We start from the raw sequence: 57,671 nt of genomic DNA, 5'->3' as shown, positions 1-57,671 counted from the left end.
ATGTTAGGATCATCGCTGCAACCAATCGCAATCTTATCGAGGATGTCGCAGCGGGGAGATTCAGGGATGACCTGTTTCATCGTATAGCCGTTGGTATGTTGAACCTGCCATCGCTCAGAGACCGTCACGGAGATATTAACCCGGTGATCGATCATATCCTTGACAGCATAAATAAGAAGTTCGAGGACGTATCCGGTTGGAAGCATAAGAAACTTTCTGCCGGCGCAAGAAATCTTATGCACCAGCACCCTTGGCCTGGTAATGTTCGGGAGCTCTACAATACGCTTTCGCGGGCTGCTATCCTGATCGCGGATGAGACGATAGAAATTGGCGATATTAGGGAGGCGTTGTTCCCCGTGAGCACTTCCCAGAAAGACCAAGAGAAGACCCTCAATCGCAGTATGGGCAATGGTTTCAGCTTGCCTGACGTGCTTTCAGATGTGGCGCGTCATTATCTGAAAAGAGCGGTTACTGAGAGCAAGGGGAACAAGACAAAGATCGCCAAATTGGTAGGGTTATCAAACTACCAGACTGTTAGCAACTGGATGAAAAAATATGGTATCGAGAAATGATGGCATAATGTTTGCGAATTATCTTTTCCATGGAAGCGATAAATATGGAATCCACTAATTTTGAGATCCTCCGAAAAAACTCCCCAGAGCTGGCAGACCTCGCGGGCTTTGCTGAACAGTACGTCTATCATGACCCGTCGAGTTGTCTGGTCAAGCTTCGTTCGTTTATCGAAAGGATGGTCACGCGTATCTATGCAAAATTAGGCCTGCCAAGGCCCTATCAGCCAAATCTTCTGGACCTCTTGAATAATGACGCCTTCCGTTCAACTGTACCGTTTGTTGTCCTCGACAAATTCCATAGTATCCGTATCCATGGCAACAAGGCAGCCCATGGTGATCCCCAGACAAAAGAAAAGTCCCTTTGGCTTCTAAAGGAAGCCTTTGATCTTGCTTGCTGGTTTTATATAGTTGTTGAAAATGGGAGCAAAAATGAGTGCCCTTCATATCAGGAAGTCCCTCGTCCTGTTACTGAAGAAGTGACAGAAAAAGCAGCAGCTGTACCGCACAAGGCTCTCTTTGAAAAGCTGGCTGCTCAGGAAGCCAGGCTGCAAGAACTTCTACAGCAACTGGAAACCAAACAGGCGGCAATTCAGCTTGTAGCACAGAAGACTGAATACTTGCAGGCTCTTACTAATGCCGGCAAACAGGCTGTTGATGTCCTGGGCTTTAATGAGGAAGCTACGAGGAAGCGACTTATCGACAGTATGCTCACGGAGGTTGGCTGGGATTTCAAGGCTGAATGGGATGGCATGATGGTCAAGGAAGAGACTGTTCCCTATCAGCCTACTCAAACAGGAATCGGCTATGCCGACTACGAATTAAAGGATGATGACGGCAAACCTCTGGCAGTGATTGAGGCGAAAAGGACTGCTGTTGATCCTAACATCGGCCGCAAGCAGGCACAGCTATATGCCGAAGGTCTTGAAAAAAAATATGGCCAACGACCGGTTATCTTTTACACAAATGGATTTGAACTCTGGATGTGGGATGATTCGCAGAATTACCCTCCGCGGCAGATACAAGGTTTCTATTCGAAGGACAGTCTTCAGTATCTTGTCCAGCAAAGAAGAACTAAAGTGCCTCTTGATTCTATCTCACCAAGGACAGAGATTGTTGACCGCCTCTATCAACTTGAGGCTATCAAACGTGTCTGCGAGAGATTCGGCAACGGCTACCGCAAGGCCCTTCTTGTTCAGGCAACCGGCACCGGAAAGACCCGTGTTGCAATAGCGCTCACCGACCTTCTTATTCGTGCCGGGTGGGTAAAGAGAGTCCTTTTCCTTTGCGACCGTAGGGAACTTCGAAAGCAGGCAAAAAATGTTTTTAAAGAATTTATTAATGAGCCTCTTACTATTGTACGAGCCGATACTGCAAAGGACCGCAGCAAGCGAATATATTTATCGACATATCCTGCAATGATGAAGATATTCGAGACCTTTGATGTGGGCTTTTTCGATCTTATCATTGCCGACGAGTCTCACCGCAGCATCTATAATCGGTACCGTGACCCCTTCGTCTATTTTGACTGTCTCCAGATTGGGCTGACCGCTACACCAGTTCAATATGTTGCGAGAAACACATACCGGCTTTTCGATTGTGAAGATAAACACCCGTCTTCATATTATCCCCTCGAACGCGCGGTAGAAGAAGAATATCTTGTGCCTTATGAGGTCTATACTCATACAACTAACTTCCTCCGCAGTGGGATAAAGTACTCTCAGCTTACCGATGAGCAGAGGCAACAACTGGAGGAGGACGGTGAAGACCCTGAGACCTTTGATTACGAGGCAACAGAGGTCGACAGACAGATATTCAACAAAGATACAAACCGAGCCATTCTCTGTAATCTCATGGAAAATGGTCTTCGTGAAGCGACTGGCCAACATCCCGGCAGAACTATCATCTTTGCTCGGAATCATGAACATGCCATATTGATCTCTGAGCTCTTTGACGAGATGTATCCACAGTATGGCGGTTCTTTCTGCCAGGTGATTGATAACTATGATCCTCGGGCAGAACAGCTTATAGATGATTTCAAGGGAGAGGGAAACAATAAGGATTTAACTATAGCTATTTCTGTGGACATGCTTGATACAGGAATCGACATTCCTGAAATCGTGAATCTCGTATTTGCCAAGCCAGTAAAGTCCCGCGTCAAATTCTGGCAGATGATTGGTCGAGGTACCCGTCTAAGCAAGAATCTGTTCGGTCCCGGAAAAGATAAGACGAAGTTCCGTATCTTCGACCACTGGGGGAATTTCGAATACTTTGAGGAGAACATACCTGAAGCTGAGCCGACGATCACCAAATCGCTCATGCAGAAGCTCTTTGAAGCCCGAATTGACCTAGCGGAACTGGCGTTAACAAAGCATGAGATCGATGTTCACAAACAGACAGTTCTGTTAATAGGACAGGATCTTAACAGCTTGCCTGAAAAGACTATCGCCGTTCGTAAGCATTGGAAAGAAAAACGGAGCGTGTCCCGGCCTGAAGTGCTTAGGCAATTTTCACCGGCAACTATCGCTGCCCTACGTAACGATATGGCACCACTCATGCAGTGGATCAAGCTTTCGGGTCCTGCAGATGCCTATGCCTTTGATCTCTTGGTTACCCGTATGCAGACAGAGATTCTACGCGGAAGTGGACGTTTTGCTGATTTGAAAGACAAGTTCCTTGGATGGATAAGCGAGCTTATACTCCATCTCAATCCGGTCAGGGAGCGGGCGGCAACACTTAAAAAGGTCAAGACTTCCGACTTTTGGGATACTGTCAGTGTAGCTATACTTGAAGATGTCCGAAAAGACTTGCGTGGTATTATGCATCACCGTCAAAAGGATGCAACTACATCAATGCCGCCTAAGATTATCGACGTTGCCGATGGTGGCATAGAACTCGTTCATAGAAAGTCTAACATCCGCGAAATAGATGCATCGGTATACAAGAAGCAGGTGGAGGAAACTCTCTGTAGCATGTTTGACACCAACCCGACTCTTCAAAAAATACGAGCAGGCGAACCAGTCAACGATACAGACCTGAATGCACTTATCTCCATGGTTCTAACACAGAATCCCAGCGTTGATCTCAATATTCTTCGAGAATTTTATGACATAGCAGTCCCGCTGGATTACATTATCCGCACTATCATTGGTGTTGACGCTAATGCCATAAAACATCGTTTCGAACAGTTTGTGCAAAAATATCCACAAGTAACTGCCAATCAGGTTCTCTTCATGAGACTGTTGCAAAATCATATTTCAAAACACAGGGCGATACAGATGGATCGGCTTTATGAGCCGCCTTTCACCTCTATTAATAGTGATGGTCTTGATGGTGTGTTCACAGATGAAGAGCAGATTGTTGAACTGTTGAAGATCATTAAACCCTTTCAACTACCAGAGCATAAGGAGACAGCATCAGCATGATAACTGGAGAGCTTAAAAGTCGCATCGATAAACTGTGGGAAGAATTCTGGACTGGTGGGATTACGAACCCACTTACGGTTATAGAACAGATATCGTTTCTTATGTTCGCGAAGCTTCTGGACATTGCAGAAACCCGCAATGAGAAAAAAGCCCAGAGAACCAACAAACCGTTCCGCCGTATCTTTCCGGACACTGAAGGAGGCCAGGCGCTTCGCTGGAAGGAATTCAAGAACTATGGGGCCGACAAGATGCTGCCACATGTGCGCGACAAGGTCTTCCCGCACTTCAAAAACGTTGCAGTAGAAGAGGCCAAGTTCGGCGAATATATGAAAGATGCTCAATTAATGATAAACAAACCGACCCTGCTTGTCTCTGCCTTGAACATGATCAACGAGTTACCTCTGACCGAGGGAGACACGAAGGGCGATCTTTATGAGTATCTTTTGAGCAAGCTAACTACTGCAGGTATCAACGGCCAGTTTCGCACACCGCGCCACATTATCCGCCTAATGGTCGAGTTACTCGATCCCCATCTTGAGCATAATGAAGTGATTGGCGACCCTGCCTGCGGAACCGGCGGATTTCTCGTTGAAGTCATGCACTATCTACAGAGGAAATACACTTCGCCTGAGGGAGTTATTGACCACGAGGGCGAGAAGGTTTACAGCGGCGATCTCCTGGAGCCGTATCGGGAGCACATTCAGACAAGCCTCATCCATGGTTTCGACTTCGACGTTACCATGCTTCGCATCGCTGCCATGAACCTTCTGCTCCATGGCCTTGATGCCCCCGACATTCATTACCAGGATACCCTGAGCGGCAGCTTTTCCGACAAATTTCCGAAACAATCGCAGAATTTTTTTGACATTATTCTGGCGAATCCGCCGTTTAAGGGAAGCCTCGATTTCGAGGATGTCCACTCGTCACTTCTGGCTCAAGTCAAAACCAAGAAGACGGAGCTCCTATTCGTAGCTCTCATTCTGCGGATGCTTAAGAATGGCGGCCGCTCTGCAACGATTGTTCCCGATGGTGTTCTTTTTGGATCATCCAATGCCCATGTTGCGCTGCGGCAAAAGCTGGTGGACAATAATCAGCTTGAGGCGGTTATTTCCTTGCCGTCCGGCGTCTTCAAGCCCTATGCCGGGGTATCGACTGGCATATTGATCTTCACGAAAGGGGGCAAGACCGAGAATGTCTTCTTCTATGATATGCAGGATGACGGATTTTCCCTCGACGATAAACGCACTCAGCTTTACGATAGCACCTTTGCCGGTGACTTGCCTGAGTGCCTGGCCAGCTGGAAAGCCCGCGATCCACTGAAGGATATCGCTCGAACTACTAAGGCTTTCTTCGTGCCAGTGACCGATATAAGAGACAAGAACTATGACCTCTCCCTTAATCGCTACAAAGAGACAGTCTATGAAGAGATGAAGTATGAGCATCCCAAAGATATTTTGAAGAAGCTAAAGGGATTGGAGAATGAGATTATGAAGGACATGTCGGAACTTGAGGAGATGCTGTGATGAAATCGCGATATGATACGGATAGCCTTGGAAATTATGTAAAGATTCGTACAGGCAATCTCGATGCTAACGCTAATGATCCAAAAGGAATTTATCCTTTTTTTAGCTGCGCCGTAGCGCCACTAAGAATAAATTCTTATAGTTTCGATTGTGAATGTGTTCTTGTTGCTGGGAATGGTGACCTTAATGTGAAATATTACGATGGTAAATTCGATGCATATCAACGAACCTATGTTATAGAATCCTTAGACAAAGCCAGACTCTCTCCAAGATATTTGTTTCATTTCTTATCTATTTATGTCCAGAAGCTCAGAGAAATGAGTATTGGTGGAGTAATCAAATATATAAAACTCAACTATCTTACTGATGCAGAAATCCCTCTCCCCCCTCTCGACGAACAGCAACGCATAGCCGCTATCCTCGACAAGGCTGACTCCATCCGTCAGAGGCGGCAGGAATCCATTTGCTTGACCGACGAATTTCTTCGCTCGGTCTTCCTCGACATGTTTGGCGACCCGATAACCAATCCAAAGAGGTGGCCAGAAGTCCGCTTAGGGGATGTTATTGAAGGGAATCCCAACAATGGCATTTTCAGAAAGAATGAGGAATATGGAGGTGATGTACCAGTTGTTTGGGTCAAGGAGCTTTTTGCTGGATATGTAATTGATACTTCAAGCTCAGTAGGATTGAGTCCAACAGCAAAAGAAGTCGAGAAATATTCACTACGACGTGGTGATATTCTTTTCTGCAGATCTTCACTCAAGCTCGGGGGCATCGGATATACAAATGTTTATTGGGGCGATAACGGCAAGGCTCTCTTTGAGTGTCATTTGATACGTGTGCGTCCAAAGCCGAACATAATGAATGGGGTCTTTTATAACTTTCTTCTGCGGCAGCCGGGCATGAGAGAAAGAATCATAAAGCAGTCCAACACAGTAACGATGAGCACCATTGGACAAGATCAAGTTCGAGATATAAAGCATTATTTGCCGCCGATAGCATTACAAGAGAAATTTGCAGCATGCGTTTTGAAGTTGACAGAAAAACAGAACCGCAAAGATGCTTTTGGGAAGCTAACAGATCAACTATTCAATTCCCTTAGCACTCGCGCTTTCCGAGGAGAACTGTAATATGATGATTAAAGCCCTTACCATCGAGAATTTCAAAGGCATACACGAGCCGGTGCGTGTGGAGTTTAAACCAATTACGTTCCTCTTCGGTCCTAACAGCGCCGGTAAGAGCACAATTGTCCAGACTTTGCATTATGTTCGTGAAATTCTTGAAAGGAATAATGTAGATGCAGACCGCACGGCAGGGGCTGATGAATCATTCGACTTAGGCGGATTTAGGAATCTGTTACATAAACATGACTTGAACCTACCCATGAGATTCAAGTTTGAGATTGCTTATTCTCCTTTGGCCGACTATTCAGATTTCTTGGCGGGGGAAGTCGATAATGCATGGATCGAGTTCGAGATCAAATGGAGCAACTTTCTGAATGCACCTCTCGTCTTTTCAAGTACTGTAGGGTTAGATGATGAGCATTTTGGCAAAATCATCTGCGACGAGGCTGGTAAAAAAGCCAGGATCGTTGATATAAATTTTAAGCATCACTTACTCAGCACATCAGAGATTGAGCTTGAAGACGAGAACGTAAATTTTCCTAACCTGCTATCTGCCATAATGATAGCAATCAAGAAGGATTTCATCTTCTCAAGCAACGAGATAGAATTATTTATTGATCAGCAAACAGCCCTCCCCCGATATATTAACCTGAATAGTGAACTTATGGATAAAGAAGCATTGGCTGAGGAATCGAAAGACCGATTAGAACCACCCGAACTTGATGAATATCTTGCACCATCAACATGGGAAACGCTTAACGACTTTTTCCATACCTATTTCGGAGGGTTGGCCAATGTACTGAGAGATGAACTGAGGAAATTTCGTTATATCGGTCCAATTCGCAAAACGCCGCCCAGGTTTTTTACTCCGTTGCGGACTGAAGAGGAAGCAAGATGGACGAGCGGCTTGGCTGCCTGGGATGTACTTAACAGGGCAGATGACGAGTTTATCCAAAAGACAAATACCTGGTTATCAAGCGAGAACAAACTAAACTCAGGTTATCGAATAGATATCAGGAAATACAAAGAGCTCGACACAGCGAGTTCACTCTGGTTATCTCTTACCAGTACGGAGCTTCTGTTTGATGATGAAGAAGCTATTGAACAAATTAAACGGCTGCCTGAAAAGAAAAAATTGTTTCTTCGAGATGAGACAAATGGCATAGAAGTGCTTCCTCAGGATGTCGGGATCGGCATCTCACAGGTGCTTCCTGTTATTGTTGTTGCCCTTCACTCAAACAGTGGCATCGTTGCTATCGAGCAGCCGGAACTACATATTCATCCAGCATTTCAGGTTGCATTAGGTGACCTCTTTATTTCTCAAGTAAAGGAGCAGGATGTCTGCTTTCTGCTAGAAACACATAGCGAGCATTTACTTTTGCGGATGCTTCGACGAATAAGAGAGACCAGTGAAGACGGCTTGCCAGTTGATGCCCCAGCGTGTTCTCCGGATTTGCTCTCTATCCATTTTGTTGAGCAGACAGATCAGGGAATGCGTATTACAAAATTAAATTTGGACAAAACAGGGGAATTCACAACAAAATGGCCAAGGGGTTTCTTCGGTGAGCGCACTAAGGAGCTCTTCTAAATATGCTGTATGAGTATGCCTTAGATCCCTGCGTTTTGTACAACTTTGATAAAGTGCGCTATTTCCTTGAGAAATTCGGCGTTCACCGTGGCCGGCTCATTTCACGCTTCCCGAAAAAATGGAAAAAAATGGTCTATGATGCCTGTGCTGCATGTAGCGATTACGAGCGTAAGCGTATTGAAGAGAGCCTTATCAATGCTGATCTTAAGCTTATGAAGACAAGTAGATCGTACGATTATTTTTTAGCATGGATTATTAATGCAGAAGAACAGCACAACATTAAACCCTTTCATGCGATTATTTCAAACGCCAATCCGAGAGGTATTCCCGAGGTGCTCATAGCAGATGCTGTCAGCGAAGAAAATACGCCACTACTAAGAGTAAAGAGAGAGGACTGTGTTCCGAGAAGTGCAGAGGTATTGGCAAAATTGGTCCAGCCCCTTTTGCAAATGTCTTCAGAGGTACTCTTTGTCGATCCTCATTTTGACCCAACAAAAAAGCGATTTCGCAGAACGCTATTTCATTTTCTGATGGCATTAGACGGGAACGAAAAAGTTAACCGCATAGAATATCACGTCGGCGACGATTTAGGAGAGACTTATTTCAAGACAGAATGCATGAGGCATATTCCACTACTTCTTCCAAGGAATAGGGCAATAACCTTTGTGCGATGGAAACAGCACGAAGATAATCCTGGAGATCAGCTACACCCACGCTATGTATTAACCGACTTGGGTGGGATAAGGATTGATGTCGGCCTCGATGAGGGAGAAGAGGGCGAGACAACTGATATCAGCCTTCTTGACTTGCCTCTCTATCAACAGCGCTGGAAAGATTATGGTGAATCACCAGCCTTTGAATTTGTTGATAAAATCACGATCGTGGGGAGTTGAAGGACTTTCAATGCTAGAGTGAGAAAAGAGCCCTATTAAAAGAGGGAAAAGAGGGGCGTCCATTTAACGGTTTTCCCTTCCTTAAATTCCTTTCTACTTTCGCTGATGTCCTTACGCTCATAAGCCTCATCTCCTGACACACTAATCTTTATATTATATCAAGATTCTATTTACAATCAAATGCTCGCCAGCGCCTCTGTGTCGATCTCGCTTACACGACGAACTACCAGCTTGCGATCCATGTAAAGTTGAACTTCTGTGTCATCAGTTAAAAGAGCTTCGAGCCGTGAGCGGCTTCCTCCGACACCAAGCAACCCTATGGCCCATGCAGCCAGTGCCCTTATCGTGGGGTCTGATGAGCCAAGGTAGGTGTGAAGGAAACGGGCAGTATCTTTATCTCGCAATATCCTTGGTCTTACCTGTGCAAGCCTTGCAAGCCCCCATACTACACCACGCTGTAATGGTTGATACTCTATGTAATTCCCATCTTCTCGAATGTAAGAGATCAGTATATGAGCGAATTCCTCTGCCAGACCTTCGTGGCATGCCATGATCTCGCCCATTGCCTCAGGTGCTCCCCACCCTATTCCTCCGGATTCGTCGTTTAGATTCCACATCAGACGGCGCATTACTGTACGGGCCGCCTCCATATCATTTGCAGCGACATTAGAGACGATAAAGCCTATAGCACTGACAGCCTTCCACTTCATCTCTTCATCATCGGTGCAAAGGGAGGCGATAAGAGTATTGATAACCTTTCGAGGTGGTAACTTCGATAATTTATCCAGTGCCTTATCAAAATCCGGTAATTTTAGCAGGCTCAAAACCCTGTGCTTTAGAGTTGCTCTCCCTGTGCTCTTTTTCAACATGCTATATCAATAAGCTTCTCAAACACTTAACTTATTAGGTTCAAAGTTCCGATACAAACAGTTTATTGGCGGGCAACGCTAAAAAACCTTTATTCCGGACATCAGCATCCACACCACTAGCGTTGCGGTAAGCCCGTATAATCCGAGCCACTTTAAGTATTTATAATAATTTTTAAACCTTCGCCTAACAGCTATTTTTGCTATGATGACGGCGGTGATCGAGTTACCAATTATTATGTGCGCGACCGTTTTTGCCCCATAAATATCTCGGAAGAAATCGGACACGATGATGCCCAGCACCGAGAGTAATATCAAAATTACGAGCGCTATGCGGCTAGCTAGAGAGTGCGATTTTCTGCGCTGCGCTGCATCTTTGGGCGGGTTTTTACCGAAGGCTATCGCCCATATCAAGATAGCCATCCAGATAGCAACCAATAATAGGGTGCTGGCTAAGATGTCTTTTATAAGGGTCAATTCCATGGAAATCAAAAGCTACTTTTGGGGCGGTATCGCGTTAACGAGATAATTGACAATCAGCCCTTTTTCTTCGTCCGTCAACTCGCCTAGCCGTTTATTTTTCATCTTCTGACCCATCTTGCTGACGACTTCGTTCCACTTCTGTTGGTCGTAATTTTTATTTAATGACTTTTGTATCGGGTGGCACATCGAGCATTTAGTCTCGAAAAACTCTTTTACCTTGACGAGCCTCTGCTGCTTGTCTGACTGAGGGGTGTCCGTTTGTGCAATCAAAAAAGCGGGTATAAACATTAAAGCGATCAATCCTATTAAAATTTTCCGCATCGGTCCCTCCTGTATGACTTTGTGTTATTGCCATATTACTCTTTCCGGTTCATGGCCCGAAAGTATGGGTAGATTTTAGTAGCAGGAAGTTAAGCTGACTTTTCGAGAGTACAGCGGGTAAAGTCAATCTCTTTGCCACATCCTTTGCATACGTGCTTTCTGTCGAATTCATCCGAAAAGATTTCCTTTTCCTTCCCGCAATTCGGACACTTGCATGTGAATACTGCGAGATGCTTGAGTTCTTCAAAACCCGGGCAATGTCTTGGTGTTGTCATAATATCCTCCTAGTATAATCAGACCCTCTGATGACTTAATTTTCCCCCCCGATATCAGACCTGTAAGTTGGTGCATTCTTTGGAGATTTACCCTTTTTGACTTCCTGGTAATAAGCATATGTAAGGGGTCTGTCTTCACGGAGGACTTCAGCACTGACCACATCTGCAAGGAACAATGTATGTGTCCCTGCATCAATCTGGTCAAACACCTTGGCCTCTATTACTGAAAGGGCATAATCCATAACAACTGGGGAACCACTCTCCCCGATTTTCATTTGGGCACACTGTGAGAGTTTATCTATGTCCCTGCCGGATCTGAAGCCAAATAAGCCGATGAACGTCATCGGAGTGGACTCGTCAAGAACGGAGACTGCAAATAAACCACTCTTTGAGATGTAGTCATGAGTGAGATTGTTTTTATTGATACAGACCGCAATGCGGGGTGGCTCTGCTGTTATCTGAAAAACTGTGTTTGCCACCTGGCCATTCAGCTTGCCGTTAAACCCTGACGAGACAATATACATTCCATAGCTGAGGTCCCAAATGGCTTTTTTGTCTATCTTGCTGTTCATTATGAGGCTCTCTTTCCTATATTTAATGTGCCGTTCTTTATGCCTTCCACAGGCCATGCAGATTGCAGTACTCCCGGGCCGTTATCTTTTCTGCATCAATGCAAAAGACAGCTTCGGGCGTTTCCCCTGCCTTCAGGAATTGGCGATATGCCTTACCGTCTGCAATTACTTCTATCCATTCGATGAAGTGTTTTTCCTCCATAGGATGGGGAACGCTTCCGATTTTCACCTTGAAGCCACTCTGTGCCTTTTCAACCACAGGGACATGCTTTTCCTTGGCCGCATCGGTTGTGTTCTCTACATAAAGCTTCATGGGCTGCCCGCAGCACACCAGCTCTCCCTTGCCTTCGTGGATCATCTCTACGATGTTCCCGCAGATTTCACATTTGTAAATCTCTAATCTCTTTGTCATGTCTGTTCTCCTTTCTGAATTGGTAAAGCGTTTTGTAAATAAACATCCCAATACTGTCATTTCGAGTGAAACGAGAAATCTTATTTATAAGGCGAGTTAAAAAGATCATCTCTCTTCGGTCGAGACGACATCTTAATAAAAGTTCAGTTATCCGTCAGAACCTCCTCGTCCCATAACTTTTCAAAGAAGAGTTTATGGGCTCCTTCTTCGGCAGCAAGATTTTCAAAGAGTTGCCTTGAAGGTGAATCCGTGATGAGCTTTGCTAAATCCGTGTAAAGATGCATGGATGCTAATTCTCGACGCATAGCTATCTGCAGGAGGTCCTGCCATTTCATATCTGGCGAAGGCTCCTTATCCACCAGGTAATCTGCTATCTTGAGATTCTGTATAGGTTTCACCACTTTTTGGAAATAACTGGAAACATCCATCTTCTTGAGCCGGTCCCTGTGGCTCTCTTCTACCACCGCTATTTTACGCAGTTCCTCTGTTATAGGCTTTACTTTCACTCTGCCCGAGAGGAGATTGTAAAAGTCAACAGCCTCCTGCTCCTTTTCTATAGCAAAGTCTATAATGTCCCGAAGTTCATCTATTTTCATACCTACCTCCCTTTTCTGAAATCCTTTTTTGCAGTCAAGCCATCTGTTACTTAAAGGTTTTCCATTGGGCATCTTGCGCTAGGTTAACTTTTTCACTGCTGCCAGTATCGCATCGTAATCCGGTTCTTCAACGATCTCTTTGACTAAAGAGATATACTGTATAATTCCGTTGCGATCGACCACGAAAACCGCTCTTGCCAACAGCCTTAGTTCCTTTATCAGAACACCGTATAAAGTGCCAAAGGAAGCATCTCGATGGTCGGAAAGTGTCTGAACTCGGGTGATACCGGCAGCACCACACCAGCGCTTCTGTGCAAAGGGCAGATCCATGCTTATCGTAAGCACAACAACATCAGAACCAAGTTGGCCGGCCTCCTTGTTAAATCGCCTCGTCTCCATATCGCACACTGAGGTATCCAGAGATGGCACTGAGGAGATAATGCATACCTTGCCGAGGAATTTTGAAAACCTGACAGGAGAAAGCTCATTATCCGACACTTCGAAGTCCGGCGCCTTATCTCCAACCCTGACTTCGTTTCCTACCAGCGTCAGCTGGTTTCCCCTCATTGTTACAATTCCCTTTCTCTCTTTCATTCTACTCTCCTTAAAAAAGGGTGATGTTTAGGGTTTCTACCAGTTCTCTGCCAGGAGCTCGAAGTAGGCCTGAGGGTGGTCACAGGCAGGACATTTATCCGGTGCCTCGGTTCCCTCATGGAGATAACCGCAATTACGGCAGCGCCAAACCACGGCATTGTCTTTCTTAAAGACTGTACCTGCTTTGATGTTGCCAAGGAGTCCAAGATAGCGTTTCTCGTGTTGCTTTTCAGCAACGGCTATTGATTCGAATATACTGGCTATATCCACAAATCCCTCGTCCCTTGCAACTTTGGCAAATGAAGGGTACATGTCTGTCCATTCATGGTTTTCCCCTGCTGCGGCATCCTTGAGGTTTTCCGCTGTTTTTCCTACGATCCCGGCAGGAAAGGCAGCCTGTATCTCCACATCCCCTCCTTTGAGAAGTTTGAAGAGCCGTTTGGCATGTTCCTTCTCCTGATTGGCGGTCTCCTCGAAGATAAACATTATCTGCTCATACCCTTCCTTCTTTGCCTGGCTGGCAAAGTAGGTGTAACGATTGCGTGCCTGCGACTCGCCAGCGAAGGCAGTCAGGACATTTCGCTCTGTTTTACTTCCCTTTAATTCCATAAAATCCTCCTTTTTTTCACGTTTTATTCAATTTTAACCTTCCTCGTGGACGACTAACCACTGACAACGGACAGCCGACACTACCTATTGTCTCTGGTAAAGAGGAGAAGCTTTCTCAAATGTTCCTGTTCCTGATGAACAAGTTCTTCAACTGCATCCCTTTGTGGTTCTCTGACCAGACCCTTTATTTCCACAAAGAAGATTATAGATTCCTTTTCGAACCCTATAGCCATATCCAGGGCATCCTTCTTGTCCTTTACCTTATTTAACACCTCATCTATGCCCTCTTTTTTTGTAAACACGTTCATTTCTGCCAGCATACGAATGTAGTCATAATATTCTTCCTCATCCCTGATAGTAGGCTTGTAGTCCTTGAAGGATTTATAAAGAGACTGAAATTTCGTTATGTGTTTTTCTTCTTCATCAGCCAGATGGTTAAATAGGTTTTTAACATCTTCATGTTCCGTAGAGCTTGCCAGAGATCGATAGAAGGCAAGCCCGTTTCTTTCGATCTGCACCGCCACCTCGATTATCTCACCTCCAGAAAAGAATAACATATCACTCTCCTTTCATTCTTTTTATTCATCAATACCATAAGGTTTAAAGCCTTGCCCAGCGTCTCAAACAACCCTCTTGAAATTTTCCTTTGTTGCTTTGCAGACAGGACACTCCTCTGGCAAATCTCCATCAAAGACGTATCCACAGACCTGACATACATGGTAATTAACCACCTGATCCGTTACCATGGCAGATAAGGCATCCTTGTAGAGTTTGCTGTGTCTTTCTTCCACATCCCTGGAACGGGAAAAACTTCCGGCAACATCCTCCCTGTCGAGTTCCATAGCATCCTTGATTAGAGGAGGATAGATTTGGGTATTAGCATTGATTTCGTTCTCAAAGGCAGCCTTCAGGTTATCTTCTGTGCTGCCGATTATTCCCTCCATGTACTTCAGATACTCGGAGGCGTGGACCCTTTCTGCCTCGGCTACTGCCCTGAAAAGACTGGCAATCTGGGGTAATCCTTCCTGCTCTGCCTTTTTGGCAAAGGCAAGATTCCTCACGTGCGCCTTCGATTCTCCGGCAAATGCCCCTTTCAGGCTTTTTTCAAGGGTATCCGGCAATTTCTCATAGAGGATAAACTGGTACTTCGATGCCCCACACACCGGGCATTTATCAGGAGGGTCTTCGCCTTCATGAATATAACCACAGACTGTACATTTCCATTTTTTGCTCATCAGTACCTCCTTCAGATAAATACAATTAACAGTTAACGGTTAACTGTTAACCGGTCAACTGGCTTAATGGACAATCAATCTTCCAGACCGGACAGGTGCTGCGCTATCTTCCTGCCAAGCTGATAGCAGGCATGAAACCCCTCTTTATCAGGCACATACTGTATCTTCAAACCTGGGTCAATGATTTCGAATTTCATCGCCTCTAATTCTTTATTAATAAGATTCATGGCCTCACCGCTCCAGCCATAGGAACAAAAGGCAGCGCCAATCTTATTCTTCGGTCTTAACCCCTTCATATAGGTCAGAAAATCACTGACTGTTGGAAAGAGCCCGTTATTCAGAGTCGGGGAACCGACGATGACTGCACCTGCATCAATAATCTCGGTCATTATGTCACTCCTGTGACATGACCGCAAATGCATTGGTTTGACATCTACTCCTTCCTCCCCAATAGCGGCTACGATGGCCTCTGCCATCTTTTCTGTACTCTGCCACATGGTGTCGTAAATAACCACTGCCTTTTTCTTCGGTTTCTGATTACTCCACTCCACATAAGCCCTGATTATCTTGCCAGGGTCTTTACGCCAGATGATACCGTGATCAGGGCAGATTGTATTAAAAGACAATCCCATCTCTGTCACTTTGTCAACAAGTTTGAGGATAAGTGGGGAATAGAGCAACAGGATGTTGGCGAAATACTTCAGGGCATGGGGCATGATAGCCTCGCCCATCTGATCATCAAACCTTTCCAGTCCTGCGTAATGCTGTCCGAAGGCATCACTGGAAAAGAGGAGCTTATCCTCTTTGACATAGGTAAACATACTGTCTGGCCAATGGAGCATCCTGGTTTCTAAAAAAACCAGACTCTTTCTACCTAGTTTCATTTCCCCGCCGTCTTCCACTGGCTTATAATTCCATTTCTCCTGAAAATGATGGGAAAGATTTTTATGGCCCATCTTTGAGCAGAGCAGGGGCTTATCTTCCCCGATTTTGTGCATCACCCTTGGGAGACCACCTGAATGGTCCATCTCTGTGTGATTGCTGATAACACAATCGATCTTTTTGGGGTCGACAATCTGGTTGATGTTTTCCAGCAATTCATCGGCGAACTCCCTTTTTACAGTATCAACAAGTGTAATCTTTTCATCAACAATAAGATAGGCATTATAGGTTGTTCCCTGATATGTAGAATATCCGTGAAAGTCCCTGATATTCCAGTCAATGGTACCAACCCAATAGATCCCATCAATTATCTCTATCGGTTTCATGTGTTACTCCTGTGTTGGCGTGTCGTTGGACTTCTGCACTTTTTGCTATTGTCCGTGAGGTTGTATAGCTTTTCCCCGAACCTAATATTCCTCCCGCTCTCCTCTAAAGCCTTATTTGAATAAGGCTAAGTTTGACTAAAACCACATCTAACTGTCTGCAAAGCTGAAAGCTTTGCCAGAACTTCTTTACATTATTTCACTATAACCTTGTGTCCTGTCAGGTGCAATAATATGACAACCAGTATAGCTATCACAAGGATTGCAATCACCACACCGAGACCATCCCCACCGACCTTCAGATCATCAAGCTTAAGGGCAAGCTGATGTATCTGAGAGTCACTGAGCTGTGAGAATCTGTTGCTAATTTCATCCTGTGTAAAGCCCAATTTTTCGAGTCTTTTTTTAATTATCTTTGTCTCCAAAACCTTCTGTACCTTCTCCAGATCCGCAGCTCTGTCAATCTTTGTAAGGGCGACTGCCTCTGAGGGAGCAAAACCAGCCTCAACCCTGGGGACAATACCGATAATAAACATGGCAACAACAAGATACCACGTTACCTGCTTCATAAATGGCGTTCTCATTTTTCTATTCTCCTTTATTCAAGTTCTATACATTTTATGATTTAAAAAAGTTTTAATTATATATACGCATAACCCTTATCCTTTCATCTGTTAGACTTTTTTAATTCCTCTATCTTTTCCAGCGTATCCCTGTAAATATTCCCTTTCGAAGGATTGAGTTCCAGTGCTTTCAGAGCAAGACTTTCTGCCTCATCGAGGTTTTCCCTCTTTGTGTAATAAAGCCATGCAAGATTGTTATGGACATCGGCGTTTTGGGGGTCTTTTCTGATCGCCTCTCTGTAATTTTTTTCTGCCTCACCAAATTCTCCCTTCTGAAAATAGACATTCCCGAGATAAAGATATGCCATAGGCAGTTTTTTTGATGCCAGCTTGTATTCCTTTATCGCGGGATCAACTTCGCCTCTTTTCTCATAGGCAACTCCGAGAGTTAGGTGCTCCTCCGGCACAAGCGGGTCTTTAAGAACGATAATCCTCGGCAGGCTACAATTGGCAAAAACCCCAAAACAGCAGATAGCAAATAACAGGGAGATAAATACATAATTTCTGTGCCCTATGGTACTTGACTTGGTTTTATTAGTAATGTCCAACAATCTGTTTTCTCCCATGATTTCAGAAAATCTTCTTCACGGATAAACTTATACCGGTTCCTTCCTGAATTGGCGATCACACCATTTTCGTTATAGCCTACTATTACCATAAAATGGTTCTGTTGGTAAACCCAAAATCCGTAATCTACCAAGACAATGACTGGATACCCCAGATCAATATTCTCTTTAAGAGATTTGAAACTGCTACTAGCCTGGACAACATCCAAGCCCCTTTTCTGGACATATAATACCATATCGAGGTTGAGTGTCCCTTTTGCGGACTTACTGTATATCTCTGTAGCGATTATTTCAGGGGAAACCTTTACACCCCAATAGCTCAAGACCCCCGCCAGGGAGGCAGGACCACACTGGTATTTTTCTTGGGGGAAAATTGGAACATTTTCTATAATGTAAGCGGTAACAGGTTCTGGAAGATTCCTGGTCGTTGCACATGAAAAAAGCAAAGGAACCATCAAGATAAATACACGCAGATATCTATTCAATGGAGTATCATCCTTTACCCATCTATTCCTTTTCAAACTGGTCCTTCGATGCCCCGCAAACAGGACATGACCAGTCATCGGGCAGGTCTTCGAATCTGGTGCCAGGCTTTACACTATTATCCGGGTCCCCCTGGGCAGGGTTGTAAATATAACCACAGACTGAGCATACATACTTATCCATAAAATTCCTCCCTGTTTTAATCAGCGTTCAGCTATAGGCTGTCAGCTCTCAGTTTCTTGATTTTTGGAACTGACAAGTGTTTTTACCCTTTCTTCAATCTCGTCCCTTACCTCTCGCATAAAGTTTATTGGCTTATCAGAGGGATCAGGTAAATTCCAGTCATGGATGGGTACACCAGGAATGTAGGGACATTCTTCCCCGCAGCCCATTGATATTATTGAGTCTGGTTTCATATAGCCTAAAACCTCTTCAATGGATTTTGTCCTGCGAAATGCCATGTCTATCCCTTTTCCTTTCATTACCTCGACCATCAGCATATTTATCTCGCTTGCCGGCTGACTCCCGGCACTTTCCGCTTCAATTCTGTCTCCAGCCCAGTACTGTGCAAATGCACTTGCCATCTGGCTGCGGCAGGCATTTTCTCTGCAAACAAAGAGGATTTTTTTCTTATTGAGAAGAGGCTCAATGAGCGTTCTGGTCTTTTCCTTCACCTCTGTCAGGGCTGTCGGGTGCTTTGCAATATCTCCTGGTCCCTCTATTTGCCTGTAGGTAAGACTTCCGTCAAAAGTGGCGCCAACGGCATCAAAAAAATATTTGGTTGTAAGGGTAATGCCTTCAAAGAGGTTTTTACCTCTTGTGGCACCGAGGGCAAGTAAAAAGCCATGTCTCCACTTCCGACCTGGGTCTGTGAGTTTATGTATGTATCGCCTTGACCACAGGGTTTGGCTACGATCAATAAGTGCCTTCAATTGGGCCGGAGCCCCATAGAAGAATACAGGGGTAGCCATTACTATTATATCTGCCTTCCAAAGTAAGGGATATATTTCCTCCATATCATTGATTATAGAACAAAACCCCTCCCTTTCACAGGTGCCACATTCCTGACAAGGGGTTATCCTTTTGCTGGTTACTTCCAGATTATATGTTCGTGCCCCAAGCCTTTCAGCCTCGGCCAGGAATGATGCAAGTAAAATACTCGTGTTTCCATTCTTACGTGGGCTTCCCTGTAATCCCAGAACAAACATAATTCCTTATCCAACCTCATACCCTGCTTTTTCGATGTGTTCCCTGACAGTATCCATGCTAACAGGTTTTGTCTCGTCAAAACTCGCCTCGCCTTTGTTGAGATCGACCTTTACATTTTTAATACCTTCGATTTCATTAAGGGCTTTAGTTACTGACATAACACAGTGATTGCAGGACATCCCTTTTACCTTAACAGTTACCATGGTTTCATCTCCATTTCTCTCTTAGTAGTTATGGCATTGTTTGTTATATAAGGTTAGCCACACCAAGGCATTTTGAGATATTATTCCTTTAATTTCTGTTTCCAGAATGCCATTATACCATCTTTGCCAAAAGATAACTGTATCAGCTCCCAGCCTTGCCTGCCCTGTTCGTTTAAGATGTTATTGAGTATTTCGGTTTGATCGGAGGGAACCTGTTCCAGGGTGCATTTGCCAGACTCTGAACAAAAGTAAACCAGTTCCCTGAAGGTTCCTGCGGGATGTTTAGTGATTTTATATTCAAACCGTTCCATAACGCCTCCTTTTTCGCTAATCCAATTTAATGGCCAATTTTAGATTTTCAATGTCCGTTATAGGAGTTTTACAAATATACTGTTCACACAGGTATGCCGTTGGCAGATGGTTTATCGGATGAAGTTCCTCTACAAAAGGAGCTAGTGTGGAGAGTACCCTATCCCCCTCCCCACCAGGCTGAAGCAATAGAACCTTGTTGGGCAGAAAGGTTTTGTTGAGTAGTTCAAGCATAGCCCTTGTGGCTTCAAGGGCAGGGTCTCCGGCAATGACGACCTCAAGGCTTGGACCAACCATAAAGTCAAGGGCGTTCAAAAACTGAGAATAGCCCACGGGATAGGTTGCAATACTTCTGGAAAATGCCCGAGTCAATTCATCGGCTTTTTTCTCCAGATCAGCATTCCCAGTCATTCGGGCCAGACGCATAAGATTTAATGCTGCTACTGAATTTCCTGAGGGCAGTGCTCCGTCATAGATCTCTTTACTCTGAACAATCAGTGCTTCGTTCTTTTTTCCCGTAAAGTAAAAGCCCCCTGTCTTTTTATCCCAGAAAAGGTCAATCATCGCCTGATTTATAGAAATGGCTTCTTCCAGATAGGAGGCATCGAAGATCGCTTCATACAACTCGATAAGCCCCCAGACCATAGCTGCATAGTCGTCCAGGTATCCAGGATACGCCACATCACCCTGCCTGTATCGTCGGAAGAGTTGACCGTCGGGTCTCCTGAGTTTTTCCAGAATGAAGGATGCAGCGTGCTTTGCGGCATTTATATGCAATTCGTTCCCTAGTATCCTGTATCCTCTGGCAAGAGTAGCAATCATGAGTCCGTTCCAGGATGTGAGAATCTTATCATCTTTCAAAGGGTGAGCCCGTTTCTTTCTGACTAGAAAGAGGCATTGCCTGGCTTCCTCCAGAAGGGTTTCAAGCTCTGCTAAATCCATGCCATTTTGCTCTGCAAATATCTCAGGAGTTATAGGGATGTGGGGGATGTTTAAGCCATCCTCAAAGTTGCCTGCCGGGTTGATATCGTAGAAGCGGCAGAAAAGGTCGCCCAGCTCATTCCTCAAATGATCCTTGACCTCCTGGGGTGTCCAGAGATAGAATAACCCCTCCTTGCCTTCACTGTCGGCATCTTCTGCCGAGTAAAATCCGCCTTCAGGGGCTGTCATATCACGCAACACATATGTGAGTATCTCACTGGCTACTGCTGAATAGTGATAATCTTTTGTTACCTGATATGCTTCAATATAAGCCATAGCCAGAAGGGCCTGATCGTAAAGCATCTTTTCAAAGTGAGGGACCAACCACTTTTCATCAACAGAATAGCGGTGGAAACCATAGCCAATCTGATCGAATATGCCCCCATGACGCATGGCATCAAGGGTCTTTTCCACCATAGTAAGAGCCTCTGAATCACTGCTGCGTTTATGCCATCTCAAAAGGAAAGTCAGTTGGTGGGGACTGGGAAATTTGGGTGCCTCCCCGAAACCTCCCCAGCTTGAATCAAAACTCCCTGCAAGTTGCTCATAACCCTTCTGAAGGGTATCAATGCCCAGGGCATGGCATTTGGAAACCAGGTCTTTCCTTGGCTGAATGGCATTGGTAATCTCTTCACTAACCTTGAGAATGCGTTCCCGATCCTTCTCCCACAAGGCTGCTATCTGAGTCAGAACATCTGTAAAACCAGGCATTCCTAGGCGTCTTGATTTGGGAAAATAGGTACCTGCAAAAAAAGGTTTACATTCAGGTGTCATAAAGATGGATAGCGGCCACCCACCCTTACCGGTTAAAGACTGGCACGCTGACATGTATATTTGGTCAATATCAGGACGTTCTTCCCGATCTACTTTGATGGCGATGTACCATTGGTTCAGCACCCTAGCGACTTCATTATCCTCAAAGGATTCATGTGCCATAACGTGGCACCAGTGGCAGGTGGCATACCCTATGGAGAGAAAGATAGGCTTATCTTCCTGTTTCGCCTTTTGGAAAGCCTCAGCACTCCAGGGGTACCAGTTCACAGGATTTTTGGCATGTTGGAGAAGGTATGGACTCTTTTCGTGAGCTAAAAGGTTAAACCCCAAGCCCATATTTCTTTCTGTTCTATCCATACTATCTCCTGAAATATTCGTAAGTAAGAAGAACCTATGTATCCAATTCTTGCGGTTACCTCTCCCATAATCCTTGCATCTTCTTTCTTATTTACATTGCAATAACCTGTTTGATTCCTGGAATTTTCTCTTTTAATGCCTTTTCTACCCCCATTTTCAATGTCATTTGAGACATTGGACATGAACCACAGGCTCCTGTTAAAACTACCTTTACTACCCCATCAGTAACGTCTACTAACTGAATATCTCCTCCGTCTGCCTGCAAGGAAGGTCTTATCTGGTTCAATACTTCTTCAACTTTTTCCTTCACCTTAAACTCTCCTTTCTGTTTTTTGTGTATGTAATTATAACTATAATTACGGTACTCTACTTTTTCAAGTATATGTGTCGAAAAAAGAATACTAAAACTATTAATACCCTATTCAGAGTGAAAAATCTAACATTTTTTATGTTAAGGGACTTTTTGACAGGTTAAAGATAAATCTTGACCCTTTTCCAACTTCACTCTCGGCTCCTACATTGCCACCATGGGCCTCTATGATGTGTTTTGCGATGGATAAACCCAACCCAGTTCCTCCTAACTCCCTGGACCTGGCTTTATCTACCCTGTAAAAACGTTCAAAGATCCGTGGAAGGTCCTTAGGGGGAATCCCCATTCCAGTATCGGCTATTTCTATCTGGATGCCATCATCTTTATCGAACGCGGAAATAGTAATCTCTCCGTGGTCAGGGGTGTATTTTACCGCATTGTCAATGAGGTTTTCCATAACTGTTTCTATTCTTCCTTCATCAGCCAAAACATGTGGTAAAGCAGAAGGTATATTCATCTTGATATTTTGACCTTTCTGTTCTGCTATCTCCTTGAAGTTAGAAATTACCCTGGATACTACGTCCACCAAATATACAGGCTTGAGGTTCATCCCTATCTTTCCACTTTCAATTTGAGAGAGATTCAGGAGGTCGGTAATGAGTCGATTGAGCCTTTCAGTATGTTTCTCAATTATTTCAAGAAACCTGAGACTTTTTTCTGGATCGCTGACTGTCCCGTTTCTCAAGGTTTCTACAAAGCCTTTGATAGAGGTAAGGGGGGTACGTAGTTCATGGGATACATTTGCCACAAATTCCTTCCTTACCCTCTCAAGGTCCCTGATCTGAGTAATATCATGGAAAACCGCTACCATTGCCCAGGGGTTACCTTCCTCGTCCGGGATAGCCGCCGCCTGAACACGTAATATCCTTTCCCCTCCATATTGGAGGATAATTTCTTCCATTTTTGGAGCCCCAGTCTCCAAAACCTCCTGAAAGAGGGGATTCAAGCTACTATGGCGGATTACCTCCCAGTGAAATCTGCCCAATGCTTTACTGGAAGGGATGTCAAAAATCTCCTCGGCTGCTGAATTGAAAAGCATGACCCGTCTATCCCGGTCAATGGCTACCACCCCTTCAACCATCCCGCTCAGTATTGCCTGTTTTTCACCTATCTGTTTGGTTAGGGTCTCAATCTTGTTTTGAAGCTCAATGCTCATTGTGTTGAAAGAACGGGCAAGATCCCCTATCTCATCCTTTGAGTCTGTTCTTATCAGTTCTGAAAAATCTCCCCTGGCCATTTTTCGGGCCGCCAAGGTCATCTGGGTGAGAGGTTTGCCCATCCTTCTGGCTAACATAAATCCTATGCCGAGAGAGATCAGGGCAGCAATGATAGCTCCCCAAACAATCACTCCATAGATATGTTTCCCCATTTTTTCCACCTCGCTCAGAGAAAGGGAGACCCTGACTACTCCGATAGTTCGATCTTTAATCTCAACAGGCAGGGCAAGATACATCATCTCCGTTTTCAAGGTTTCACTATACCGGATTCTTTTACCAACCTTTCCCCTTAATGCCTCTCTTATTTCGGGCCTATCCAGATGGGTTTCCATTTTTAGAGGGTTTTTTTCAGAATCTCCCAGCACAATCCCTGCAGTGTCAACAATTGTAGCCCTCATATGGATTTCGCTGCCCAGTTTCTTGGTAAGAAAATCAATAGTATCCCTTCTTCCATCAATAAGTTCTTTAGCCACTATATCTCTGATCAGAGTAGCGTTGGTAGTAAGTTGGGGGACTAATTGTTCGAGATAATGCTCTTTAAGGGATATGCCGGCGTACATGCCTATAGTTAATAAAGAGATGATTATAAGGGAGGTTTGTGTTAAAAAGAGTTTCCATACTATTTTGAGATTTGACATATTCCTGTTTTTATTGATTCAGGCTTCTTCTTCAGCGATATCAGCCTGGAACATATAGCCTATACCTCTTCTGGTGATAATACAGGGAGAAGCTCCCTTCAATTTCATCCGAAGCCTTCTGATATGAACGTCAACTGCCCTGTCGGTTACAAAGGCTTCGTCTCCTAAAACTCCATCCAGGATTTGTTGTCGTGTCATAACCAGTCCTTGCCTTTGAACCAAGAAAAAGAATAATTTAAATTCGGTCGGCGTGAGGTCAAGGAAGTTACCCCTCCAGGTAACCCTATAGTTAGTCGAATCTACTTCCAGGTTGCCAAATACGAGTTTTTCCTTGAGGTCTCTGTGCCTGGAACCCCTCCTTAGGACCGCTTTTACTCTTGCTACCAACTCCCTTGTGCTGAAGGGTTTTGTAATATAGTCATCTGCACCCAGCTCCAATCCAACAACAATATCCGGTTCCCCTGTTTTTGCTGTTAGCATAATAACGGGGATATGATTTGTCTTAGTCTCCTTTTTAAGGACTCGGCAGACCTCAAGACCGTCCATTTCTGGAAGCATTAAATCCAGGATAAATAAATCAGGAGGTTCTCTTTTAGCCAGTCTTAAGGCATCTTCTCCATTGTATGCATAACTTATCCGGAAACCTTCCATCTCCAGATTATATTTTATCAGCTCTATGATGTCTCGCTCGTCATCCACTACGAGGATTTTCTCTTTGGCCATAGCTTTATTTATATCAACTACCATCCCGACTTGTCGGGATGGCTTGAGGGTTCAAGGGGTCAAGTGATCAAGGGAATCAACAGCAGGCTACAACAGCGGGCTTTAGGCCGCTGCAGCAAGCTAAAGCATGCTGTTGTAGGCTCTCGAATCCTGGAATCCTCGACCCCTCGAACCCTTGCAGCGCAAAAGGAATGATGGAGGGACAATAATAGCACTTTTGACTGACAAATCCAAATCTTTATTTTGTTGTATCCTCCTTTATGTAACCCCCGTGTCTTATATCCCTGGCTTCAACCATGTAGATAATACTTTCTGCGATATTGGTGGCAAGATCGCCGATCCTTTCTAAATATTTGGATATCTGGATTATCCTGACAGCCCTTGTTATGGTGTGCGGGTCTTCCATCATAAACGTCAACAGTTCTCGTAGTATCTGGTCATCCAAATCATCTATTAGCTGGTCGTCGTGGCATACCTTGAATGCTAGGGCTGTATCCTCGTTGATAAATGCATCCAGCGCTTCTTTTAGCATCATTTGAGCTGCCCTTGCCATTATTGGAATATCGATATACGGTTTTAATGGGGGTTCTTTATTCAGCTCCAGTGCCCTTTCAGAGATATTAACAGCGTGGTCTCCAATCCTCTCAAGGGATGCAATTATTTTTACACTCTTTATAATAAACCTTAAGTCTCGTGCCATGGGTTGTCTCAGGGCTAAAAGTCTAACAGCCTTTTCCTCCAGTTTCACCTCCAGTTGGTCTATCTGACAGTCACACTCGATAGTTCTCCTTGCCAAATCAGAATCCCGCTCAACCAGAGATTTCACTGCATTGGCAATGGCTTCTTCAACCAGAGTACCCATCTTCAATAAATTTTCCCTTAAATCCTGCAATTCTTTCTCAAATTGTCTTTCCATGGTCTTTCATCCTCTTTTTCGTATTCACCCTCTCCCATCAAGGCAGAGGGGGAAATAATCTTATCCAAACCTTCCTGTGATATAGTCCTCTGTCATTTTGTTTGACGGGGCTGTGAATATCTTTTGGGTTGTATCAAACTCAATCAACTTCCCCATCATGAAAAATCCTGCATATTCCGATACTCTGGCTGCCTGCTGCATATTGTGGGTTACTATAACAACAGTATATCTCTTCGTTAATTCTGCGATCAGGTCCTCTATCTTTGCGGTAGCAATGGGGTCGAGGGCTGAACAGGGCTCATCCATCAGAATGACCTCGGGTTCTACGGCTATTGCTCTTGCAATACATAACCTTTGCTGCTGACCACCTGAAAGGGAGAGGGCAAAGTTATTCAGTTTGTCCCCTATCTCTTCCCACAGGGCGGCATCCTTTAGAGCCTTTTCAACCCTATCGGCAATTTCAGTTTTTTTTCTTATACCCATAAGCTTAAGACCGAACGCGATGTTCTCAAAGATTGACATGGGAAATGGTGTAGGTTTTTGGAAGACCATGCCAATCTTGCTCCTTAATCCTATGTGATCTATATCTTTTTCAAGGATATTCTTGTTATCTATCCATATCTCACCTTCATAGCGATTACCTGGATAAAGGTCATGCATCCTGTTAAGACATCGGAGGAATGTGGTCTTTCCACAACCAGAAGGCCCGATAAGGGCTGTAACCGTGTTTTTGTACACAGAAAGCGAGATGTCCTCCAAGGTGTGCTTACAACCTGAGTAGCAGAAATGGAGTCTCTTTACCTCTATCTTGACATTATTATCATTCATATTGTTGGTCTCTTACCGTATCTCCATGCAAGTAATAGCCTGCCCAAAACTGCGAGCACCAGTATAAATACAGTTATCATAAGTGATGATGCCCATGCCTGGCTATGCCAGCTATCGTAAGGCCCCATAGCATACTGAAATATACTTACTGTAAGGGATGAGACAGGCTCATTCATATTTGCCGAGAAAAATGAGTTGTTAAAGGATGTAAAGAGTAACGGTGCAGTTTCCCCCACCACACGGGCTATTGACAGGAGTATTCCTGTAAGAATCCCTGCCGCCGCCGCTCTATAAATTACATGAATAATTACCTTGTAGTATGGTGCGCCGAGAGCAAATGCAGCCTCTCTCAGTGTCCATGGTACAAGAGAGAGCATGTCTTCTGTTGTCCTTAAGACAACTGGAATCATTATGATTGCAAGCGCCACTGCACCTGCCCACCCGCTAAAATGACCCACAGGCTTAACAATTACCGCATAGATAAACGTTCCTATCACTATGGAAGGGACGCTCACCATTATGTCGGATAACACACTTATCAACCTCGCAATCTTTCTTCCCCGGGCATATTCTGCAAGGAATGTTCCCCCCAAAATCCCTATTGGGACACCTATCAGGGTGGCAAAGAAAGTTATCATCAGGTGGCCCACAAAGGCATTTCTCAAACCACCACCTTCTAAACCGGGAGGGACAGGGTCGTTCATAAAAAGAGCGAGATTCAGACCGCCTATCCCATTAAAAAAGACATCCCAGATTATAAAAAAAAGCCAGAAGAGACCAAGAAAGGCGGCAAGGGTACAGACCGTGAGGGCAATACCATTCTTCAATTTTCTGACCTGAGCCGTGTTCATTATTTAATCCCCTTTTCAGTCTTTAGAATAAAAAACTTTGCTATTGCAAGGACTACAAAACTCATTACAAAAAGGATTAGGGCAAGGTAAAATAAAGATGAAAGATATATATCTGAATCTGCTTCGGTAAACTCATTTGCCAGCGTTACGGTTATAGTTGCTGCAGCATCGAAAAGAGACGCAGTTATCTGATGATTATTACCCAGGACAAAAGCAACTGCCATGGTTTCACCAAGTGCCCTTCCAAGAGAAAGGACAATACCACCAAATACACCAAGCTTAGAATAGGGGATCACTACATTCTTAACGACTTCCCATTTTGTTGCACCAAGTGCATAGGCAGATTCTTTTGTTACAGTAGGTGTAAGGTTAAATGCGTCTCTTGAGATACTGGCAGTAAAGGGAATAATCATGATACTTAAAATAACACTCGCTGTCAAGAGGTCTATACCCATGGGTGTGCCTTCGAAGAGCATCCCAACAAAGGGAAGCCTGCCAAAGCTCTTCTGGAGGGCCGGCTCTATATAGTTGGACATTATAGGTGCGAGGGTAAAGAGTCCCCACATTCCGTATATTATGCTTGGTATAGCTGCCAGTAGTTCTATGGCAGCGCCAATTGGTCCTTTAAGGAAGCTTGGTGCTATCTCGGTTACAAATATGGCAATGCCAATTGCTACAGGTACAGCTATTAGTATGGATAATACAGTTGTTATCGCTGTTCCAAAGAGAGTTGTAGCTGCTCCAAATGACCCTTTTACCGGGTTCCAGTCTGTTGAAGAGATGAATCGCCATACACCAAATTTCTCTATTGCAGGAGATGATTCCGAGATTAACACATACAGGATTCCTATAATCAACAGGAGAACCGACAAGGACGCAATGGCACTAATGGACAGGAAGAATATGTCAACAAAATTTTTCTTTGAACGTGTTATCAAATATCCATCCTCATTTCAATAAACGCGATTGGTTTTCCAGTATCCTCGAATCTTATTCTTCAACGACAATGGCAAAGGAATGTATATAAGTCTTTTAGCTGTCTGATCCCCTTTTTTAAATGCCCAGTCATAGAACTTAACCACATTGATATTCGACTCTTTTTTCTCCTTTGCAAGGAGTATAAATGTTGCACCTGCTATAGGCCATGCATTCTTACCAGGGGCATTGTTCAGCCATAGATAGAAGTCTTTTTTCGGGTCAAAGTTAGCCGAACGTGCTGCATCCTCAAAACTCTCAAAACCAGGCTCAACAAAATTGCCTGAAGAGTTTTTCAGGAGTGTATAGCTAAGATTATTCTCCTTTGCATAAGCAAATTCAACATATCCTATAGAATGCCCAACCCTCTTTACATAGTTTGCTACACCTTCGTTACCCTTGCCGCCGATACCAACAGTCCATTTTACAGATGTTCCTGCACCAACCTTTTCTTTCCAGTCGGAAGACACAGCGCTCAGGTAATCGGTGAATATAGCGGTTGTACCTGATCCATCGGATCTATGGACAACGGTGATCTTTTTATGAAGGAGCGCTTTACCCGGATTTAGTTGCTTTATCTTCCCATCATCCCAGTAACTTATCTCTCCAAGATAGACCTTGGAGAGCACATTCGAATCGAGCCTCAGTTCGCCTGCCTTTATACCAGGTATATTAACCACGATGACAACCCCTCCAATGACAGCAGGGAATTGGAGTAGGTTGTCTTTCTCTAGTTCATCCGGTTTGAGAGGCGCATCAGAGGCTCCAAAATCAACGGTTCTGTTTATAATCTGTCTTATTCCTCCGCCTGAACCTATAGACTGATAGTTGAGTTTTACCCCGCTAATCTTGCTATAGTCATATGCCCATGCAGAATAAACAGGATAGGGAAATGATGCCCCTGCACCATTTAGCTTGGTATCATCAGCAAATGAGTTGCCAAAGGACAGAAGACTGACTGCCAATACAGTAAAAACAGATAGTATTTTATTCATTCTTTAATCTCTCCTTATTGTTTGTTTTACTCTGTTTTTTATTTTCTTCCTTATATCAGAGAGATGTTACAGTTGTGTTACAATAGTGTTAAGATTCGATTAAAACTGGTGGGCTCTTTAGGTTGGGTTTTGAGAGGCATATCTTTCAATCAGTTTATTAGCTGATTATGGCCTTTTTGTTAGAAATGCATGGATGGCTTTATGAACTCCGAACTTACCCTCGATTTCAACTGTTTTCAGTTCCTCAATTTTAAAAATAGGGTCAAATAGCACTTCCATCTCGCCTTCGGACGAGAAATATAACACAGTATCAAGAGGGGTCTTTCTGTATTTACCTTCACCGCCGAATTGAGGGCTGTCCTCACTGAAGAAAACTGATAAATAGCGCCCTTCCTGATTAAGCAATTTGTATACATTGTCTAAATACTTCTTTCTTGATTCCGGAAAAATATGATGCAACAACTCCCAATCAAATACAAAATCGAATGTACCTTGAATTTCATCTAAATCACCAAGAACATCTGCCTTGATAAAATTACAGTCTACTCCTTTTGCTTTTGAAGAGTTTTTTGCAATTTCAATTGCAGTGTCTGAAAAATCTACACCAGTAGCTTTAAACCCCATACGTGATAAATAAATGACATAATTCCCCGCCCCGCACCCCAGCTCTACCGTTTTGCATGGTTTTACTTTTCCATTTTCCACAAGATTCTGTAGAATTCTTGGAGGAGTTTCTATATTCCAAGGAATTTTTTCAAGTTTTACATTCTTGTATATATTTTCCATTTGGTCTTTTAACATAGACTTCTTTCTTTGTTGCGGTAGCTACCGACTGGGGTCAGGTGTACTACGATGGTTAGGGGTCAGTAGGGTCAAGTTTTGAGAAATTTCTTTTGCTGATAAAACCTACTTTTCAGGACCTGTCCCTTCTGCCCTCGATGCTACCATCTGGACGCAGGACTCAGACTTCAAGAATAAACCTGGTGTGAAATATTTCTCTAAAAAATAAAACCGGCTAACGCGCTGCAAATCAGTCGGCGCTTTTAGCGGTCGGCTGAATTTGCTTGTTAAGCCATTCCTTATCTACTGCAAATGCCTGTCCTAAAGGATCAAAGCCGGAAAGATCTTGCCTTTTTAATTTGTTCCTAATTTTTTCAAATAATCTTACGGTTTCCTCAGCATATAATCGTTCACCACAATGGAGACACACTTCAGCATGGATTTGTAAAACAGCAGTATGATTTCCTCCTTGTAAAATCTTTTCGACTACCTTCTCCTTTAATTCACCCCCACAAACAGGACATTTTTCAAAGGGTAACATCATTTTCCCCTCCTTATTCGGCAATTGACCCAAATATCTGGATCTGGCCGATACACCGTTATCAAAACTGCCCATTGGCTCAACGTTATGGCTATAAATATCACAAATAGAAACAACGTCCCCAAGTATCTGAAAACTTACTTTCCAAGACCTGACCCCTATGTCACTTTGGTTGTGATGAGTTGTCTATTAGATTGATTTATTGGATGATTTTCCTGAATTAATGTAATGTAGTGATCTATTTTGTAATATGTTCAAAAATTGAATCTTCAATTGCTTGAAACCAATCTAAGTGATTACCTATCGAATTTTCAACTAAAAGAATCTCTTCCTTGGTGAGGTTACGTTCGAGAATTTGTTGAGCGACTTCTTGAATATCACCCACATTTATCGAGTATACAATTCTGTCATTCCCATGATTTTTCACTGGTAATTCCCCTGTTTATGTCTATTGGTGGAAAATATTCTGTCTATGCTATTGAATTGCATTGCGATACGGATGGAGTTCGTTGTTGCTCGGCAAAAAAATCTTGCACTTTTATTCAAATTTTTTAAAATACTTATCAATTTCTGGTCTTAGCTCAATGCCTGCTTGCTCAAAGCAATCAAGTAAATCATTGTATGTTCCTTCACCTGCAAGAAAGTTCCAAAATTCATCAGCTACCATGACCTCTTTTTTTAAATCTAACATTCCTTTCATCGTCCATCGTTTGTAAGGCTCTGGTTCATAAGGATTATAAGGAATAGAAATCAGAGTGTTTACCTTATCTTTTGGATGTTGAAAAAAATAAACAGCCAGCCATTCAAGCATATTTCGCTTATATGAAATAAAGTCACCTTTGTTGGGCTTAACAGTTTTCAAATCAAACATAAAAACTTCATCTGATTTTGAGATGAGAAATAAATCTACCTTCACAGACTTGAGTTTGTTTTCAGTTCCTTTCTGTGATACTTTTCTAATTCTTTCTGTTTCTTCTGATTTATTTACATCACCTCCGATAGAAAGATCATTCATAATTTTTTGAATTTCATTTTGAGCACCTTCTGTAATGGTTTTCCCAAGTACATACTGCGTATAAACCTCTTTGAAGTTTCCTTTTGCAAGTTCTTTTGCAACTGGTTCGTAAATTGAAGTTCCAAAAGTGGTATTGAGAGATTGGATAAATGAAAATAAAGCCATTCTATCTTTTCCAAGTAACCTGTAATGAAAAGGCATATTATCCGTTTCAGGTTTATATTTTAAAAATTTTTCGCGAAGACAGAATTTGATAGTTTCTGTGATATGTTTTTTGTTTTTCATTGATAATGCCTTTTCACTTTTTCTTTAAGTGGAAAATTATTTCCGAATAAGCCCCTTTATCCTTTTCTGTACGGTTCAATACAGGGCGTTTATATTGATTTACAATTTGCATTCCAGAATTTTCTGCAATAGTGGGATACATATTGTATTTGTCGTTTGCCACGAGGAAAATGTCATAGTCTTCTACCAAAAACTTTTTACAGTTATTTAAAACATCTGTAATGCCCTGGATATAACTCTGCTTTGCTTCCTTACCATTACCTTTGTAAAGTGGTCCTATTTCCAAATCATCTTTTCTGTCAAAACCGAAAAGGTCATAAGCATAAGCATGTTGTTCGTGATAATTAATTAATCCAACATAAGGCGGACTCGAAAAAATGCCTTTAATTTTCTGTTCTTTTGCTAGTTCTGCAAATATTGAATTTTTCTTTTGGAGTTCAGTCAATATATTTATAGTCCTGCTGTCGCCGCTAAGGCATATCTGGAAAGTTTGTGTTCTCAATTTATCAAACTGAATAAGACGTTTTATCGTATCTTTAGTGTATGTTTCCCACCATTTAAGGATAGAAAAAAGCGGCTTGCATATTTTTCCGTGTTTTGCACAGTAATACGTTGTGGTAACCGGTTCTTTCAGTGTTGCTAAATCGGCGTGAGTCGTAGCCCTACATGAGCGGATAGTTCTGCTTAATATAATTGCTATTATTTTTTTAGTACCAGAATCTTTTATTTTTTTAATTTCATCAAAAACAAATTGTATTTCATTTCTAATGTGGTGAGAATACCATTTGTCCAGAAAATTGTCAGATGTGCTCCTTCTTAATTCTATATTATATTCCTTAACGAGCCTGTTGAAGATTGGGAGAAATTCTTTCTCTTTCTCCTTGCCGTAGCTGTCTTCGTCAATTTGTTTCTGCCTGACTTTATACTTGTATTCAGGAACCGGAAAATATTTATTATTAAATTCATAAAGTGTTTTTAATAAGTTATCTTCAAACTCAATTGTGTGTGAATTTAGAAGAAATTGTTTAAGTAACCTCGTTATTCGGTTAATTTCCTTTTGAACATCAGTTAAATTGTATTTTGATATTTTACAATTTCCAATCAGAGCATTGAAAGCTGAAACATCAATACCTATAGCATGCATTCCCAATTCGCATGATTGAACCAATGTTGTCCCGCTGCCCGAAAAGGGATCAAGAATAATATCACCTTTCGAAAAATAGCGCTGTTTTTTAAAATTATCTGTATGACTATCTAGGAAATATTCAACAAGCTGAGGAATAAATTTCCCTTTGTAGGGGTGTAGGCGGTGAACGTGTTTTGTTGTTTCCGCCTCTTTATACTGGTCAAAGGATAAAGCCCAATTCAGGTCTTCACCAAGTTGATTTCTCCAGGAAATTTCACGTTTACCGTTGTATGATTTATAATACTCAATAAGTTCCTGCCTTGAAACTTGCGCTGCTCCATTATCGCCTATTTTTCTTATTCTGCCATATTGAATCAGATAGGAAATATTAGATGTTGTAACGGTTTTGCCAAGATATTCTGTAGCCCATTCACTTGCTTCTTTTATTGAAAGTAAAATTTCCATCTTAATCTCTTTGGGGTTAATACCTTTTTGCAGACCAGTTTATAATAATAGCGATTACTTTTTTAAAAAGGGCTAAAATGTTATTAAAAGATAAAATAAGTGTAACAGAAACAGGCCTTTTTGTAAAATAAAAATGGCATAATCCATTAATATAATTATATTTACTTATCGATTAAAACCGCAAAAGGAAGGCATATACTACAACAACCTAATCTTCAATAAGCCTCTTAAACTCATCTTCGGTTATAATACTAACACCCAAAGCCCTTGCCTTGTCAACCTTGGAACCAGGGTCTTCTCCGATTACAACATAACTGGTTTTATTGCTCACGGAAGATGCAGCTTTTCCTCCTAATTCCTCTACCCTTCTTTTGGCTTCGTCTCTTGTGAACGACCCCAGGGCTCCTGTGAAAACAAAGGTCATGCCTTCAAGTCTGCTTTCTTTACGGGATTTAATTTCAGTCCGCCTAAGGCGGATTACCCCTGCCTGTTTTAACCTGTCTATAACTCTAAGGTTATCTTTCTGATCAAAGAATTTAACAATACTCTTTGCTATTTCAGGCCCAATCTCATGGGTACTGGTTAGTTCATCTTCAGTTGCATTTATCAAGCTTTCCATGTCTTTAAAAGTGTTTGTCAAAATCTTGCTGATATGTTCACCTACATGCCTTATTCCCAGGGCATAAAGCAGCCTTTCAAGGGTAGTTTCCTTGCTCTTTTCAATAGATTCTAAGAGGTTTTGAGCGGACTTTTCAGCCATCCTTTCAAGTCCTGTAAGGTCTTCCTTGGAAAGGGAATACAGGTCAGCCACATCCTTTACAAGCCCCTTATCTGTCAACTGGGCAACCAGCTTATCTCCTAACCCGTCAATATCCATAGCCCTTTTGGATGCAAAATGTTTGATGATTCCTTTAAGCTTTGCCGGGCAGGAAAGCCCCAGACATCTTTGGACAGCTTCACCTACAGATCTGAATGCCTCCGCACCACAGACAGGGCACCACTCTGGCATGGTGAATCTTTTTTCCTCCCCTGTGCGCTTTGTCTCAATTACCTTGACCACCTCAGGGATAACGTCTCCTGCCCGTTGTACGATTACTGTATCTCCAATCCGTATGTCCTTCTTTGCAATTTCATCCTGATTGTGGAGGGTTGCCCTGCTAATCTCAACTCCTCCCAACCTGACAGGTTCCATTATTGCAACCGGGGTCAGGGCGCCTGTCCTCCCGACCTGCACTACTATATCCTTAATTCTGGTGGTTTCCTGTTTCGGTTCAAACTTATATGCTACTGCCCAACGGGGGCTTCTTGATACTGCTCCCAGTCTGTCCTGTAATCTAAGATTGTTGACCTTTAAAACGATACCATCTATCTCATATCCCAGATCGTCTCTTTTTTCACCCATCTCCCTGTAATATTGAATAATCTCTTCAAGATTTCTACATATTCTGATGTGGGGTATTACCTTCAGACCCCATTGTTCAAATGCCTTTAAGATTTCCATGTGGGTGTCGAGCGATATGCCAAGGATCCTCCCGATTCCATGACAGAATATATCGAGGGGTCTTTGGGCGGTTATATTTGAGTCCAGCTGACGCAGAGAACCTGCTGCAGCATTTCTGGGATTGGCAAAAAGCGGTTCGCCTTCCTCCTCTCTGCTTCTGTTGAGTTTCCGAAAATCTTCTGTTCCCAGGTAGACCTCACCCCGCACCTCCAGCAATTCCGGAATCTTTCTTTCTTTACCAATAAGTCTCAAAGGAATAGACCTTATGGTTTTAAGGTTATGTGTAACCTCCTCTCCAATTACGCCGTCTCCTCTGGTAGAACCTACAGTGAGACTTCCCTGTTCATATACAAGCTCGACTGCTACACCATCGATTTTGGGCTCGGCAATGTATTCAATATCTTCCGTAGTGCCCATAAGCCTTTTTATTCTCTGGTCAAACCCTTTTACTTCTTCCTCATCCATAGCGTTGGCCAGACTGAGCATAGGGAGTGAATGTCTAACTGTCTTAAACTCATCCAGGGGAGGTGCCCCTACTCTTTGGGTTGGGGAATCAGGGGTTATCAAATTGGGGGACTCTTTTTCCAGGTTTTCCAGATGCCTCATCAACTTATCGAACTCAGCATCAGATATCTCAGGGGCATCAAGCACATAGTAACGGTAATTATGGTAATTGATCCTTTCTCTCAAATCATAGATTGTATGCTGGACGTCACTTTTTTTCATAACAACACCAAAAAAGCCTTAATCAGGTTAAACACAGATTGACAAAATAATATTTGACAACCCCGGCATTCTTAAATATTATGTAATAAAAACAATATAATAGTAAAAAGGCTTTTTTACAATAGAAAATATCTGTAATATAAGGATTCAAGGATTCAAGGGGTCGAGTGTTTGAGAATTAACAATATTCACTTGACCACTGGAATTTTCTGGTCCTTTTTAACAACCAAATGGGAGAAGAACCGAATTATGAAATGTCCCTTTTGCTCCAATCTTGACAACAGGGTTATAGATTCAAGGCTTAGCAAAGACGGTAATATCATAAGGCGTAGAAGAGAATGTTTGGATTGTAAAGAAAGGTTTACGACCTATGAAAGGGTTGAAGAGGTTCTTCCATCAGTAGTTAAGAAGGATGGCAGAAGAGAACCTTTTGATCGGACCAAGATATTTAACGGTATTAAAAAGGCATGTGAGAAACGTCCAATAAGCATTAATGAGATTGAAAATGTAGTCAATGAGATAGAACATGAATTTCAAGATAGCGGTGAAAAAGAGATAAAGTGCTCGGATATCGGTGAAAGGGTAATGAAGGCATTGCATGACTTAGATGCAGTGGCTTATGTCAGATTCGCTTCGGTTTACCGTCAATTCAAGGATGTAAGCGATTTTATGGTAGAAGTCCGGGAACTCCTTGGGGGACAAAAAGGAGAATAAGTAAGGGTGAGTTTTGAGAGGATATGAAAGAAGAAGAGTACATGAGATTAGCCATTAGATTGGCTAAAAGGGCCCGAGGCAAAACGAGCCCCAACCCCTTGGTAGGGGCTGTAGTAGTTAAAAGGGGTGAGATTGCTGGTAAGGGTTTCCACCAGAAAGCAGGAGAGCCCCATGCCGAGATTAATGCTCTGAATGATGCAGGTGAAAATGCCAGGGAAGGAGATCTATATATTAACCTTGAACCATGTAATCATTATGGAAGAACTCCTCCATGTACAAAAACGATTATTAATAGCGGAATTAAAAAGGTGTTTGTAGGTATAGAAGACCCAAACGAAGTTGTGGCAGGAAGGGGTCTTCAATGCCTGAAGGATAATGGAATATATGTGCAAACAGGCATACTAAGAGAGGAATGTCAGAGGTTAAACGAGACATACATAAAGTATATAACTGAAAAAATGCCATTTGTAATTCTCAAGTCAGCTGCCAGTTTAGATGGTAAGATTGCCACCAGGGTTGGAGATAGCAGATGGATTAGCAATGAAAAGTCCAGGGCTTTTTTACACAGGTTGCGGGACGAGGCAGACGGGATTTTGGTAGGGATTGGTACGATTATGGCAGACGATCCTAAACTTACTACCCGTTTAAATGGCAGGAAAGGTAAGGACCCTGTAAGGATAGTTGTTGACAGCAAGTTAAGGATAAAGCTTCGAGCAAAGGTTTTAAAGCCTGAATCCGAAGCCGGGACCATTATTGCTACCACTGAATTGGCGCCCAGGGAGAAGATAAAAAAATTAGAAGAACTGGGAGTAAGGGTACTTGTTGTCGGTTCCAAAGACAATAGAGTTGATTTAAGGGAGCTTATGTATGAGCTTGGCAAACTGGAGATTACAAGCCTTATTATTGAGGGTGGCGCTGAGGTAAATGCCTCTTCTCTTGGTAGCGGCATTGTAGATAAAGTTTTATTTTTTTATGCTCCTAAGATCATAGGGGGGGCAGATGCATTAGGCATGGTGGGTGGCGAAGGCGTTGAGAAACTCAACGATGCCATTAATCTAAAGAATGTCAGAGTTAGAAGATTGGGAGACGATATTTTAGTTGAAGGATACGTAAACAAAGATAAGCGTTCAGCAACCAGCGATCAGCTGTCAGCCTGAGACAAACGTGTGGGGTGAGTTAAAAAACTTAATCTAAAGCTTTCAGAGAAAATTAGATTATAAGTCTCTTAAGAGTTGAAACTGAAAACTGACCGCTGATAGCTGAATGCTTATAAGGGGTAATATGTTTACCGGATTGATAGAAGGTGTAGGTACAATAAAGAAAATCGGCAAAAAGGGCGGCTCTATGACTCTCTTTATAGAGAGCAACCTGGATTTGACTGAAACAAAGACCGGTGATAGTATCTCTGTGGATGGCGTTTGTCTGACTATTGTGGAAGTGATGTCAAAAGAATTCAGAGCGGAGGTTTCACCTGAGACCTTACAGAGAACAACTCTCAGGGAGATAAAGGAGGAACAGAAGGTAAATTTAGAGAGAGCCATGCGTATTTCAGATCGATTGGGCGGGCACCTTGTTTTGGGTCATGTTGATGGTATTGGAAAGATTAGGGAGGTTTCTAAAGATATAAATTCCACAAGGATGAAAATCTCGGCTTCTAAAGATATAATGAAGTATATAATTGAGAAGGGTTCTGTTGCCATCGATGGTATCAGTTTAACTGTGAATGAGTGTACAGATGATAATTTTGGTGTGAATATAATACCCCACACAGCGGGGCATACTACCTTAAGTGATAAAAAAGCTGGTGACAGTGTCAATATTGAGAATGATATAATCGGGAAGTATGTAGAAAGGTTCTTAGATAAAGGGTATGGCAAAAGAGAGGGAGACAGTAAAATTAACAGGGAGTTTCTTAGTAAACATGGTTTTACCTAGAAAATAGTTTATCTGGCACAAAATGTAGGGGTTTGATTTATCACAACAGCAGGCTTAACAGCAATCTTAAGCTTGCTATTGTAGCGGGCGTCATAAATGTTGCTCCTGCAAAGTAGGGGAGGGGGTCTTAAATGGCATTAAGCACAATCAAAGAAGCTATTGACGATGTAAAAAAGGGGAAGATGATAATCCTTGTTGATGATGAGGACCGTGAAAATGAAGGAGACCTGATGATAGCGGCGGAGAAAGTTACCCCTGATGCTGTCAACTTTATGGCAAGATATGGCAGGGGGCTTATATGTATGACCTTAACTGAAAAAAGGGCGAATGAATTACATCTCTCCCCTATGGTAACGGAGAACACCTCTACTTTTAATACTGCATTTACAATTTCTATTGAAGCGAGATGCGGGGTTACTACTGGTATTTCTGCTGCGGATAGGGCTAAGACAATTTTAACTGCTATAGACGAAAGGACAAAACCCCAGGATCTCGCCCGACCTGGTCATATTTTTCCTATAATTGCGAGAAATGGTGGGGTGCTGGTAAGAACAGGACAGACAGAAGGTTCAGTTGATTTGACCAGGCTTGCCGGCTTAATGCCGGCTGGTGTGATATGTGAGATAATGAAAGACGATGGAACCATGGCAAGGATGCCAGATTTAGAGATCTTTGCTGAAAAGCATGGTTTAAAAATTGTTACAATTGCCGATATAATTGAATATCGACTGCAAAACGAGAGTCTCGTTAGAAGGGTTGCAGAAACACGTATACCTACCCTGTATGGTGGGGAATTCAAGGCTATTGCATATGAAAATGACGTAGATAGTCACCAGCATCTTGCGCTGGTTAAAGGAGATATCAATCCCGAAGACGAGATTTTGGTAAGGGTTCATTCCGAGTGTTTAACAGGTGATGTCTTTGGTTCCCAGAGGTGTGACTGCGGGGAGCAACTCCATACTGCTATGAGGATGATTGAAGAGGAAGGCAAGGGTGTTATTGTTTATATGCATCAAGAGGGAAGGGGTATTGGGCTGATTAATAAGCTTCGGGCATATGAGCTTCAGGATCAAGGTCTGGATACTGTTCAGGCTAATGAACGACTTGGTTTTAAACCCGATCTTAGGGATTATGGTGTAGGGGCACAGATCCTTCGCGATCTGGGGGTAAGAAAGATGAAACAGATGACAAATAACCCTAAAAAGATTAAGGGGATAGAAGGATATGGGCTGGTAGTTACAGAGAGGGTGCCTATTGAGATTAAGCCTAATGATAACAACATTAAGTATTTGGAAACAAAGAAGAAGAAAATGGGGCATATGTTGAATATAAAATAGTAACTGCTCAGGCACAAGCTTGAGGCACAAAGGCAGAGAGTACCAAACGTTCAAACGTGTAAACGTTCTAACGTTCAAGCCTTTGTGCCTATGTGCCTTTGCAACTTTGTCCCTGCATTTTCTGCTTTGTGCCAACCTGAATGGTTAAGAGGAGGAAGAGATGTCACAGAAGATAATAGAAGGGAAAATAGATGCTCGTGGTCTGAAGTTTGGAATCGTAGTGAGCAGGTTTAATGATTTTATTAGTGAAAAATTGCTTGCTGGAGCATTGGACGCATTGATTAGATCTGGTGCAGATGAAGATGACATTGAAATAGTGAAGGTTCCTGGTTCATTTGAGATACCACTGGTTGCAAAAAAGTTGGCAAAATCTCAAAAGTACAATGCTGTTATATGTTTGGGTGCAGTTATCAGAGGTGCTACCCCTCACTTTGAATATATCAGTGCAGAAGTTACCAAAGGTATTGCCAATGTTTCTTTAGAGTGTGAAACCCCTATATCTCTGGGTGTAATTACTACAGATAATATAGAACAGGCAATAGAACGGGCAGGTTCAAAGTCAGGTAATAAAGGGTGGGATGCAGCTATTTCAGCCATAGAGATGGCAAATATTCTTAAAGAGTTATAGAAAAAAGGATTTGATGGGAAACAGGCGTAAATCCAGGGAATTAGCCCTCCAAATTCTCTATCAGATTGATATAAGCCGTGAGAATGCCAGGGATGCCTTAGACCTTTTCTGGCAGAATTTTAAGGGGTTGGAAAGGTCCAGGGAGTTCACTGAAAAATTGGTAGAGGGTGTCTATAATCATAAAGAGGAAATTGACAGGCTTATTGAGGAATGCTCGGAAAATTGGAGGCTAAAGAGGATGTCCAGGGTAGATAGGAGTATATTAAGACTGGCCATATTTGAACTCTTCTACTGTAAGGATGTCCCTGCCAAGGTTACCCTGAATGAGGCTATCGATTTGGGGAAAAAGTTCGGTTCGGAAAAATCAGGTTCATTTATAAATGGTATATTGGATAGGATATCAGCAGATATTGTTAAGGACAGAAACGATTCAAGAGAAACAGAATAAGTTTGGAGTTACAGACCTGCGTGGTGTACGGTCTCATTTATACATTTGATGATACTTTGAAGGTGGGATCCAGGCCCGAATATTCCCACAACCCCCATTTCTCTTAATATAGGTTCTTCTTTTGGCGGGATGATCCCTCCCACCAAAATAGGAATATTATCGACTCCTTGTTTACTCAAGGCTGACTTCACTTTTGAAAGAAGCGTTACTGCTCCACCTGCATGAATGCTTAGTCCGACAATATCCACCCCTTCTTCGACCGCCGCTTGACCTATTTCATTTGGGGTCAAATCGACTCCCAGATAAACCACTTCCATTCCAGCATCCATCAAGGCTTTTGCTAAAACGTTTATGCCTCTTAGGTGACCATCTAACCCAGGTTTTGCCAAAAGAATCCTGATATTTTTTTTCATATATCACCCTTTGTCAAATAATCTGCAAAACTTTTCCAGTTATTTTTATTCAGGTTACTATATTGATCCCTCTCTCCCAAGCCAGTCGAACCTCCCCAAGAGTTGCTAATGCCTTGTAAGCTTCCACCATCGGTCTCATAGTGTTATGGCCATTTTCGGTAACATGAGTTATCTCGTTCAATGCCCTTTCAAGCGATTTGTGGTCTCTCTTTCTTTTAATCTCGTGTAGAAATGCAATCTGTTTCTCTTCAAAATCGGGATCTATTTCAAAGAGGTCTAATTTATGCTCTTTTTGTTCGTCAAGAGTAAACGCGTTAAGCCCGACAATGACCTGTTTTTTATTTTCTATCCTTTTTTGTTTCTCATATGCCGCCGAGAGATAGGTATCTTGTATCCATTTCCATGCATTAACGGCACCTCCTCTTTGATCTACCTGCTCTATAATTTCAAAAGACTTTCTTTCCAGCTCATCAGTAATTGCTTCAATACAGTAAGATCCCCCCAGGGGATCTACCGTATTAGCAACGCCACTTTCGTGAGCTATAATTTGCTGAGTTCGCAGGGCAATCAAAGCAGCTTCGGGAGTTGGGGCACCAAACGCTTCATCATACGAATTCGTATGCAGAGAATTGCAACCTCCTAACACTGCGGCAAGTGCCTGTATGGTAGTTCTTATTATGTTGTTCAATGGTTGCTGTGCCAGCAAGGAACTACCGGCTGTCTGAACGTGATACCGCAAAAGCAAGCTCGTATCTTCTTTCGCATGAAATCTGTTCTTCATTATTTTAGCCCAGACCCTCCTCGCTGCCCTGAATTTAGCCACTTCTTCAAGGAAATCTGTCTCACAACTAAAAAAGAAACTTAGCCTTGGGGCAAATAAGTCGACATCCATACCCCTTTCAATGAAATCTTTCACATAGGCAATCCCGTCGGCAATGGTAAACCCAATTTCTTGTGCCGCTGTAGCGCCTCCTTCTCGGATATGATAGCCAACAATACTCAATGGATTCCATAAGGGTAGATGTTTCGTAGCGAACTCTACAGCGTCACCATGTATTTTCATTCGCAAGGGCAAGGGAGCCATCCTGAACCAGTTACACGAGTGAGAATTGTTGATACAATCGTTTTGGATCGTTCCTCTTAGTTTGTGGAGCTCGACACCACGATTCTCTGCCATTGCAATGTACATAGGAAATAAAAAGGGATGCGGAGTAATAAGACTGACAGAAACCTTCTCTATGTCGATTTCATCAAACAGATTCTCCATGTCTCTTAAGGTATCGATGGCTGTCCCGTTGACCCCTACCTGTCCCTGAGACATTTCTTCATCAGAATCCCTGATATTTAAAGTGGGGGGGTCGAAAACCGGATTTAACCCAGTCTCGCCGTGAGCAATAAGGTTCTTCAATATCTTGTTTGATTCTTTACCACCCATTGCTCCTGAAACAAGACGATGAGTCCAGAGTTGTCCGCGATAGCCGGTAGGCCTTATCCCTCTTGTAAAGGGATATTGGCCGGGGAAATTCAGGGCATCCAGATAGTCAAGATTCTTAATGTCTTCCGGGGTGTAAACCCTTCTTACATTGTCTATTGATGAAGTCGAGAAATTACTTTCTCGTTCCCCCATTTTTTCAAGGACAGGGTTTACACATTTTTTCTCCCATTTGATTCTTTCTTCTTCTATACGTTTTATATCCAGTTTAGCGCTCAATTACAACTCCTTCCTCCATTATTTCCTGCCTGAATATTTAGTCAGTTCAGAAGTTACCCTGATGTCCCAGTATCAAAATGACTTCTAACATAGTCCACTATTTCTGAAATCTTTGTTCCGGGGGTGAATATTCCTTTTATTCCAATTCCTTTCAATGTGGGTACAATTGGTGGGGGGATGATCCCGCCAATAATGACCTGGATATCCCGGATTGATTTCTCCTTAAGCAATTCCACCAATCTTGGCACAAGAATTTCAGGGGCACCATCCATAATTCGATAACCTATAAAGTCTACATCCTCCTGAATGGCAGATTCCACTATCTGAGAGGGAATCTGGAACCCCCCCAATATTACTTCTATACCTGCCTCCCTCAATCCCTTTCCCACTACATAGTAACCGGTAGAATGACCCGGACTATCAGAAACCAGTAGCACTCTGATCTTTTTATTACTCTCCAATCTCCACCTCCAAAGGTATTTTGAGCTTTTTAAACAGAGGGAAACCCAAGATTACCTACATACCAAAGTAACATCCCCATACATGGCTTAGATCTGCTTGGCCATAAACCTTTTCTCTTATCTTAACAATCTCCCCAATGCTCAGATATGCCTTAACAGCCTCTACCATAGGTTCTATTATATTTATTTTATTCCTGTATGCATCTTCCAGCAACTTCCTGGCTTTCTCTGCTTTTCCACGGTTTCTTTCCTTTTTAACCCGATTGAGCCTTTTTATCTGTTTGTCTCTCCATTTAGGGTCGTATCCCAGAATGTCCATATTCCCGAGATCAATTCCCTCTTCACCCTCTCTCGAAACAAATCTATTAACACCCACCATAGTCCTTTCGTTATTATCTATGGCCTTTTGCCTGAGATATCCAGACTCTTTGCCCTGATCAGCAATATACTTATATGCCTTCTGAGGCTGCATATCCTCTAACTCTTTCAGTATCTCAATTGCCTTTTGTTCAAGTTGATTGGTAAGGGATTCTATACAATATGACCCGCCTAAAGGATCAATAACGTTTGCCACACCGCTTTCATGGGCAATTATCTGTTGGGTACGCAGTGATAAGGTAGCCGAAGCCGTGGTGGGTGTAGCAAAGACCTCGTCAAAGGAGTTTACAGACATTGACTGAGCACCCCCCAGCACAGCGGCAAGGGCGTGGATGGTAGAGCGGATTATGTTATTAAGAGGCTGCTGGGCTGTCAGGTTAACTGATGTGGTCTGGGTGTGAAATCGCATAAGCCATGATCTGGGATCCTTGGCATTGAACTTTTCTTTAAGGGTTCTTGCCCATAACCTGCGCATTGCGCGGAATTTGGCTACTTCCTCAAGAAAGTCATTCTCAGAGCTGAGAAAGAAGGAAATCCTGGGGGCAATTTCATCAACATCTATATTCCTTGCGACTACAGATTGCAGGGTAAAACTTCCCATGTAAACCCCAAAAGCAATTTCCTGAGGGGCAGATATACCTTCATCCCTGATATTCCTCACAGAGATACTAGAATGGTTCCATCGCGGCAGATTCTTTGTGCAATACTCACTGATATCCACCGACCCATTCCCCCTCATTTGAGGGCCCTCACCAAAAGGGAAAACGCAGTTCTGAATAGTTCCAGACAGACTCTTAAAATCTACACCCTGCCTTACAGCTTCTGCCAGAATCATGGCAAAGACAGGCATTGAGAAGCCAATCTGGTTGATACTGATCTTAGACATATCTATTCCGTCAAAAAGGGTTTCAATGTCTGCCAGGGTATCAATCCATACACCGCCCTTTCCCAGGATACCAAAGCTCCGTTCGTCACTGGATTCATAATGCTGGTAGCCCATTCCACAGACACTAAATCCAGTCTGCCCTTGTTTAAATAGATACTTCAGCCTCTCGTTGGTCTCCTCAGCAGTTCCCAATCCTACTACCTGTCGTATAGTCCATTCTTTTGTCCTGTACCCTGTTGGGGTGATCCCCCTGGTAAAGGGGTACAAGCCGGGATAAGAGATATCTTCAACATAGTTATTATCTCTAATATCAAGGGGGGTGTAAATCGATTTTAAGGGGAGGCCTGAAAGGGTTTTCGCTTCTTTCTCTTCTATTGAAAATTTTTTTAATACTCTTTTAACATTGGCTTCATACTCCTTGTTCAAACGCTCGATCTCTTTCAATGTCTCTTTTCTAAACACTCTTCACCTCCAAATTTGATCTATATGGCAAGACCTTTGCACAATCTATCGAGAGATTTGAAGAAATAAACCCTGAGAGCAAATCCGCCTATGGCGGATCAAAAACCGCAAGTCGTAAATCGTAAATGGGTTTTATTCTATTACGACTCCCGACTTACGATTCATGACGCACGACTTACAACTTACGATTTTCAAGTTATGCAATGTATGGTAATTACAATATATGGTAATTTATTGTCAAGTAAAAAGGTGACTGGTGTTTACCGAGAAACCCAAGTGTTCTTTTTAGGTTGATTTTTTTTATCTATGTATGCTACTGTAAGCAAAGATTAGCAGAGGATTCTTTTTAACTTTTAAGCGGGAAGGAATAAGCCTCCTCAGTGGGTCGTTTTGGAGAGAAGATTGGATATAGCAAGAAAGATAAACAACACTGAAAACAATGTTGAGAAGCTAAAGAAGGAAGTGGAGTATGGATTGGCATTGAGGGAGATTACCAATCGCATCCACTCTGCCAAGAATATAAACGAGATTCTTGTTGATTTAAAGGATGACATGCTCAGATTGTTTGATGCAGACAGGATTACAATCTATGCAGTAGATGGGGTTAAAAAGGAACTCTATTCAAGATTTATGGTAGGAAGTGAAATAAAGGAGATCAGGGTGCCTGTTAGTCCTGAAAGCATTGCAGGTTACACAGCGTATTCCAAAGAACTTGTTAATATACCTGATGCATATGATGCAGAACAACTGAAAAGTATTAATTCCAGTCTTAGATTTGATAAGAGCTGGGATCAAAAGACGGGTTATAAAACTGTTCAGGTGTTAGCGTCTCCCATTATATTCGAGAGATACTTATTAGGGGTCATACAGTTAATTAACAAGAAGGATGGCACTGATTTTACTGGAGAAGATCAAAAATCCATTACTGAGATTGCAAAGATTTTGGGAATAGCCTTTTATAATCAGATCAAGATGAGCAAAAGGAGGCCTTCAAAATTCGATTACCTGGTAACCAACCATATTATTACTTCCAGGGAACTGGAGGAGGCTATAAAAGAAGCCAGGGAGCAAAGGGAAGAGATTGAAACGATATTGATGAGGAGATTCAAGGTTTCAAAGACAGATATTGGCAAATCACTGAGTGATTTTTATAAGTGCAGATTTGTTCAATTCGATGACAAGGCTGTTATACCCGGGGAACTGTTGGTAGGTTTGAAGGTTAGTTATTTGAAAAAAACCCTGTGGGTCCCATTAGAAAAAAACGGGGACAAGATAGTTATAGTTATCGACAATCCGGCTGACCTTCAGAGGACTGACTTTATAAAGGCAAAATTTGGAAAGAGAGATTGTGAATTCGTTGTTGCCTTGAAAGGGGATATAATAAGTTACCTAACCCTCTTTTTTGGTGAAGAGGCGAGTAGAGAGTCGATCTCTGACATATTGAGCAAACTCGATGACGAAGAAGAGGGGGGCGAATTTGATACTCTGGAACAACAGGTAAGCGAGGATGATAGCGCTATAGTCCAACTGGTTAACAAGGTGATAACCGATGCATACAATAGAAACGCCTCTGATATTCATGTTGAGACCTACCCGGGCAAGAACAATACAGAGATTAGGCTTAGGATAGATGGTATGTGTGTTCCTTACCAGACTATTCCCTACAGTCACAAAATGGCAGTTGTCTCCAGGATAAAGATCATGTCGCAGCTGGACATAGCTGAAAGGCGATTGCCTCAGGATGGCAAGATCAAATTCAAGGTGCGTGGGGGAAGGGATATAGAGTTAAGGGTGGCTACCCTTCCCACTAGCGGGGGAACAGAAGATGTAGTCATGAGAATTCTTGCTGCCAGTGAACCGATCCCATTGGATAAGTTGGGCATGTCTGATAGAAACCTCAATCTTTTTAAAGAGGTCGTACAAAAGCCGTATGGAATTGTTATGGTAGTGGGGCCTACAGGCTCCGGAAAGACGACTACTCTCCATTCGGCTTTAGGCTTTATCAACACGCCGGAGAGAAAGATATGGACAGCAGAAGACCCTGTTGAGATTACCCAGCATGGATTGAGACAGGTTCAGGTGCGCCCAAAGATTGGATTAAACTTTGCTGCCGCAATGAGGGCCTTTTTAAGGGCGGATCCGGATGTGATTATGGTCGGTGAGATGAGAGACGAAGAGACTGTTTCTACGGGTATTGAGGCATCTTTGACAGGACACCTTGTATTCAGTACGTTACACACCAACAGCGCCCCTGAGACCATCACAAGGCTTTTGGACATGGGAATGGATCCCTTTAACTTTGCCGATGCATTATTAGGGGTACTGGCTCAGAGACTCTTAAGAACACTTTGTAAAGATTGTAAAAAACCATATAACCCATCAGAGGAAGAGTTTAAGAACCTAGTAATGGAATATGGAGAGGAATATTTTAAAGATTTAGATATCTCTTATTCCCAGGATATGACCTTTTATAACCCGGTAGGATGTCCAGCCTGCAATAATACAGGCTATAAAGGAAGAATGGGGATACATGAGTTACTGATAGCCTCTGACGAAATCAAAGCCTTAATCCAAAACAAAGCACGGGTTGAACAGATACGGGAGCAAGCCATGAAAGAGAGTATGAGGACATTAAAGCAGGATGGGATCGAGAAGGCGATCAAGGGCGCTACCGATGTTAAACAGGTACGGGCTGTCTGTATAAAGTGAGTTTAGCTTCTACTCCTGCTTCCCACAAATAGAATGTCCCTTATTTCTATAACGTACCTTTTCCCAGATAAGTCCTTCCGGCAAGCAAAAACCACCCCCCGAATCCTAAAAGGAAGATGCCGCAGAAACGTATAATATGTTGATAGACTCTGTCTTTCAGGATTCTTTTGCCACGGCTTATGCCATAGGAGACTATGCTGTACCAGAGAAAATCGGCAGCAATATGACCCACAAAGAAAAATCCTACCCCCAGAACCCCCAGTTTTATGGCGGCAACCAGATATCCCAGTCCAATGGTAGCCCACCACAGTGTCCAGTAAGGGTTGGAAAGGCTGGCAAGAATGCCGGTAAGCACAGGATAAGAAGTTACCCCAGGCCCTGTCCCCTCCATATTAAAGGAGAGGCTTCCTGCCGTTCGGATCATCTGTACACCCATCCATATGAGGATGGCTCCGCCAACCAGGGCGATGATTCCCATAACCGAAGGTATCTTCAGAAATGGCCCCAACCCCAGAATGATAGCCACTACCAGAGCCAGTTCGAGAACAGCATGTCCAACCATGAGCAAAGGTCCAGCTGCAAAACCCCGATGCGCAGACTCGGCTATAGTTACCGTTAAAAGAGGGCCTGGCATGAGCGCACCTGAAAGCGCCAGGGTAAAAGACCCCCCAAAAACAATAGCCAGTTCAAGCGTCATAACTCCCCTTTTCTCGCCGGCCGAGATTGAACAGCCTCTTGGCATTATTATAGAATATCTTGTCCTCTATCTCCTTGCCCAACCCTAATTTTTTGATATAGTTTATCTCAGTCTGGAGGTCGTATGGGATATTTGGGGCATCACTACCGTATAGGATCCTATCCTGGAATTCAACGAGGCGTTCGGGGTTTATATCGTGAGGGAAAAACCCTGTAAGCATCATGGCAGTGTCAGTCCATATATTTTTATATTCTCTCATGAGGTCAAAGAATTTCTCAAATTCGTCTGCACCCAAATGTGGAAAGATGCATCGTAGATCAGGATACCTCTTCATTACTTTCTTAAATCGGTTGACTCCGGATATCTCACGGAAGTCAGAGTGCGGCAGGATAGGTCCTGTTCCTGCATGGATATTCAATATCTTGTCGTATTCAATTATCTTTTCGTAGAGGGGGAACATCCTCTCGTCGTCAGGGGGGATTTTGTTTACGTGACACTGTATCTTCACGCCGTAAAGGTTATAATCTACAAATGCTGTGTCGAGGAGGGCCAACAAGTTGTCGTCCTCAGGATGCGCTGTTGCGAATCCTATCAGATGTGGATACCTCTGGGTAAGGTTATAACTCCACTTATTGAGAGATGAAGAAATATCTGCTTTGTGTGAATAGTTGTAAAGCACCAGCCTCTCTGCACCCAAATCTGTGAGGAGTTCTATTACTTCGTCTGCAGTAACTTTATATTTGACTGGCCATGCACACTCATCAAACCATTTCCAGATAGAATTAAAGAGTGGTTCAGGAAAAAGATGCACATGGGAATCGATAAACCTGAATTTTGACATGTCCTATACCTCCACAGCTTTAAATATAAACATCATGTGCCCTGTTTTCCATCATTCTTACAGGGTGAACCCCTTCTCTTTCTGTCAGTTTGAGGAACCTTTTGATTATAGATTGCCCTAAATTCTCTATGCTTTTCTCGGAAAGGTTTATAGTGTCTAACTTACCTGCAATCCTATATGTATCAATGATACTAATCGTATATTGAGAACAGGTAATGGCTCATTTCTTTATCCTTTCAACAGCGTCCGGTTTGAAAGCATCAGAGAGGGGAAGGGAAAGCTTTATTTCCGGCTCATAACGTAAGTATGTAGGAATTGGATAGCGTATTCCCTGCTGATGTGTTTTCTCCAGTCCATACACCAATTCGGGTAGTTTTGCTCCCGGAGTTGCCATAACCATTTCATGATCCTGACAACCAGCCCAAACCCGGTCACCATTGCCGGGCACCACCACTTTTGGTGCATTGTCCAGATACGAACCCAGCACACCTTCCGTACAGGAAGCGGCCCTGCCTGAAAAGCTGCTCTCGATTGGCTTCCCACTTCGGTGTGTGACCCCATGTATTAGACGCATCAACTGTGCCGGGTTCACATAAATCAGAACCACATCAGGCTCGATTTTTGTCCACTCAAGCGGGGAGTATACTACTATTAAATTTCCCCCTATTTCAAGCTGCCGAAACCCGGCCAACAATTCACGCGCCGCTCTTTCATCTGCAGCATAGTTCATATATGTCAAAAAATTGATTGCTCCGGAATCATCAACAACTCTATCCCAGCCGTAGGTATGAGCAGCTATAGCACATCCTACATCATCTTTACCGAAGGCTATTGTCCACCCATAACGTCTGGCAATAGCCGTACCCTGACATGGAGCCATTCGGACATTAAGGTCTTTGGAAGGTCTTCTGGCAGAGGCAGGAATTTGAGCCTCCTCATTTAAAAATTTTACTGCTACGGGGAATGTTGCCGGGTTGATAAATGTTCTTATTTTCTTACCCATCTGAAGCCATTTTTCCATTATAATACCTCCTGATCTTTGATTTCTCTGTTTTGCACTACCTCATCTTACGGATGCGTACCTCGATCTCTTTGATATCATTCAGTAAATCCACTATTTTTGATGTATCAGTTTCACCGTAGTGATACGGGTAGAGGACCTTCTGCTTAATAGCCTTTGCTGCATCGGCTACCATCTCTGGCGTCATAGTATAGGGCAGGTTCATCGGTAAGAATGCTATATCGATATTCTTCAGGGTTTTCATTTCTGGAGTGTTTTCAGTATCACCAGCCACATACACCCTCTTGTCACCAAAGGTGATTACGTATCCGTTTCCCACCCCCTTTGGATGAAAGGGGTGCCCATCACTGCGCATGTGAGCGATATTGTAAGCAGGCACAGCCTCTATTTTCAATCCCAGAACGGTTTTGGCATCCCCGTTATGCATGACAATGCCACCTTTTATGCGGCCTGCACAAGCCTCTGTTAATACCAGCATAGTATTCCTGGTTTGCAGAATCTCGATCGCCTTCAGATCAAAGTGGTCAGGGTGCTCGTGGGTTAACAGAATAATATCCGCCTTCGGCAGCTTTGTGTAATCGGCCAGACTGCTCCACGGATCAACATGGATCACCTTCCCGCCAAAGGTAAACATGAGCGTACTGTGACCGATGAAGGTGATCTTCAGATTGTCAGCGGCTGTTTTGATGGTATCGGTTTCAAATTCTTTGGCATCCGCTGTAAGGGTAAAAAATGCGACTAAAAAAGTGACCAGTAAGAGTAATATTTTCATAAGCCACCCTCCCTCTTGACCCCTCTTGAACTGCAGCCGCTGACCATCTTATGGCCGCATCTTCACATGAAGGATCTAAGCCTGACATACAGGCAAAGAATTTAGCAGCCCTTCGTCACTCTCCACCTGAAGAGGTTCGAAGATACTTTTGACGTAACTGGTATCTTTGTATCCTACCTGTTCCTGCAGTTTTCGGTAAGCTTTCGGTAAAATCTACCGATTGCGGGACAGCATGGTCGGGAAGGTTTTCCCGGCAAAGGGCAATAATCTCTTCTTCAGTGACATCCCCATCCTTTTTTATCACTACCGCCTTGACTGCCTCTCCCAGTTCTTCATCCGGTACACCGATCACTGCCACTTCAAGAACCTGTGGGTGTTGCAAGATGATTTCTTCTATTTCTAAAGGCAGGACCACCTTCCCCTGCGTAGTAATGCTATCCTTCTTTCTGCCAGCAAGATAGATATATCCCTCTTCATCTACCGAGGCCAGATCACCAGTGTAAATATAGCCTCCTTTTATAGTTTGTTCTGTAGCCTCAGGCGCATTCCAATAACCTTTCATCATATTATGACCCTTAACAATAATCTCCCCAACCTGACCTGGTTGAACATCCATTCCCTGATCATCTATCACCCTTGCCTCAACCCATAAGGGTTCACGACCACAAGACCTTACCCTGTTTACTTTCTCTGGGGGACCTTCGAAGACAAAGTCCTCAGGGGGGAGAAAAGAGATAAACCCTATTTCACTGAGACCATACCCTACTATGAAGATATTCCCAAATAGCTCTACCGCTCTTCGCCACACCTCTGGAGGATAATATCCAAAGATAAATATATGGCGCAAGCTTGAGTAATTATATTTACCGAGGTCAGGGTAATCTATAATCGGTTGAAAAAACGCTGTAGCCCCAAAAATGTTAGTTACCCGTTCTTTCTCAATGATCTCGAGCAGAGTCTGTGGAGAGAGATTGGGTGGTATGACCAGGGGACACCGCATATGGAAGGAGAGAATGGATACCCTCGGAATCATGTAAGCTACAAAAAGAGGAGTAGCAGCAAGGAAAACGCCTCCGGCACTCATATCATAGTTCAGTACATCTAAATCCATCAGGGCTGTAGCAAATAGGCTTTTATACGTGTGCATCGCCTGTTTCGACAGGCCGGTGGTCCCACTCGTATTGGCAAAGTAGAGCAAATCGTTTTCATTAATCTCAATGTCTGGCTCAGGAGAGGAAGATGTGGATATGAGATCCTCATAACCCACGAAACCCTTGTCTGATGGGCCAAGGATAATATACTCTTTTACACTCTTGAGCGCAGGACGCAGTGATTCTACCAGATTACGATATTTATGACTGCAGAGTACGACTTTTGCCTTGCCATTGCCGATGAGATGAGAAAAATCTCTCTGGGAAAAAGTTGTATTTAATGCAGATGTGGCTATCCCTGCCTTTGCTCCTGCCCAAAACATCTCCATCTGCTGAATGCAATCATCAGCAATCATAGCTACCCAATCCCCCTTCCTTAACCCCATATTGATCAAGGCGTTTGCAAGGCTGTTAGCACGGTCATTAAATTCCTTGTAGGTATACCTTGTGTCTCCAAAAATTACCGCAGTCTTATCAGGATGCCTTTTAGCGTTGCTCTTGAGTATCCCTGCTATCATGATTTTCCCTCCTGTAGTTGCGCTATGTGTATCAGGTGCTTTATTTCCCCAATTTAATATTTAACAATCTCTTCTGTGTCAAAATTGCGCGTCGACTTGCCCCCTGATTTTTCAAAATCCTCAATCCATTTCATGACTCGATCTTTGCCATAGGCCTTTTCCCATGCGGCATGAATGATATCCACAGGTATATCCGGATATGCCCCGTGGAATTCCAAATACTCCATGAACTGTTTCTTCTCCATATTATAGGGGTGGAAAATTGAATCTTCCCGACCGTTGAATTCAAGGGGGATAACCTTGTGTCTCCTGCAAAGCTCAATATTAAACGCCGGCGTTGCCTTTACCCATTTACCTTCCAGATAAAATTCTGTAAATCCATGATAGACAAAAAGGTCACAACCCATATATTCAATAAGCTGTTTGGTGGCAAGGTGATTTCTGACGGTAGCAAACCCAATCCGGGAGGGGATACCGCATGCCCTGCCGAGAGCACAGAGGAGCGACGCCTTACTGACACAATATCCACGTCCGTTCTTCAGTACATTGCTTGCCTGGTAATACTCTGGAAGAAAAAAAGGAACATATGGATCATACCAGATACCGTCTCGAACTCTGTAGTAGAGTTTTACGGCCTTCGATACCGGGTCTTTATCCTCACTGCCTACTATATGCATTGCATATCCGATAATTTCTTTATGGTCACTGTCAATAATGGCCGTTGGAGAAAGATACTTTTCATCCATATGATCCATCATGCTTACCCCCTTATTAACGTGTTGTCAAAGTTGAATAACTGTGTTTAGTTTAAAGACAAAGAATCTAAGTGTGTTGGATAAAAACCTCTCGCCATAAACACTCGATGTTAAATCCTTCCATGTTATTCCCAGTATCCTCTCAATATCTTTTTCAAGCCATTCCCTGACTGTCCTGGGAAATTTTTCAAAATTCGTTGCATCGTCCAGGTTGCAGAGCCCGGTAATTTTTTTTTCAATTTCTTCCCTTGACCTTTCGTCAAGTTTATCGATTCTTTCTTTAATCTGATAAGGCAGATTTTCAATTTCTTTCCTCTGTTCCATTGACAGGTTATTAATCCTGTCGAATATTTCATCTGTTTGTTTTTGTTCTTTTTTCATCTCTGTGCCTCCTTTTACTCCAATTTTGCGAACAAAAAACCCGCGCTCATTTTTAGAAACGGGGTTTGCATCTCACCTAAATCATTTTTATACCCTCTTTTATTTGAAAAGGGTACGGAATTATTCCCTGACATTATATAATAGATGAGAATTTTCAATTTTGTCATTTCGAAGAGCGACAGCGACGAGAAGTCTTAATGCTTTTAATCTGTTCAAGATTTCTCCCCGAACCTGCCCCGAGCAAAGTAACAAGATTCCTCATCCGCCAGAGGCGGATTCGGAATGACAAGCGAGGGGTTCGAAATGACACTGTTGGCAGTTTTTCAAAGCTAATCTATTAGCTTTTTACCAAAAGTAGCCCTGAAAAGTCAAGGAAAGAGATACTTGACAATTCTACCTTCTTGAAATAGTGTTATTTTACTCAGCGAGAGGCGGTGAGTAGAGGCTGGTATGAATTTTTTTCTGGTGATAATTCTTGCCATTTTAGTTGGCAACTACCTTTTGGGTTTGATCGTTGATACATTGAATGTGCGGCACGTGAGAACAGATTTACCTGAAGAGTTTAACGGCTATTATGATGCCGGGGAGTACAAGAAATCCCAGGAATATCTCAGAGAAAATACCCGGTTTGGAATAATCAGTAATACCATTGTTACGCCGATTAGCATTGCCTTTATACTCCTTGGAGGGTTCGATATTGTTGATCAGTTCGCGCGAGGCTTCAGGCTGGGGAGTATCCTAACAGGCTTGATTTTTACGGGGACACTTTTGTTAGCTTCCCAGATACTCTTCATCCCTTTTTCCATCTATGGTACCTTTGTCATTGAAGAAAAGTACGGTTTCAACAGAACAACGCCGAAAACATTTATTCTGGATATCCTGAAAAGCTGGCTTTTGGTTGCAATGATTGGCGGAATAATTTTCTCATCTGTTTTGTGGCTTTTTGAAAAGGCAGGACCACCTGCCTGGTTCTATTGCTGGATTGCTGTAACGGTATTCCAGATATTTCTCATTTTTATTGCGCCAGTTACTATTATGCCTCTTTTCAACAAATTTATCCTGCTGGAGGATAGCCCACTCAAAAACGCGATTGAAGAATATGCCAGATCACAACACTTCAGAATCAAAGGTGTTTTTACGATGGATGCATCAAAACGCTCTGCCAAATCAAATGCCTTTTTTACCGGTTTTGGAAGATTTCGCAGGGTCGTTCTGTTTGATACCCTTGTTGAAAAGCATACGGTAGAAGAGCTTGTTTCCATTCTAGCTCATGAAATCGGTCATTACAAGAAGAGACACATACTGAAGTCTATCGGTATTTCTATCCTGACAACTGCCCTGATGTTCTTTATTCTATCTCTGTTTATCAATAACAGAGAACTATTTGCAGCGTTTAAGATGCAGGGGGTTTCAATCTATGGGAGTATCTTCTTTTTCGGCTTTCTCTATCACCCTATAGAGATGATTCTCTCCATTTTCGGGAACATGCTGTCCCGAATCCACGAATACCAGGCAGATGCATATGCCGTGAAAACCTATAACAGACCTCAATCTACTATTACAGCCTTAAAAAAACTGAGTGTTGAAAATCTCTCAAACCTGACCCCCCACCCCCTCAAGGTATTCCTGAGTTACAGTCATCCCCCTGTTCTTGAACGAATCCAGGCTATCAGGGAACTCCATCCAAACGTCCACCAATAGTATGATGTGACTTCAGTTACGAGAAGATGCTCTCGTTTAGATGTCAGGACAGGAGAGGTAAGTATGGATTTTCAGAGTTAAACTTGACAAATTCATCTTTTTTTAATAGTCTTTTCTTGTATTGACAATATGCTCCCTGAGAAGAGGAGGAAAAAATATGGCTGATGATAAAAGCGATGAAGTATCAAGATGGAGGCCACACCACATCTATTGTGAGCCATTTATGGCTGGTAGCTTCCCTGACAGAGGAGAGAGATTTGACCGAATCGGGAACAAAATTAGAGAGACTATGCAATCGGGTACTGATACGATAATAGAGATTATCGAGGGTGTTGATGAACTGTGCCAAACGTGTCCCCTCTGCAACAACAATCGCTGCCAGAGCCCCAATGGTGACGAGGATGCAGTTAGAAAGTGGGATACTATAGTTCTTAAAGGGTTGGGGGTATCTTATGGAGAGAAGAGGACTGCCCGGGAGTTTCGTTCTCTGATAAAACAGAAAGCACCGTTGGATTTTTGTCGAACCAGGTGCCCCTGGAAGGATGCCTGCACTGTTTTCGATTGAACATCCAAGAGCCTCGAAAAAGTAGGAGGCTACAATCTCACACAGATACCCTTTTCTCTCAGATATTCCTTTGCCTCACGAATAGTATATTCTCTGTAATGGAAGATGGAAGCGGCCAAGACTGCGTCAGCATTCCCACCCATAAGTGCCTCAAATAGGTGTTCCAGTGTGCCAGCCCCTCCAGAGGCTATTATCGGGATGCCTGTAAGGTCAGAGACAGCTCTTGTTAGTTCAATATCATAACCATTTTTGGTGCCATCACAGTCCATGCTGGTAAGCAGTATTTCCCCTGCCCCCATCTCCTCCATTTTTTTTGCCCATTCCAGTGCATCTATGCCTGTTGGCCTTCTGCCGCCATGTGTGTATACCTCCCATCCCCCGTTTCCTGTCCTCTTTGCATCTACTGCCACAACAATGCACTGGCTTCCGAACATTTCAGCTGCCTCTCCAACAAAGTCAGGGTTATTCACGGCAGCGGTATTTATAGAGACCTTGTCTGCACCGGCATTGAGCAGGTTACGTATATCCTCAATGTCACGGATTCCACCACCAACGGTAAGGGGCATAAATATCTCTTCTGCTGTCCTCTCAACTACAGTGAGTATTATATCCCGCTTCTCATGAGAGGCGGTGATATCCAGAAAGGTGAGTTCATCTGCTCCCTGCTGGTCATACACCCTGGCATTTTCCACAGGATCGCCTGCATCTCTGAGACTAATGAAGTTTATCCCCTTAACTACGCGTCCATCCTTGACGTCCAGACAGGGTATTATCCTTTTAGCTAACATCAGTAACCTCTTATACCGTAAGCCGTAAATATAGTAGGGGTGATCCGTCGGATCACCCCTACTCACGGGTTAATCTTATCGCATCTTCCAATCTGAGTGAGTTCGTATATATTGCCCTTCCAACTATAACCCCGGAAACCCCATATTTTTCTATCTTCATAAGCTCGTCAATATCACTGATAGTATTCACTCCACCTGAAGCTATAACGGGAATGGCAACAGATTGAGCCAGCTTCTTTGTGCTTTCTATATTTGGACCTGTCTGCATTCCGTCCCTTTTAATATCAGTGAAAATAAATGCTGCAACGCCAAAACCTTCAACTTCTTTTGCTGCATCTACTGCCTTCTTTTCAGTAACCTCTGTCCAACCCCTGATAGCGACCCTTCCGTCCTTTGCATCAATGCCCACCAGGATTTTCCCAGGGTACAGTTGACAGGCCTGTTTTATCAAATCCGGGGCTTCAAGTGCTATCGTCCCCATGATAACCCTGTTCACACCAACTGAGATGTACTGATTAATGGCAGCCAGGTCTCTTATTCCACCACCAAGCTGGATGGGAATGTTTATTGATTTAACTATCTTACCTATGAC

62 protein-coding genes (2 of these 62 cut by a window edge) are annotated in these 57,671 nt (G+C 43.0%); 15 read left to right on the top strand and 47 right to left on the bottom strand.

Going from position 1 to position 57,671, the window contains the following annotated elements:
- The 6 genes in view from AB1401_05820 to AB1401_05795 are tightly spaced (at most 44 nt apart) and all read left to right on the top strand, a layout consistent with a single transcriptional unit that may run on beyond the window.
- Positions 1 to 572: the 3' portion of a sigma 54-interacting transcriptional regulator gene (locus AB1401_05820; GenBank protein MEW6614966.1), read on the top strand. Its footprint begins 946 nt before the window's first position; the window shows 572 of its 1,518 coding nt (coding positions 947-1,518); its start codon lies beyond the left edge, outside the window; its stop codon occupies positions 570 to 572.
- Between the two features lie 44 nt (positions 573 to 616).
- Positions 617 to 3,994, top strand: coding sequence for a DEAD/DEAH box helicase family protein (locus tag AB1401_05815; GenBank protein MEW6614965.1), 3,378 nt, complete (start codon positions 617 to 619; stop codon positions 3,992 to 3,994).
- Positions 3,991 to 5,517, top strand: coding sequence for an N-6 DNA methylase (locus tag AB1401_05810; GenBank protein MEW6614964.1), 1,527 nt, complete (start codon positions 3,991 to 3,993; stop codon positions 5,515 to 5,517). The genes AB1401_05815 and AB1401_05810 overlap by 4 nt, the downstream gene beginning before the upstream one ends.
- Positions 5,517 to 6,647, top strand: coding sequence for a restriction endonuclease subunit S (locus AB1401_05805; GenBank protein ID MEW6614963.1), 1,131 nt, complete (start codon positions 5,517 to 5,519; stop codon positions 6,645 to 6,647). The genes AB1401_05810 and AB1401_05805 overlap by 1 nt, the downstream gene beginning before the upstream one ends.
- A 1-nt stretch (position 6,648) precedes the next feature.
- Positions 6,649 to 8,229: a DUF3696 domain-containing protein gene (locus tag AB1401_05800; protein MEW6614962.1), complete on the top strand. Its 1,581-nt coding sequence runs from the start codon at positions 6,649 to 6,651 to the stop codon at positions 8,227 to 8,229.
- Positions 8,230 to 8,231: 2 nt separating this feature from the next.
- Positions 8,232 to 9,122, top strand: coding sequence for a hypothetical protein (locus AB1401_05795; protein ID MEW6614961.1), 891 nt, complete (start codon positions 8,232 to 8,234; stop codon positions 9,120 to 9,122).
- 176 nt (positions 9,123 to 9,298) lie between these two features.
- On the opposite strand, the gene AB1401_05790 is transcribed toward AB1401_05795, so the two are convergent.
- The 34 genes from AB1401_05790 to ligA form a co-directional block, all read right to left on the bottom strand.
- Complete coding sequence (locus AB1401_05790; GenBank protein ID MEW6614960.1) at positions 9,299 to 9,991, bottom strand: DVU0298 family protein; 693 nt, start codon at positions 9,989 to 9,991, stop codon at positions 9,299 to 9,301.
- 78 nt (positions 9,992 to 10,069) lie between these two features.
- Positions 10,070 to 10,411, bottom strand: coding sequence for a hypothetical protein (locus AB1401_05785; protein MEW6614959.1), 342 nt, complete (start codon positions 10,409 to 10,411; stop codon positions 10,070 to 10,072).
- A 72-nt stretch (positions 10,412 to 10,483) separates the two neighbouring features.
- Positions 10,484 to 10,792, bottom strand: a complete 309-nt coding sequence (locus AB1401_05780) for a hypothetical protein (GenBank protein ID MEW6614958.1) — start codon at positions 10,790 to 10,792, stop codon at positions 10,484 to 10,486.
- A gap of 89 nt (positions 10,793 to 10,881) precedes the next feature.
- Positions 10,882 to 11,067: a hypothetical protein gene (locus tag AB1401_05775; protein ID MEW6614957.1), complete on the bottom strand. Its 186-nt coding sequence runs from the start codon at positions 11,065 to 11,067 to the stop codon at positions 10,882 to 10,884.
- A 35-nt stretch (positions 11,068 to 11,102) separates the two neighbouring features.
- Complete coding sequence (locus tag AB1401_05770) at positions 11,103 to 11,639, bottom strand: flavin reductase family protein (protein MEW6614956.1); 537 nt, start codon at positions 11,637 to 11,639, stop codon at positions 11,103 to 11,105.
- Between the two features lie 37 nt (positions 11,640 to 11,676).
- Positions 11,677 to 12,051, bottom strand: coding sequence for a desulfoferrodoxin (locus AB1401_05765; protein MEW6614955.1), 375 nt, complete (start codon positions 12,049 to 12,051; stop codon positions 11,677 to 11,679).
- A 143-nt stretch (positions 12,052 to 12,194) separates the two neighbouring features.
- Entirely contained in the window at positions 12,195 to 12,647 is a 453-nt protein-coding gene (locus AB1401_05760) for a ferritin family protein (GenBank protein ID MEW6614954.1), read from the bottom strand.
- A gap of 78 nt (positions 12,648 to 12,725) precedes the next feature.
- Positions 12,726 to 13,241: a thiol peroxidase gene (gene tpx / locus AB1401_05755; GenBank protein MEW6614953.1), complete on the bottom strand. Its 516-nt coding sequence runs from the start codon at positions 13,239 to 13,241 to the stop codon at positions 12,726 to 12,728.
- Positions 13,242 to 13,277: 36 nt separating this feature from the next.
- A complete protein-coding gene (rbr, locus tag AB1401_05750) occupies positions 13,278 to 13,850 on the bottom strand; it encodes a rubrerythrin (protein MEW6614952.1) in 573 nt (190 codons plus the stop codon).
- Positions 13,851 to 13,930: 80 nt separating this feature from the next.
- Entirely contained in the window at positions 13,931 to 14,407 is a 477-nt protein-coding gene (locus AB1401_05745) for a ferritin family protein (GenBank protein ID MEW6614951.1), read from the bottom strand.
- A gap of 63 nt (positions 14,408 to 14,470) precedes the next feature.
- Positions 14,471 to 15,085 (bottom strand): rubredoxin-like domain-containing protein, encoded by a 615-nt coding sequence (locus tag AB1401_05740; GenBank protein ID MEW6614950.1) that lies wholly within the window; start codon positions 15,083 to 15,085, stop codon positions 14,471 to 14,473.
- A gap of 74 nt (positions 15,086 to 15,159) precedes the next feature.
- Positions 15,160 to 16,353: a flavodoxin domain-containing protein gene (locus AB1401_05735; protein ID MEW6614949.1), complete on the bottom strand. Its 1,194-nt coding sequence runs from the start codon at positions 16,351 to 16,353 to the stop codon at positions 15,160 to 15,162.
- 191 nt (positions 16,354 to 16,544) lie between these two features.
- Positions 16,545 to 16,934, bottom strand: coding sequence for a PA2779 family protein (locus AB1401_05730; protein ID MEW6614948.1), 390 nt, complete (start codon positions 16,932 to 16,934; stop codon positions 16,545 to 16,547).
- Positions 16,935 to 17,017: 83 nt separating this feature from the next.
- Positions 17,018 to 17,524: a tetratricopeptide repeat protein gene (locus tag AB1401_05725; protein ID MEW6614947.1), complete on the bottom strand. Its 507-nt coding sequence runs from the start codon at positions 17,522 to 17,524 to the stop codon at positions 17,018 to 17,020.
- Positions 17,485 to 18,060 carry a C39 family peptidase gene (locus AB1401_05720; protein MEW6614946.1) on the bottom strand — a complete coding sequence of 192 codons (576 nt, stop codon included), beginning with the start codon at positions 18,058 to 18,060 and terminating at the stop codon, positions 17,485 to 17,487. The genes AB1401_05725 and AB1401_05720 overlap by 40 nt, the downstream gene beginning before the upstream one ends.
- The gene (gene rd / locus AB1401_05715) at positions 18,047 to 18,205 is read right to left on the bottom strand and encodes a rubredoxin (GenBank protein ID MEW6614945.1); all 159 of its coding nucleotides are present in this window, start codon (positions 18,203 to 18,205) and stop codon (positions 18,047 to 18,049) included. The genes AB1401_05720 and rd overlap by 14 nt, the downstream gene beginning before the upstream one ends.
- A gap of 41 nt (positions 18,206 to 18,246) precedes the next feature.
- The gene (locus AB1401_05710) at positions 18,247 to 19,230 is read right to left on the bottom strand and encodes an NAD(P)H-dependent oxidoreductase (GenBank protein MEW6614944.1); all 984 of its coding nucleotides are present in this window, start codon (positions 19,228 to 19,230) and stop codon (positions 18,247 to 18,249) included.
- A gap of 6 nt (positions 19,231 to 19,236) precedes the next feature.
- Positions 19,237 to 19,434: a copper ion binding protein gene (locus AB1401_05705; GenBank protein ID MEW6614943.1), complete on the bottom strand. Its 198-nt coding sequence runs from the start codon at positions 19,432 to 19,434 to the stop codon at positions 19,237 to 19,239.
- Positions 19,435 to 19,514: 80 nt separating this feature from the next.
- On the bottom strand, positions 19,515 to 19,745 hold the full coding sequence (locus tag AB1401_05700; protein ID MEW6614942.1) for a DUF4177 domain-containing protein: 231 nt from the start codon (positions 19,743 to 19,745) through the stop codon (positions 19,515 to 19,517).
- Between the two features lie 16 nt (positions 19,746 to 19,761).
- Positions 19,762 to 21,855 (bottom strand): thioredoxin domain-containing protein, encoded by a 2,094-nt coding sequence (locus AB1401_05695; GenBank protein ID MEW6614941.1) that lies wholly within the window; start codon positions 21,853 to 21,855, stop codon positions 19,762 to 19,764.
- A 91-nt stretch (positions 21,856 to 21,946) separates the two neighbouring features.
- Entirely contained in the window at positions 21,947 to 22,165 is a 219-nt protein-coding gene (locus AB1401_05690) for a NifU family protein (GenBank protein ID MEW6614940.1), read from the bottom strand.
- Between the two features lie 136 nt (positions 22,166 to 22,301).
- Entirely contained in the window at positions 22,302 to 24,080 is a 1,779-nt protein-coding gene (gene pnpS, locus AB1401_05685) for a two-component system histidine kinase PnpS (GenBank protein MEW6614939.1), read from the bottom strand.
- 18 nt (positions 24,081 to 24,098) lie between these two features.
- On the bottom strand, positions 24,099 to 24,827 hold the full coding sequence (locus tag AB1401_05680) for a response regulator transcription factor (GenBank protein MEW6614938.1): 729 nt from the start codon (positions 24,825 to 24,827) through the stop codon (positions 24,099 to 24,101).
- Positions 24,828 to 25,041: 214 nt separating this feature from the next.
- Positions 25,042 to 25,719: a phosphate signaling complex protein PhoU gene (gene phoU, locus AB1401_05675; protein MEW6614937.1), complete on the bottom strand. Its 678-nt coding sequence runs from the start codon at positions 25,717 to 25,719 to the stop codon at positions 25,042 to 25,044.
- Between the two features lie 60 nt (positions 25,720 to 25,779).
- Positions 25,780 to 26,547 (bottom strand): phosphate ABC transporter ATP-binding protein PstB, encoded by a 768-nt coding sequence (gene pstB / locus AB1401_05670; protein MEW6614936.1) that lies wholly within the window; start codon positions 26,545 to 26,547, stop codon positions 25,780 to 25,782.
- Positions 26,544 to 27,398 carry a phosphate ABC transporter permease PstA gene (gene pstA, locus AB1401_05665; protein MEW6614935.1) on the bottom strand — a complete coding sequence of 285 codons (855 nt, stop codon included), beginning with the start codon at positions 27,396 to 27,398 and terminating at the stop codon, positions 26,544 to 26,546. The genes pstB and pstA overlap by 4 nt, the downstream gene beginning before the upstream one ends.
- Positions 27,398 to 28,333 (bottom strand): phosphate ABC transporter permease subunit PstC, encoded by a 936-nt coding sequence (gene pstC, locus AB1401_05660; protein ID MEW6614934.1) that lies wholly within the window; start codon positions 28,331 to 28,333, stop codon positions 27,398 to 27,400. The genes pstA and pstC overlap by 1 nt, the downstream gene beginning before the upstream one ends.
- An 18-nt stretch (positions 28,334 to 28,351) precedes the next feature.
- Positions 28,352 to 29,368 carry a phosphate ABC transporter substrate-binding protein PstS gene (pstS, locus tag AB1401_05655; protein ID MEW6614933.1) on the bottom strand — a complete coding sequence of 339 codons (1,017 nt, stop codon included), beginning with the start codon at positions 29,366 to 29,368 and terminating at the stop codon, positions 28,352 to 28,354.
- A 165-nt stretch (positions 29,369 to 29,533) separates the two neighbouring features.
- Entirely contained in the window at positions 29,534 to 30,169 is a 636-nt protein-coding gene (locus tag AB1401_05650; protein ID MEW6614932.1) for a class I SAM-dependent methyltransferase, read from the bottom strand.
- 229 nt (positions 30,170 to 30,398) lie between these two features.
- Entirely contained in the window at positions 30,399 to 30,692 is a 294-nt protein-coding gene (locus AB1401_05645; protein ID MEW6614931.1) for a YgiT-type zinc finger protein, read from the bottom strand.
- 235 nt (positions 30,693 to 30,927) lie between these two features.
- Positions 30,928 to 31,116 carry a hypothetical protein gene (locus tag AB1401_05640; protein MEW6614930.1) on the bottom strand — a complete coding sequence of 63 codons (189 nt, stop codon included), beginning with the start codon at positions 31,114 to 31,116 and terminating at the stop codon, positions 30,928 to 30,930.
- 111 nt (positions 31,117 to 31,227) lie between these two features.
- On the bottom strand, positions 31,228 to 31,989 hold the full coding sequence (locus AB1401_05635; GenBank protein MEW6614929.1) for a TdeIII family type II restriction endonuclease: 762 nt from the start codon (positions 31,987 to 31,989) through the stop codon (positions 31,228 to 31,230).
- Between the two features lie 13 nt (positions 31,990 to 32,002).
- Positions 32,003 to 33,580, bottom strand: coding sequence for a DNA methyltransferase (locus AB1401_05630; GenBank protein MEW6614928.1), 1,578 nt, complete (start codon positions 33,578 to 33,580; stop codon positions 32,003 to 32,005).
- Between the two features lie 208 nt (positions 33,581 to 33,788).
- On the bottom strand, positions 33,789 to 35,807 hold the full coding sequence (gene ligA / locus AB1401_05625; GenBank protein MEW6614927.1) for an NAD-dependent DNA ligase LigA: 2,019 nt from the start codon (positions 35,805 to 35,807) through the stop codon (positions 33,789 to 33,791).
- Between the two features lie 249 nt (positions 35,808 to 36,056).
- On the opposite strand from ligA, the gene nrdR reads away from it, so the two are divergent.
- From nrdR to nusB, 6 genes are all read left to right on the top strand, one after another.
- The gene (gene nrdR / locus AB1401_05620) at positions 36,057 to 36,521 is read left to right on the top strand and encodes a transcriptional regulator NrdR (GenBank protein ID MEW6614926.1); all 465 of its coding nucleotides are present in this window, start codon (positions 36,057 to 36,059) and stop codon (positions 36,519 to 36,521) included.
- Between the two features lie 23 nt (positions 36,522 to 36,544).
- Positions 36,545 to 37,678, top strand: coding sequence for a bifunctional diaminohydroxyphosphoribosylaminopyrimidine deaminase/5-amino-6-(5-phosphoribosylamino)uracil reductase RibD (gene ribD, locus AB1401_05615; protein ID MEW6614925.1), 1,134 nt, complete (start codon positions 36,545 to 36,547; stop codon positions 37,676 to 37,678).
- Between the two features lie 124 nt (positions 37,679 to 37,802).
- Positions 37,803 to 38,456 (top strand): riboflavin synthase, encoded by a 654-nt coding sequence (locus AB1401_05610; GenBank protein MEW6614924.1) that lies wholly within the window; start codon positions 37,803 to 37,805, stop codon positions 38,454 to 38,456.
- Positions 38,457 to 38,587: 131 nt separating this feature from the next.
- A complete protein-coding gene (locus AB1401_05605) occupies positions 38,588 to 39,793 on the top strand; it encodes a bifunctional 3,4-dihydroxy-2-butanone-4-phosphate synthase/GTP cyclohydrolase II (GenBank protein ID MEW6614923.1) in 1,206 nt (401 codons plus the stop codon).
- Between the two features lie 160 nt (positions 39,794 to 39,953).
- Entirely contained in the window at positions 39,954 to 40,421 is a 468-nt protein-coding gene (gene ribE, locus AB1401_05600) for a 6,7-dimethyl-8-ribityllumazine synthase (GenBank protein MEW6614922.1), read from the top strand.
- Between the two features lie 13 nt (positions 40,422 to 40,434).
- Entirely contained in the window at positions 40,435 to 40,869 is a 435-nt protein-coding gene (gene nusB / locus AB1401_05595) for a transcription antitermination factor NusB (protein ID MEW6614921.1), read from the top strand.
- Positions 40,870 to 40,877: 8 nt separating this feature from the next.
- Here nusB and AB1401_05590 read toward each other — a convergent pair whose 3' ends face one another.
- The 4 genes from AB1401_05590 to AB1401_05575 are packed head-to-tail and all read right to left on the bottom strand — an operon-like array spanning position 40,878 to position 45,180.
- Positions 40,878 to 41,282, bottom strand: coding sequence for a cobalamin B12-binding domain-containing protein (locus tag AB1401_05590; protein MEW6614920.1), 405 nt, complete (start codon positions 41,280 to 41,282; stop codon positions 40,878 to 40,880).
- A gap of 49 nt (positions 41,283 to 41,331) precedes the next feature.
- Complete coding sequence (locus AB1401_05585; GenBank protein MEW6614919.1) at positions 41,332 to 42,993, bottom strand: methylmalonyl-CoA mutase family protein; 1,662 nt, start codon at positions 42,991 to 42,993, stop codon at positions 41,332 to 41,334.
- Positions 42,994 to 43,046: 53 nt separating this feature from the next.
- Complete coding sequence (locus AB1401_05580) at positions 43,047 to 43,454, bottom strand: cobalamin-dependent protein (protein ID MEW6614918.1); 408 nt, start codon at positions 43,452 to 43,454, stop codon at positions 43,047 to 43,049.
- Positions 43,455 to 43,509: 55 nt separating this feature from the next.
- Entirely contained in the window at positions 43,510 to 45,180 is a 1,671-nt protein-coding gene (locus tag AB1401_05575; protein ID MEW6614917.1) for a methylmalonyl-CoA mutase family protein, read from the bottom strand.
- Between the two features lie 402 nt (positions 45,181 to 45,582).
- On the opposite strand from AB1401_05575, the gene AB1401_05570 reads away from it, so the two are divergent.
- Positions 45,583 to 47,889: a GspE/PulE family protein gene (locus AB1401_05570; GenBank protein MEW6614916.1), complete on the top strand. Its 2,307-nt coding sequence runs from the start codon at positions 45,583 to 45,585 to the stop codon at positions 47,887 to 47,889.
- 46 nt (positions 47,890 to 47,935) lie between these two features.
- On the opposite strand, the gene AB1401_05565 is transcribed toward AB1401_05570, so the two are convergent.
- From AB1401_05565 to AB1401_05535, 7 genes are all read right to left on the bottom strand, one after another.
- Positions 47,936 to 48,586: a LysE family transporter gene (locus AB1401_05565; protein ID MEW6614915.1), complete on the bottom strand. Its 651-nt coding sequence runs from the start codon at positions 48,584 to 48,586 to the stop codon at positions 47,936 to 47,938.
- The gene (locus AB1401_05560) at positions 48,576 to 49,427 is read right to left on the bottom strand and encodes an amidohydrolase family protein (protein MEW6614914.1); all 852 of its coding nucleotides are present in this window, start codon (positions 49,425 to 49,427) and stop codon (positions 48,576 to 48,578) included. Before AB1401_05560 ends, AB1401_05565 begins: the two co-directional genes overlap by 11 nt.
- Before the next feature lie 220 nt (positions 49,428 to 49,647).
- The gene (locus AB1401_05555) at positions 49,648 to 50,448 is read right to left on the bottom strand and encodes a DUF169 domain-containing protein (protein ID MEW6614913.1); all 801 of its coding nucleotides are present in this window, start codon (positions 50,446 to 50,448) and stop codon (positions 49,648 to 49,650) included.
- Positions 50,449 to 50,485: 37 nt separating this feature from the next.
- Entirely contained in the window at positions 50,486 to 51,220 is a 735-nt protein-coding gene (locus tag AB1401_05550) for an MBL fold metallo-hydrolase (GenBank protein MEW6614912.1), read from the bottom strand.
- 115 nt (positions 51,221 to 51,335) lie between these two features.
- Positions 51,336 to 52,889 (bottom strand): AMP-binding protein, encoded by a 1,554-nt coding sequence (locus AB1401_05545; GenBank protein ID MEW6614911.1) that lies wholly within the window; start codon positions 52,887 to 52,889, stop codon positions 51,336 to 51,338.
- 53 nt (positions 52,890 to 52,942) lie between these two features.
- Entirely contained in the window at positions 52,943 to 53,647 is a 705-nt protein-coding gene (locus tag AB1401_05540; GenBank protein MEW6614910.1) for a transglutaminase-like domain-containing protein, read from the bottom strand.
- Between the two features lie 24 nt (positions 53,648 to 53,671).
- Positions 53,672 to 54,025, bottom strand: a complete 354-nt coding sequence (locus AB1401_05535) for a hypothetical protein (protein ID MEW6614909.1) — start codon at positions 54,023 to 54,025, stop codon at positions 53,672 to 53,674.
- A 450-nt stretch (positions 54,026 to 54,475) separates the two neighbouring features.
- Here AB1401_05535 and AB1401_05530 point away from each other — a divergent pair, with 450 nt between their 5' ends.
- Both AB1401_05530 and AB1401_05525 read left to right on the top strand, forming a co-directional pair.
- Positions 54,476 to 55,726: a M48 family metallopeptidase gene (locus AB1401_05530; GenBank protein ID MEW6614908.1), complete on the top strand. Its 1,251-nt coding sequence runs from the start codon at positions 54,476 to 54,478 to the stop codon at positions 55,724 to 55,726.
- Between the two features lie 157 nt (positions 55,727 to 55,883).
- On the top strand, positions 55,884 to 56,291 hold the full coding sequence (locus AB1401_05525; protein MEW6614907.1) for a DUF1284 domain-containing protein: 408 nt from the start codon (positions 55,884 to 55,886) through the stop codon (positions 56,289 to 56,291).
- Between the two features lie 29 nt (positions 56,292 to 56,320).
- Here AB1401_05525 and hisF read toward each other — a convergent pair whose 3' ends face one another.
- Both hisF and hisA read right to left on the bottom strand, forming a co-directional pair.
- Positions 56,321 to 57,079 (bottom strand): imidazole glycerol phosphate synthase subunit HisF, encoded by a 759-nt coding sequence (gene hisF, locus AB1401_05520; GenBank protein MEW6614906.1) that lies wholly within the window; start codon positions 57,077 to 57,079, stop codon positions 56,321 to 56,323.
- A 58-nt stretch (positions 57,080 to 57,137) separates the two neighbouring features.
- Positions 57,138 to 57,671: the 3' portion of a 1-(5-phosphoribosyl)-5-[(5-phosphoribosylamino)methylideneamino]imidazole-4-carboxamide isomerase gene (gene hisA / locus AB1401_05515; GenBank protein MEW6614905.1), read on the bottom strand. Its footprint extends 192 nt past the window's final position; 534 of the gene's 726 nt are visible here — the last part of the coding sequence; its start codon lies beyond the right edge, outside the window; its stop codon occupies positions 57,138 to 57,140.

It is taken from the genome of Thermodesulfobacteriota bacterium, assembly GCA_040757775.1.
Lineage (GTDB): Bacteria > Desulfobacterota > UBA8473 > UBA8473 > UBA8473 > UBA8473.
The sequence above is the reverse complement of the archived record's forward strand: the minus strand, read 5'-3'. Positions and strand labels throughout refer to the sequence as shown.

Coding starts and splice junctions, on each gene's coding strand:
- AB1401_05815 (MEW6614965.1), top strand. CDS start 617: ATGGAATCCACTAATTTTGAGATCCTCCGAAAAAACTCCCCAGAGCTG.
- AB1401_05810 (MEW6614964.1), top strand. CDS start 3,991: ATGATAACTGGAGAGCTTAAAAGTCGCATCGATAAACTGTGGGAAGAA.
- AB1401_05805 (MEW6614963.1), top strand. CDS start 5,517: ATGAAATCGCGATATGATACGGATAGCCTTGGAAATTATGTAAAGATT.
- AB1401_05800 (MEW6614962.1), top strand. CDS start 6,649: ATGATGATTAAAGCCCTTACCATCGAGAATTTCAAAGGCATACACGAG.
- AB1401_05795 (MEW6614961.1), top strand. CDS start 8,232: ATGCTGTATGAGTATGCCTTAGATCCCTGCGTTTTGTACAACTTTGAT.
- AB1401_05790 (MEW6614960.1), bottom strand. CDS start 9,991: ATGTTGAAAAAGAGCACAGGGAGAGCAACTCTAAAGCACAGGGTTTTG.
- AB1401_05785 (MEW6614959.1), bottom strand. CDS start 10,411: ATGGCTATCTTGATATGGGCGATAGCCTTCGGTAAAAACCCGCCCAAA.
- AB1401_05780 (MEW6614958.1), bottom strand. CDS start 10,792: ATGCGGAAAATTTTAATAGGATTGATCGCTTTAATGTTTATACCCGCT.
- AB1401_05775 (MEW6614957.1), bottom strand. CDS start 11,067: ATGACAACACCAAGACATTGCCCGGGTTTTGAAGAACTCAAGCATCTC.
- AB1401_05770 (MEW6614956.1), bottom strand. CDS start 11,639: ATGAACAGCAAGATAGACAAAAAAGCCATTTGGGACCTCAGCTATGGA.
- AB1401_05765 (MEW6614955.1), bottom strand. CDS start 12,051: ATGACAAAGAGATTAGAGATTTACAAATGTGAAATCTGCGGGAACATC.
- AB1401_05760 (MEW6614954.1), bottom strand. CDS start 12,647: ATGAAAATAGATGAACTTCGGGACATTATAGACTTTGCTATAGAAAAG.
- tpx (MEW6614953.1), bottom strand. CDS start 13,241: ATGAAAGAGAGAAAGGGAATTGTAACAATGAGGGGAAACCAGCTGACG.
- rbr (MEW6614952.1), bottom strand. CDS start 13,850: ATGGAATTAAAGGGAAGTAAAACAGAGCGAAATGTCCTGACTGCCTTC.
- AB1401_05745 (MEW6614951.1), bottom strand. CDS start 14,407: ATGTTATTCTTTTCTGGAGGTGAGATAATCGAGGTGGCGGTGCAGATC.
- AB1401_05740 (MEW6614950.1), bottom strand. CDS start 15,085: ATGAGCAAAAAATGGAAATGTACAGTCTGTGGTTATATTCATGAAGGC.
- AB1401_05735 (MEW6614949.1), bottom strand. CDS start 16,353: ATGAAACCGATAGAGATAATTGATGGGATCTATTGGGTTGGTACCATT.
- AB1401_05730 (MEW6614948.1), bottom strand. CDS start 16,934: ATGAGAACGCCATTTATGAAGCAGGTAACGTGGTATCTTGTTGTTGCC.
- rd (MEW6614945.1), bottom strand. CDS start 18,205: ATGGATAAGTATGTATGCTCAGTCTGTGGTTATATTTACAACCCTGCC.
- AB1401_05710 (MEW6614944.1), bottom strand. CDS start 19,230: ATGTTTGTTCTGGGATTACAGGGAAGCCCACGTAAGAATGGAAACACG.
- AB1401_05705 (MEW6614943.1), bottom strand. CDS start 19,434: ATGGTAACTGTTAAGGTAAAAGGGATGTCCTGCAATCACTGTGTTATG.
- AB1401_05700 (MEW6614942.1), bottom strand. CDS start 19,745: ATGGAACGGTTTGAATATAAAATCACTAAACATCCCGCAGGAACCTTC.
- AB1401_05695 (MEW6614941.1), bottom strand. CDS start 21,855: ATGGATAGAACAGAAAGAAATATGGGCTTGGGGTTTAACCTTTTAGCT.
- pnpS (MEW6614939.1), bottom strand. CDS start 24,080: ATGTCAAATCTCAAAATAGTATGGAAACTCTTTTTAACACAAACCTCC.
- AB1401_05680 (MEW6614938.1), bottom strand. CDS start 24,827: ATGGTAGTTGATATAAATAAAGCTATGGCCAAAGAGAAAATCCTCGTA.
- phoU (MEW6614937.1), bottom strand. CDS start 25,719: ATGGAAAGACAATTTGAGAAAGAATTGCAGGATTTAAGGGAAAATTTA.
- pstB (MEW6614936.1), bottom strand. CDS start 26,547: ATGAATGATAATAATGTCAAGATAGAGGTAAAGAGACTCCATTTCTGC.
- pstA (MEW6614935.1), bottom strand. CDS start 27,398: ATGAACACGGCTCAGGTCAGAAAATTGAAGAATGGTATTGCCCTCACG.
- pstS (MEW6614933.1), bottom strand. CDS start 29,368: ATGAATAAAATACTATCTGTTTTTACTGTATTGGCAGTCAGTCTTCTG.
- AB1401_05650 (MEW6614932.1), bottom strand. CDS start 30,169: ATGTTAAAAGACCAAATGGAAAATATATACAAGAATGTAAAACTTGAA.
- AB1401_05645 (MEW6614931.1), bottom strand. CDS start 30,692: ATGATGTTACCCTTTGAAAAATGTCCTGTTTGTGGGGGTGAATTAAAG.
- AB1401_05635 (MEW6614929.1), bottom strand. CDS start 31,989: ATGAAAAACAAAAAACATATCACAGAAACTATCAAATTCTGTCTTCGC.
- AB1401_05630 (MEW6614928.1), bottom strand. CDS start 33,580: ATGGAAATTTTACTTTCAATAAAAGAAGCAAGTGAATGGGCTACAGAA.
- ligA (MEW6614927.1), bottom strand. CDS start 35,807: ATGAAAAAAAGTGACGTCCAGCATACAATCTATGATTTGAGAGAAAGG.
- nrdR (MEW6614926.1), top strand. CDS start 36,057: ATGAAATGTCCCTTTTGCTCCAATCTTGACAACAGGGTTATAGATTCA.
- ribD (MEW6614925.1), top strand. CDS start 36,545: ATGAAAGAAGAAGAGTACATGAGATTAGCCATTAGATTGGCTAAAAGG.
- AB1401_05610 (MEW6614924.1), top strand. CDS start 37,803: ATGTTTACCGGATTGATAGAAGGTGTAGGTACAATAAAGAAAATCGGC.
- AB1401_05605 (MEW6614923.1), top strand. CDS start 38,588: ATGGCATTAAGCACAATCAAAGAAGCTATTGACGATGTAAAAAAGGGG.
- ribE (MEW6614922.1), top strand. CDS start 39,954: ATGTCACAGAAGATAATAGAAGGGAAAATAGATGCTCGTGGTCTGAAG.
- nusB (MEW6614921.1), top strand. CDS start 40,435: ATGGGAAACAGGCGTAAATCCAGGGAATTAGCCCTCCAAATTCTCTAT.
- AB1401_05590 (MEW6614920.1), bottom strand. CDS start 41,282: ATGAAAAAAAATATCAGGATTCTTTTGGCAAAACCTGGGTTAGATGGT.
- AB1401_05565 (MEW6614915.1), bottom strand. CDS start 48,586: ATGACGCTTGAACTGGCTATTGTTTTTGGGGGGTCTTTTACCCTGGCG.
- AB1401_05560 (MEW6614914.1), bottom strand. CDS start 49,427: ATGTCAAAATTCAGGTTTATCGATTCCCATGTGCATCTTTTTCCTGAA.
- AB1401_05555 (MEW6614913.1), bottom strand. CDS start 50,448: ATGGAAAAATGGCTTCAGATGGGTAAGAAAATAAGAACATTTATCAAC.
- AB1401_05550 (MEW6614912.1), bottom strand. CDS start 51,220: ATGAAAATATTACTCTTACTGGTCACTTTTTTAGTCGCATTTTTTACC.
- AB1401_05545 (MEW6614911.1), bottom strand. CDS start 52,889: ATGATAGCAGGGATACTCAAGAGCAACGCTAAAAGGCATCCTGATAAG.
- AB1401_05540 (MEW6614910.1), bottom strand. CDS start 53,647: ATGATGGATCATATGGATGAAAAGTATCTTTCTCCAACGGCCATTATT.
- AB1401_05535 (MEW6614909.1), bottom strand. CDS start 54,025: ATGAAAAAAGAACAAAAACAAACAGATGAAATATTCGACAGGATTAAT.
- AB1401_05530 (MEW6614908.1), top strand. CDS start 54,476: ATGAATTTTTTTCTGGTGATAATTCTTGCCATTTTAGTTGGCAACTAC.
- AB1401_05525 (MEW6614907.1), top strand. CDS start 55,884: ATGGCTGATGATAAAAGCGATGAAGTATCAAGATGGAGGCCACACCAC.
- hisF (MEW6614906.1), bottom strand. CDS start 57,079: ATGTTAGCTAAAAGGATAATACCCTGTCTGGACGTCAAGGATGGACGC.